Source organism: Pedobacter immunditicola, from assembly GCF_037482985.1.
Lineage (GTDB): Bacteria > Bacteroidota > Bacteroidia > Sphingobacteriales > Sphingobacteriaceae > Pedobacter > Pedobacter immunditicola.
This window is the reverse complement of sequence record NZ_JBBHKC010000005.1, coordinates 172,117-229,787: the sequence shown is the minus strand read 5'-3', so window position 1 is coordinate 229,787 and position 57,671 is coordinate 172,117. Positions and strand designations below refer to the sequence as shown.

The 57,671-nt window shown below is 41.0% G+C and carries 46 protein-coding genes (2 of these 46 only partly in view); 19 read left to right on the top strand and 27 right to left on the bottom strand.

What is annotated here, in order from left to right:
- Positions 1-15, bottom strand: partial view of a 30S ribosomal protein S20 gene (gene rpsT / locus WG905_RS10465; protein ID WP_339591665.1) — the 5' portion only. It extends 240 nt beyond the left edge of the window; only the first 15 of its 255 coding nucleotides appear in the window; the start codon lies at positions 13-15; its stop codon lies beyond the left edge, outside the window.
- 401 nt (positions 16-416) lie between these two features.
- Between rpsT and purN the strand changes: the two genes are divergently transcribed.
- The 7 genes from purN to rodA all read left to right on the top strand — a co-directional run bounded on the left by purN (position 417) and on the right by rodA (position 8,421).
- A complete protein-coding gene (gene purN, locus WG905_RS10460; RefSeq protein WP_339591664.1) occupies positions 417-995 on the top strand; it encodes a phosphoribosylglycinamide formyltransferase in 579 nt (192 codons plus the stop codon).
- A gap of 70 nt (positions 996-1,065) precedes the next feature.
- Complete coding sequence (gene purH / locus WG905_RS10455; protein WP_339591663.1) at positions 1,066-2,592, top strand: bifunctional phosphoribosylaminoimidazolecarboxamide formyltransferase/IMP cyclohydrolase; 1,527 nt, start codon at positions 1,066-1,068, stop codon at positions 2,590-2,592.
- 87 nt (positions 2,593-2,679) lie between these two features.
- Positions 2,680-3,702 carry a rod shape-determining protein gene (locus tag WG905_RS10450; protein WP_196859886.1) on the top strand — a complete coding sequence of 341 codons (1,023 nt, stop codon included), beginning with the start codon at positions 2,680-2,682 and terminating at the stop codon, positions 3,700-3,702.
- A gap of 73 nt (positions 3,703-3,775) precedes the next feature.
- Positions 3,776-4,612 carry a rod shape-determining protein MreC gene (gene mreC / locus WG905_RS10445; RefSeq protein ID WP_339591662.1) on the top strand — a complete coding sequence of 279 codons (837 nt, stop codon included), beginning with the start codon at positions 3,776-3,778 and terminating at the stop codon, positions 4,610-4,612.
- The gene (locus WG905_RS10440; RefSeq protein WP_339591661.1) at positions 4,605-5,120 is read left to right on the top strand and encodes a rod shape-determining protein MreD; all 516 of its coding nucleotides are present in this window, start codon (positions 4,605-4,607) and stop codon (positions 5,118-5,120) included. The genes mreC and WG905_RS10440 overlap by 8 nt, the downstream gene beginning before the upstream one ends.
- Positions 5,120-7,159 carry a penicillin-binding protein 2 gene (gene mrdA, locus WG905_RS10435; RefSeq protein WP_339591660.1) on the top strand — a complete coding sequence of 680 codons (2,040 nt, stop codon included), beginning with the start codon at positions 5,120-5,122 and terminating at the stop codon, positions 7,157-7,159. Before WG905_RS10440 ends, mrdA begins: the two co-directional genes overlap by 1 nt.
- On the top strand, positions 7,156-8,421 hold the full coding sequence (gene rodA, locus WG905_RS10430; protein WP_339591659.1) for a rod shape-determining protein RodA: 1,266 nt from the start codon (positions 7,156-7,158) through the stop codon (positions 8,419-8,421). The genes mrdA and rodA overlap by 4 nt, the downstream gene beginning before the upstream one ends.
- Here rodA and WG905_RS10425 read toward each other — a convergent pair.
- Positions 8,414-9,499: a DUF8457 domain-containing protein gene (locus WG905_RS10425; RefSeq protein ID WP_339591658.1), complete on the bottom strand. Its 1,086-nt coding sequence runs from the start codon at positions 9,497-9,499 to the stop codon at positions 8,414-8,416. The genes rodA and WG905_RS10425 overlap by 8 nt on opposite strands.
- Positions 9,500-9,600: 101 nt before the next feature.
- Between WG905_RS10425 and WG905_RS10420 the strand changes: the two genes are divergently transcribed.
- Entirely contained in the window at positions 9,601-10,176 is a 576-nt protein-coding gene (locus WG905_RS10420) for a thymidine kinase (RefSeq protein WP_339591657.1), read from the top strand.
- 43 nt (positions 10,177-10,219) lie between these two features.
- Here WG905_RS10420 and WG905_RS10415 read toward each other — a convergent pair whose 3' ends face one another.
- Positions 10,220-11,581, bottom strand: coding sequence for a PepSY-associated TM helix domain-containing protein (locus WG905_RS10415; protein WP_339591656.1), 1,362 nt, complete (start codon positions 11,579-11,581; stop codon positions 10,220-10,222).
- A 146-nt stretch (positions 11,582-11,727) separates the two neighbouring features.
- Here WG905_RS10415 and WG905_RS10410 point away from each other — a divergent pair, with 146 nt between their 5' ends.
- A complete protein-coding gene (locus WG905_RS10410; RefSeq protein WP_339591655.1) occupies positions 11,728-11,970 on the top strand; it encodes a KTSC domain-containing protein in 243 nt (80 codons plus the stop codon).
- 158 nt (positions 11,971-12,128) lie between these two features.
- Positions 12,129-12,932 carry a cupin domain-containing protein gene (locus WG905_RS10405; RefSeq protein ID WP_339591654.1) on the top strand — a complete coding sequence of 268 codons (804 nt, stop codon included), beginning with the start codon at positions 12,129-12,131 and terminating at the stop codon, positions 12,930-12,932.
- A gap of 69 nt (positions 12,933-13,001) precedes the next feature.
- On the opposite strand, the gene WG905_RS10400 is transcribed toward WG905_RS10405, so the two are convergent.
- From WG905_RS10400 to WG905_RS10390, 3 genes are all read right to left on the bottom strand, one after another.
- Positions 13,002-13,751: a ThuA domain-containing protein gene (locus WG905_RS10400; protein WP_339591653.1), complete on the bottom strand. Its 750-nt coding sequence runs from the start codon at positions 13,749-13,751 to the stop codon at positions 13,002-13,004.
- A gap of 266 nt (positions 13,752-14,017) precedes the next feature.
- Positions 14,018-14,806, bottom strand: coding sequence for a 3-keto-disaccharide hydrolase (locus WG905_RS10395; protein ID WP_339591652.1), 789 nt, complete (start codon positions 14,804-14,806; stop codon positions 14,018-14,020).
- A 2-nt stretch (positions 14,807-14,808) separates the two neighbouring features.
- The gene (locus WG905_RS10390; protein WP_339591651.1) at positions 14,809-16,122 is read right to left on the bottom strand and encodes a Gfo/Idh/MocA family protein; all 1,314 of its coding nucleotides are present in this window, start codon (positions 16,120-16,122) and stop codon (positions 14,809-14,811) included.
- Between the two features lie 252 nt (positions 16,123-16,374).
- Here WG905_RS10390 and WG905_RS10385 point away from each other — a divergent pair, with 252 nt between their 5' ends.
- Complete coding sequence (locus WG905_RS10385) at positions 16,375-17,187, top strand: META domain-containing protein (protein ID WP_339591650.1); 813 nt, start codon at positions 16,375-16,377, stop codon at positions 17,185-17,187.
- A gap of 3 nt (positions 17,188-17,190) precedes the next feature.
- Here the strand turns inward: WG905_RS10385 and WG905_RS10380 are convergent, their stop codons facing one another.
- The 8 genes from WG905_RS10380 to WG905_RS10345 all read right to left on the bottom strand — a co-directional run bounded on the left by WG905_RS10380 (position 17,191) and on the right by WG905_RS10345 (position 27,226).
- Complete coding sequence (locus WG905_RS10380; RefSeq protein WP_339591649.1) at positions 17,191-18,909, bottom strand: GMC oxidoreductase; 1,719 nt, start codon at positions 18,907-18,909, stop codon at positions 17,191-17,193.
- Positions 18,910-18,920: 11 nt separating this feature from the next.
- Positions 18,921-19,451 carry a gluconate 2-dehydrogenase subunit 3 family protein gene (locus WG905_RS10375; RefSeq protein WP_339591648.1) on the bottom strand — a complete coding sequence of 177 codons (531 nt, stop codon included), beginning with the start codon at positions 19,449-19,451 and terminating at the stop codon, positions 18,921-18,923.
- Positions 19,452-19,473: 22 nt separating this feature from the next.
- Complete coding sequence (locus WG905_RS10370; protein ID WP_339591647.1) at positions 19,474-20,052, bottom strand: GNAT family N-acetyltransferase; 579 nt, start codon at positions 20,050-20,052, stop codon at positions 19,474-19,476.
- Between the two features lie 196 nt (positions 20,053-20,248).
- Entirely contained in the window at positions 20,249-22,168 is a 1,920-nt protein-coding gene (gene nagB, locus WG905_RS10365; RefSeq protein ID WP_339591646.1) for a glucosamine-6-phosphate deaminase, read from the bottom strand.
- 42 nt (positions 22,169-22,210) lie between these two features.
- The gene (locus tag WG905_RS10360) at positions 22,211-23,506 is read right to left on the bottom strand and encodes a sugar MFS transporter (RefSeq protein ID WP_339591645.1); all 1,296 of its coding nucleotides are present in this window, start codon (positions 23,504-23,506) and stop codon (positions 22,211-22,213) included.
- 7 nt (positions 23,507-23,513) lie between these two features.
- Entirely contained in the window at positions 23,514-24,206 is a 693-nt protein-coding gene (locus tag WG905_RS10355; protein WP_339591644.1) for a carbohydrate-binding family 9-like protein, read from the bottom strand.
- 314 nt (positions 24,207-24,520) lie between these two features.
- Positions 24,521-25,603 carry a substrate-binding domain-containing protein gene (locus tag WG905_RS10350; protein WP_339591643.1) on the bottom strand — a complete coding sequence of 361 codons (1,083 nt, stop codon included), beginning with the start codon at positions 25,601-25,603 and terminating at the stop codon, positions 24,521-24,523.
- 438 nt (positions 25,604-26,041) lie between these two features.
- On the bottom strand, positions 26,042-27,226 hold the full coding sequence (locus WG905_RS10345) for a glycoside hydrolase family 88 protein (RefSeq protein ID WP_339591642.1): 1,185 nt from the start codon (positions 27,224-27,226) through the stop codon (positions 26,042-26,044).
- A 361-nt stretch (positions 27,227-27,587) separates the two neighbouring features.
- On the opposite strand from WG905_RS10345, the gene WG905_RS10340 reads away from it, so the two are divergent.
- Complete coding sequence (locus tag WG905_RS10340) at positions 27,588-30,242, top strand: glycoside hydrolase family 2 TIM barrel-domain containing protein (RefSeq protein WP_339591641.1); 2,655 nt, start codon at positions 27,588-27,590, stop codon at positions 30,240-30,242.
- Positions 30,243-30,309: 67 nt separating this feature from the next.
- On the opposite strand, the gene WG905_RS10335 is transcribed toward WG905_RS10340, so the two are convergent.
- From WG905_RS10335 to WG905_RS10315, 5 genes are all read right to left on the bottom strand, one after another.
- Entirely contained in the window at positions 30,310-30,810 is a 501-nt protein-coding gene (locus WG905_RS10335; RefSeq protein ID WP_339591640.1) for a hypothetical protein, read from the bottom strand.
- A gap of 94 nt (positions 30,811-30,904) precedes the next feature.
- The gene (locus WG905_RS10330) at positions 30,905-35,065 is read right to left on the bottom strand and encodes a two-component regulator propeller domain-containing protein (protein WP_339591639.1); all 4,161 of its coding nucleotides are present in this window, start codon (positions 35,063-35,065) and stop codon (positions 30,905-30,907) included.
- 68 nt (positions 35,066-35,133) lie between these two features.
- Positions 35,134-35,754, bottom strand: coding sequence for a cupin domain-containing protein (locus WG905_RS10325; protein ID WP_339591638.1), 621 nt, complete (start codon positions 35,752-35,754; stop codon positions 35,134-35,136).
- A 200-nt stretch (positions 35,755-35,954) separates the two neighbouring features.
- On the bottom strand, positions 35,955-36,581 hold the full coding sequence (locus WG905_RS10320; protein ID WP_339591637.1) for a cupin domain-containing protein: 627 nt from the start codon (positions 36,579-36,581) through the stop codon (positions 35,955-35,957).
- Between the two features lie 332 nt (positions 36,582-36,913).
- Positions 36,914-37,327: a hypothetical protein gene (locus WG905_RS10315; RefSeq protein WP_339591636.1), complete on the bottom strand. Its 414-nt coding sequence runs from the start codon at positions 37,325-37,327 to the stop codon at positions 36,914-36,916.
- Between the two features lie 127 nt (positions 37,328-37,454).
- Between WG905_RS10315 and WG905_RS10310 the strand changes: the two genes are divergently transcribed.
- On the top strand, positions 37,455-38,084 hold the full coding sequence (locus tag WG905_RS10310; RefSeq protein WP_339591635.1) for a sigma-70 family RNA polymerase sigma factor: 630 nt from the start codon (positions 37,455-37,457) through the stop codon (positions 38,082-38,084).
- A gap of 20 nt (positions 38,085-38,104) precedes the next feature.
- Here the strand turns inward: WG905_RS10310 and WG905_RS10305 are convergent, their stop codons facing one another.
- From WG905_RS10305 to WG905_RS10295, 3 genes are all read right to left on the bottom strand, one after another.
- On the bottom strand, positions 38,105-39,283 hold the full coding sequence (locus tag WG905_RS10305) for a GAF domain-containing sensor histidine kinase (RefSeq protein WP_339591634.1): 1,179 nt from the start codon (positions 39,281-39,283) through the stop codon (positions 38,105-38,107).
- A 92-nt stretch (positions 39,284-39,375) separates the two neighbouring features.
- Positions 39,376-40,239 carry an alpha/beta hydrolase gene (locus tag WG905_RS10300; RefSeq protein ID WP_339591633.1) on the bottom strand — a complete coding sequence of 288 codons (864 nt, stop codon included), beginning with the start codon at positions 40,237-40,239 and terminating at the stop codon, positions 39,376-39,378.
- A gap of 65 nt (positions 40,240-40,304) precedes the next feature.
- The gene (locus WG905_RS10295) at positions 40,305-43,082 is read right to left on the bottom strand and encodes a family 78 glycoside hydrolase catalytic domain (protein ID WP_339591632.1); all 2,778 of its coding nucleotides are present in this window, start codon (positions 43,080-43,082) and stop codon (positions 40,305-40,307) included.
- Between the two features lie 219 nt (positions 43,083-43,301).
- Between WG905_RS10295 and WG905_RS10290 the strand changes: the two genes are divergently transcribed.
- Positions 43,302-43,787: a PAS domain-containing protein gene (locus tag WG905_RS10290; protein WP_339591631.1), complete on the top strand. Its 486-nt coding sequence runs from the start codon at positions 43,302-43,304 to the stop codon at positions 43,785-43,787.
- 39 nt (positions 43,788-43,826) lie between these two features.
- Here the strand turns inward: WG905_RS10290 and WG905_RS10285 are convergent, their stop codons facing one another.
- Complete coding sequence (locus WG905_RS10285) at positions 43,827-45,368, bottom strand: sulfatase (protein WP_339591630.1); 1,542 nt, start codon at positions 45,366-45,368, stop codon at positions 43,827-43,829.
- A gap of 140 nt (positions 45,369-45,508) precedes the next feature.
- Complete coding sequence (locus tag WG905_RS10280) at positions 45,509-46,354, bottom strand: arsenite methyltransferase (protein WP_339591629.1); 846 nt, start codon at positions 46,352-46,354, stop codon at positions 45,509-45,511.
- 676 nt (positions 46,355-47,030) lie between these two features.
- On the opposite strand from WG905_RS10280, the gene WG905_RS10275 reads away from it, so the two are divergent.
- The 4 genes from WG905_RS10275 (at position 47,031) to WG905_RS10260 (ending at position 53,505) form a co-directional block, all read left to right on the top strand.
- The gene (locus WG905_RS10275; protein WP_339591628.1) at positions 47,031-47,630 is read left to right on the top strand and encodes a TetR/AcrR family transcriptional regulator; all 600 of its coding nucleotides are present in this window, start codon (positions 47,031-47,033) and stop codon (positions 47,628-47,630) included.
- A 152-nt stretch (positions 47,631-47,782) separates the two neighbouring features.
- The gene (locus WG905_RS10270; protein ID WP_339591627.1) at positions 47,783-48,925 is read left to right on the top strand and encodes an efflux RND transporter periplasmic adaptor subunit; all 1,143 of its coding nucleotides are present in this window, start codon (positions 47,783-47,785) and stop codon (positions 48,923-48,925) included.
- A gap of 4 nt (positions 48,926-48,929) precedes the next feature.
- Positions 48,930-52,109 (top strand): efflux RND transporter permease subunit, encoded by a 3,180-nt coding sequence (locus WG905_RS10265; protein ID WP_339591626.1) that lies wholly within the window; start codon positions 48,930-48,932, stop codon positions 52,107-52,109.
- Complete coding sequence (locus WG905_RS10260) at positions 52,096-53,505, top strand: efflux transporter outer membrane subunit (RefSeq protein ID WP_339591625.1); 1,410 nt, start codon at positions 52,096-52,098, stop codon at positions 53,503-53,505. Before WG905_RS10265 ends, WG905_RS10260 begins: the two co-directional genes overlap by 14 nt.
- A 9-nt stretch (positions 53,506-53,514) precedes the next feature.
- Here the strand turns inward: WG905_RS10260 and WG905_RS10255 are convergent, their stop codons facing one another.
- On the bottom strand, positions 53,515-54,783 hold the full coding sequence (locus WG905_RS10255; RefSeq protein ID WP_339591624.1) for an alkaline phosphatase family protein: 1,269 nt from the start codon (positions 54,781-54,783) through the stop codon (positions 53,515-53,517).
- Between the two features lie 263 nt (positions 54,784-55,046).
- On the opposite strand from WG905_RS10255, the gene WG905_RS10250 reads away from it, so the two are divergent.
- On the top strand, positions 55,047-55,871 hold the full coding sequence (locus WG905_RS10250; protein ID WP_339591623.1) for an energy transducer TonB: 825 nt from the start codon (positions 55,047-55,049) through the stop codon (positions 55,869-55,871).
- A gap of 83 nt (positions 55,872-55,954) precedes the next feature.
- Here the strand turns inward: WG905_RS10250 and WG905_RS10245 are convergent, their stop codons facing one another.
- Entirely contained in the window at positions 55,955-57,190 is a 1,236-nt protein-coding gene (locus WG905_RS10245) for an exo-beta-N-acetylmuramidase NamZ family protein (protein WP_339591622.1), read from the bottom strand.
- Between the two features lie 282 nt (positions 57,191-57,472).
- Positions 57,473-57,671, bottom strand: partial view of an ATP synthase subunit B family protein gene (locus tag WG905_RS10240; protein WP_339591621.1) — the final stretch only. 248 nt of this gene lie beyond the right edge of the window; 199 of the gene's 447 nt are visible here — the last part of the coding sequence; its start codon lies off the right edge, out of view; the stop codon is at positions 57,473-57,475.

Here is a 57,671-nt window from a genome sequence, read left to right as displayed (position 1 = left end):
TTTATGATTTGCCATTGTTCTTTAGCCTTTATTTTTTCTATTTTTTTAGGACTGCAAATATAGAGTTTAAGTTTTTAATATGCAAAATGATATGTAATTATTTTTCATTCAGCATAAAGTAACTGATCCTTACCCTATTAGATTTGTTGCCTTTCTACCGCAAATATAGCAGAGTTCATGACACATAAGCAAATGATTCATGAAAAACTTTTAAGAAAATCAGATAAACGAGTTTTTAAACCGATAACAGGCAATTTAAACGCTTAAAATGTTAATTTTGAAACATTGTGAATAAGCATAAGTTCATGACCTTTCAAAATATATACACTAATGAACCATCATAAGCAACACTCACAAATAGAAATGAATATTGCTCATGATAGCTTCATCACCTTTAAAAAACCAATTGTATACCAATGAAAAAACGTATTGCCATTTTTGCCTCAGGCTCCGGAACCAATGCACAGAAATTAATGGAACATTTTTCTGAAAGCAACGAAGCGGAGGTTGCATTGGTGCTCTCTAATAATCCCGATGCTTTTGTACTCCAGCGGGCAGACAATTACGAAATCCCTTCGCACGTTTTTACAAGGAAAGAATTCTACCATAGTGATGAGGTGCTTAACCTGTTGAAAAAGCTGGATATCGACTTTATTGTTCTTGCAGGTTTCTTATGGCTGATTCCTAAAAATCTTTTAACAGAATTCCCCAACAAGATCATCAATATCCATCCGGCCTTATTACCAAAATATGGCGGCAAGGGGATGTATGGCGACCATGTACATCATGCAGTGCTCGCTGCAGGCGACACAGAAGGTGGGATCACCATCCATTTTGTGAACGAAAATTACGATGAAGGCGAATATATATACCAGGGCAAATACAAAATTGATAAAGATGATAATCTAGAAATGATCAAATTTAAAGGACAGCAACTTGAACACCAGCATTTTCCGCGTGTAGTGGAGAATATTATAAAGAAGATGAAGAAGTAAGTATTATTATTTATTCGCTTAAAATTTATCGGTTAAAAACCTTATTTTTGCGGCTCAAAAATTAACACTAATGAGCCATTCAATAAAGATCAAAAACGCTTTAATTTCAGTTTATTACAAAGACGGTCTAGAACCATTAGTTCGCCTTCTTGCTGCACAGGGCGTTCAATTATTCTCTACCGGAGGTACTGAACAATTCATAAAAGATTTAAACTTACCAGTTACTGCTGTAGAAGACTTAACAGGCTACCCTTCCATTTTAGGCGGCCGGGTTAAAACCTTACACCCAAAAGTTTTCGGTGGAATTTTAAACCGCAGAAATTTAAGTGAAGATAAAGCACAAATCGCTGAATATGAAATTCCAGAAATTGATTTGGTCATTGTTGATTTGTACCCTTTTGAAGAAACTGTAAAAGCTGGAGGCTCTGAAGCCGAAATTATCGAGAAAATCGATATTGGTGGTATCTCCCTGATCCGTGCAGCAGCCAAGAATTTCAATGATGTGGTTATCCTGGCGTCGAAAGATGATTATAGTACTTTGCAACAACAGTTGGAAGCACAAAATGGCGAAACTACATTAGCGCAACGCAAAGCCTATGCGAAAACGGCTTTCCATACTTCTTCTCATTATGACACGGCCATTTTCAACTACTTCAATAACGAAGACCCTATAGCCGTTTTTAAACAAAGCATTAAACAGGCGCAAACATTGCGTTATGGCGAAAACCCACATCAACAAGGTGTATTTTATGGCGACCTTGATGAAATGTTCACCAAATTAAACGGAAAGGAACTTTCTTATAACAACCTGGTTGATGTAGATGCCGCTGTTGCTTTAATTGAGGAATTTGACGAGCCTACCTTCGCTATCCTTAAACACACCAACGCTTGTGGCGTTGCCTCCAGGACGAACGTTTTAGAAGCGTGGAAAGATGCACTCGCATGTGACCCTGTATCTGCTTTCGGTGGCGTTTTAATCACCAACCGTGAAGTCGACCTTGCAACAGCCACTGAAATCAACAAATTGTTTTTCGAAGTATTGATTGCACCATCTTATGAGGCCGAAGCTGTGGAGCTCTTTAAAGCCAAGAAAAACCGTGTGATTTTAAAAAGAAACGAAGTAGAATTGTCTAAGAAACAATTCAAAACTTTATTGAACGGTGTGATTGAGCAGGATAAAGATTTAATTATCGAGGGTCCGGAGCAAATGAGCAGCGTTACAGAAAAAAAACCTACTGAACAAGAGTTGAAGGACCTGTACTTTGCAAATAAAATTGTGAAGCATACAAAATCAAATACGATTGTTTTTGCTAAAAATAATACCCTGATCGCCAGCGGTGTCGGACAAACTTCCAGGGTCGATGCACTTAAACAGGCTATTGTAAAGGCCGATGCTTTTAACTTCAGTTTAACGGGTGCTGTAATGGCCTCAGACGCCTTCTTTCCCTTTCCAGACTGCGTAGAGCTTGCTGCAGAAGCGGGCATTACAGCGGTGTTACAGCCAGGCGGATCAATCAAGGACGCTGATTCTGTGAACATGGCAAATGTTAAAAATATTGCTATGGTAACAACCGGTGTCAGACATTTTAAACACTAATAAATTTATAAGAATATACAATAAAAAGCCGTAGTTTTACATTACTATAATACATAGATATTTTTAATACATAATTTTCACCTATAAATGGGTTTATTTAACTGGTTTACGCAAGAGGTCGCTATTGATTTAGGCACCGCTAATACCCTGATTATACATAACGATAAAGTGGTAGTTGATGAACCTTCTATCGTGGCTTTTGACAGACAAACAAATAAAATTATAGCGATAGGCCGGCAAGCCATGCAAATGGAAGGTAAAACCCACGATAACATCCGTACGGTAAGACCTTTAAAGGACGGTGTTATAGCTGATTTTAACGCTGCCGAAGCTATGATTAAAGGAATGATCAGGATGCTTAACGGTGGTAAGGGATGGATGTTCCCTTCCCTAAGAATGGTCATCTGTATCCCTTCAGGCATTACTGAAGTAGAAAAGCGTGCTGTACGCGATTCAGCAGAAATTGCCGGAGCTAAAGAGGTCTACCTTATTCACGAGCCTATGGCTGCTGCTGTTGGTATCGGTATCGACGTGGAAGAGCCCATGGGTAACATGATTATTGATATCGGTGGTGGTACGACTGAAATTGCAGTAATTGCGCTTTCGGGTATCGTTTGCGACCAGTCGATCCGCGTTGCCGGGGATAACTTCGATTCTGATATCGTCAATTACATCCGTCGCCAGCATAACATCATGATTGGTGACCGTACCGCAGAGAAAATCAAAATTGAAGTGGGTGCAGCCCTACCCGAATTACAAGACCCTCCAGGGGATTTTGCCGTGCAGGGAAGAGATCTAATGACCGGCGTGCCGAAACAGATTACTGTTTCCTATACGGAAATTGCTCACTGTCTTGATAAATCGATTTCTAAGATTGAAGAAGCCATCCTTAAAGCACTGGAGATCACACCTCCTGAACTTTCAGCAGATATTTACCAGACTGGTATCTATTTAACTGGTGGAGGTGCGTTGCTACGCGGATTAGATAAACGTGTAGCTGCAAAAACCAAGCTTCCGGTACACGTTGCCGAAGATCCTTTGAGAGCAGTAGTTCGCGGAACAGGTATCGCCCTTAAAAATATTGGTGGCTATAAATTTTTAATGCAATAAAAGGTTCTTTCGCTGTAAGTTATAGGTTTCGTAATGATTTATAACTTACAGCGCAACCTACAACTCTGAAATTATGCGTAACCTTTGGATCTTTATTAATAGATATAACGCATTTTTCTTTCTCATCATCTTCCTTACTGCAGGTATAGTGTTAACTGTAAAGAATAACAGTTACCAGCGTAGCGTGACCCTCAATTCATCCAATGAACTGGTGGGCAATGCTTACGAAAAGTTTAATGTGATAAAAAAATATGCAAACCTGGGCCAGGTAAATGATAGTCTGGCTTTTGAAAATGCGAAGCTCTATACGCAGCTCCTGAAAATGAGAAACATAGACAGTGCTAAAGAAGTCACTGTTGTCGATACCCTGACCGAGCAGCAATACACTTACCTCGCTGCTAGAGTCATCAAAAATTCCATTACTTTAAGGAACAACATCATTGCAATCAATAAAGGCAGTTTAGACGGCATAAAAAGCGGCATGGCAGTCATCTCCCCTCAAAAAGGTGTAGTAGGTTTCATCAGGGACGTCTCTCCACACCTGGCCACCATTCAGTCCTTACTGCACAAAGACACCAAAATCAGTGTCAACATCAAGAAAAACAATGCCCTGGGCTCGTTGGTATGGGGTGAAAAAAACTTCGATTACCGCAAAGCTTTCATCAGAGAAATTCCCAACCATTTCAAAGTGAACTTAAAAGACACGGTGGTTACGTCTGGTTTCGGTTCTTTCCCGCCGGGAATCCCCGTAGGCAGTGTCAGTAATGCCGGCATTGCAATGGGAGACAACTTTTTAACCATTGAAATTAATCTTTTTAATGATTTCAGCACCCTACAGTATGTTTATGTAATTAAAGATAAATTTGCAGAAGAGCAAAAATCCTTAGAATCTAAATTGCCCAATGAATAGCAAATTAATCCTGATCAACCTGTTACGGTGGTTTTTACTACTATTTATACAAATCATCTTATTAAGGAATTTAAGTTTCTATGACCTGGCTACCCCTTTCATCTATGTTTTGTTTCTCCTGCTGCTTCCCTTTGGAATGCCAAATATTTTGTTGTATATTATATCATTTGGTACAGGTTTAACACTGGATGCTTTTTACGATACCCTGGGTGTACATGCTTCAGCTTCTGTTGTGCTTGCTTTTGTCAGAATCCAGTTTATTTCTATCAGTGTGAACCGCGATGGATTTGACGAACCTGAACCTACTTTAGGAAATATGGGTTTTAAATGGTTTTCTATTTATTCTCTTTTGTGTATCTTTTCTCACCATCTTGTGTTATTTCTTTTAGAGGCATTTAAAATATCTGAACTTTCCTACACGTTAATGAGGTGTTTGACCAGCGGTATTTTTACATGGTTTATCATTATTTTAATAGAATTTTTATTCTATAACAGGAGATTACGTTAATGGACAATTTGTTTGCCAGAAAATATACAATACAGGGAATTATTCTTGTGGTGTGCCTGATTCTTGTAGGACAGCTTTTCTATATGCAAGTACTCAGCGACAAATACTTCCTTCTTTCCAACAGTAACGTATTGCGCAAAATATATACCTTCCCGGCCAGGGGCGTCATATATGACCGTGATGGAAAAGTACTGGTCCAGAATGAGCCGGTATATGATTTAATGGTCATCCCTAACCAGGTAAAGCCATTTGATACATTAGCATTCTGCGATATCATTGGTATAGACATGCCGGGCTTTAAAAAACGCTTTAACAAAGCTTTATCACAATCAAGGTATCAACCTTCACCCTTTGAGAAACAACTATCCGTACGAACTTATGCCGCATTACAGGAAAAGCTCAGCAGCTTTCCGGGATTCCACGTACAGGGAAGAACCGTACGCCATTATCCCGACAGTGTAGCAGGACAGTTCTTCGGCTATGTTAAAGAAGTGAGTCAGAAGGATATTGATGAAAGTAATGGCTATTACCGTCCTGGTGACTATATAGGAAAAACAGGTGTAGAAAGAGAATACAACGAAGTTTTACGCGGCGAGCGCGGTGTAATCAATATGATGTATGATGCACGCAACGTACCCCAGGGAAGTTATCTCGAAGGTAAATTCGATACTTTGGCCCGCTCCGGTGAAAAGGTGATATCGTCCCTTGATATTGAAGTTCAAAAGCTTGCTGAAGAACTGATGGAAAATAAGGTTGGTAGTATTGTGGCGATAGAGCCATCCACCGGTGAAGTTCTTGCTTTTGTGAGCAGTCCGGGTTATGATCCAAATAAGATGGTCGGCCGCCAGCAGGGAAATAATTATATGGAAATATTTGGCCGGCCCAACAGGCCATTCCTCGTGAGGCCGATTTCCGGCTATTATTCACCGGGATCGGCATTTAAACCACTGGACGCTTTAATAGGATTACAGGAAGGAGTGATTACGCCCGAGATGACTTTTAACTGTCCGGGGGCTTACTGGGCAGGTAACCATCGGATAAAGTGCGAACACGTGGATGGGAATATCAGTTTACGATGGGGACTTGCAAGATCCTGCAACGTCTACGCCAGTTATGTCTTCGAAAAATTACTCACGCAGAGAAAATACAAGAGCCAGAAAGTTGCTTATGATGTCTGGCAGGAAAAAGTCCGCAAATTTGGTGTCGGGGTAAAATTAGGCATCGATATGCCTTATGAACGTAAGGGAACGTTATTCACCGCAGCAGAGTATACCAAATGGTATGGTAAATACTGGGGCTTTACCACCGTAATTTCCCTGGGTATCGGGCAAGGAGAAATAAACACTACCCCACTGCAAATGGCAAACATCATGGCGATTATCGCCAATAAAGGATACTATATAAAGCCACACTTAGTTAAAGCGATTGGAGAAAAAAAGCTCATTAGTAAAGACTATGTGGAGAAAAACTATGTAGGGATAGATGAACGTCATTTTGATCCGGTAATTGACGGAATGGAAATGGCCGTTAATAGCCCGGGGGGGACGGCATTGGCATCCCGCATTCCAAACATTTCCATGGCGGGAAAAACAGGGACCGTACAAAACCCACACGGCAAAAACCACAGTGTTTTCATCGGTTTTGCGCCACGTCATAATCCCAAGATCGCAATTGCAGTGATTGTAGAAAATGCGGGTTATGGATCCACCTATGCAGCGCCAATTGCCAGTTACCTTACTGAGAAATACCTTACAGACTCTGTTTCAGGAAAAAGGGTGGCACAGATGGAATGGATGAAAAAACAAAATCTTATTCCAGAGCCACTGAAGCCGAAAGTTGATCCCAACACAAAACCAGGCGACAGTGTCAAGAGCAAAACCCCAGATACGAATAAAGTATTGCCGGCTGCAAAAAAAACCTTACGACCGTTACAGAGCACCTATCCCTTTTTTAACAGCACATCACCCTTTATAAACAGCACTGTGCCGACTACGATAAACATTTTAAAGAATAACGAACATACAGAGGCTCCACGATGATCAATCAACACACCAACAGGTTTTTTTTTAATGTAGACTGGATCACTGTACTTATTTATGTAGCATTATGTGCAATTGGATATGTAAACATTTATGCATCCGTTTACAATCCAGATTTGTCAGACACCTACGATTTCAGCAGTAATTACGGAAAACAACTGATCTTCATTATTTCTGCCTTAATATTAGGGTTTTCTATTCTCCTGCTGGATGCTAAGTTCTTCAGTATCTTTGCCCCTGTCATTTACGGGGTAACCATTATCCTGTTGATCGCTGTATTGGTGATCGGGCGTAAAGTGGCGGGAAACCAGGCCTGGATCCCCATAGGGAGTTTCAGGTTACAACCATCAGAATTTGCTAAATTCGGCACAGCATTACTACTTGCACGTTATATAAGCACATTTACGCCGAAGTTTAAAGATTTTAAATCCATCATGTTTGCGGGGTTAATTGTATCCCTGCCCTTGTTTTTCATCATGATGCAGCCAGATACCGGCTCCGCATTGGTGTTTCTTGCCTTTATGTTCCCATTATACAGAGAAGGACTGTCAGGTTATTTCCTCCTTATCTTTTTAGGCATGGTCGTGCTCTTCATTGCCGTTTTCCTTGTCCCCCTTTATGTCATTATACCCTTGATTGTAATCGTTGGTGGCTACAGTATTTACTTGAACAAGAGAAAGCAGAAGATGATGATCTCCATTGCCATGGCCACCATCATTGCTATTGCTTATTTATTTTTGGTAAAACTTACCTATACCAAGGTATTAGAGCCTCACCAGCGAGCCAGGATCGAAGTGATGCTGGGCTTAAAGATCGACCCGAAAGGTGCAGGTTATAATGTGATACAATCTAAAATAGCGATCGGTTCAGGACAGGTGATGGGCCGGGGGTTCTTGCTGGGTACACAAACAAAGTTTGGCTATGTACCGGAGCAAAGTACGGATTTTATCTTTTCCACCGTGGGTGAAGAATGGGGTTTTGTGGGCTGCACCGTATTAATCGGGCTCTACTTATTTTTGCTGCTGAGGATCATCAATCTGGCCGAAAGGCAGCGATCCCCTTTTTCAAGGGTATATGGTTACTGCGTGGCCAGTATTCTCTTTTTCCACGTGTTTATTAACATCGGTATGACCATCGGTATAGCGCCCGTAATTGGTATTCCCCTTCCATTCATCAGTTATGGAGGTTCTTCCCTATGGAGCTTTACAGTACTCTTGTTTATCTTTTTGAAATTGGACTCTAACCGGATGGGATTTATTTAACCGGGAAACGTCTTTTCAATAGATCATAAAAGCGGTCTACAGTCGGCTGTTTTGATTTCCAATCATTCTTTAGTGCATAATTTTTCTGCAGAAAGGCATCTGCAGTTTTAAAGTCAGGCATCCTATTGACCAGGTCTATTACTTCGGCATAAGCCAGGCTATAACCGTGGAACAAATCCTTAACAAACAAAAGCTTATCGTTCAGACTAATGGCCTGTTTAAGGTCTTTGATCTCTGCGACAGGGGCCTCTGTTGTATGACTGCCATTCTGGTTACCCGCAAGCATCTCATTTAAAGTTAATTTAACAGGGGTCTCCTGACTTGCTGAAGTAGTTTTTACGCTTGCTGCAGGTGCTTCGGGCACAACAACAGGTATTTCAGCGATAACAGATTTTTCAGGAACAACAGGTGTTTCAGGCACAACGGGTACTTCGGGAATAACAGGTGCTTCGGGTATCACTACAGGTATTTCTGTAACAGTAACTGGCACTGTAGGGGCTTCAAAGGGGGTTTCTGGAATAACTACCGGTGCTTCCGTTATCTTTACAGGTACCTCAGGAACAAACAAATCAGTCGGTACTTTTTCCGGAACAGTCAGCACTTCTATTTTGATGGGTTCATCAATTTGAAACTCCGGTTGTGACTTCACTAAAAATGGTTCCGGCCCTTGTTCTTCTTCCCCATGCCGTTTTTCGTTGGTTTCTTCCTGTGACTTCAATAATTGCTTCTGCGCAATGATTCTTTGCTCTTCGGGTGTCAGCGGACGGTTAAACAGTTCTTCAACTTCCTTCTCTTCAAACTCAAAAGCTGCCGGCTCTTTATCCGCACTTAAAGTTTCCTCCTGGTGATTAGCTTTTGGCGTTTCAATTGCTGGGGCTTCAATGGCTTTAAGCTCCTGGTGGTTATGAGCCTTGATCACGATGTTGATGTGATCTGTTAAAAAATTGGCATTAGACAAAAACAACTCCAATTCCAACTCATTGAGTTCATGTGGATTTGCAGCCAGGTATTGGTGCTGATCCTGAAGTTCTGTAAGTATATTTCCGATTTTCCTAAATAGATCTTCTTGCTTCATCATGGCTTTATAACGGTATTTTGGATGTTTTATGTTGGTAACTTAACTATCAAAAGTACTACAAAATTCTGATATTTGCCGACTCTAAAGTTTCAACAATCAGGATGTTATTCAGCGAACAAAATTACAAAAGAGGCGTTTACCGTGGTAGTATCGAAGTTATTTGTGGTTCCATGTTCTCTGGAAAGACAGAAGAACTGATCAGAAGGCTCAAGAGAGCTGATATAGCGAAATTAAAAGTTGAAATCTTTAAACCTGCAACAGACGTAAGGTATGATGACAATGCGGTTGTTTCTCACGATCAGCATGCTGTGCAGTCTACCGCTGTGGAAAACTCTTCCTCTATATTGTTTCTCAATGCGGATACACAGGTTGTAGGTATCGACGAAGCACAGTTTTTTGATGAAGGTTTGCCCGATATTTGCAATCAACTTGCAGCCAAAGGTATACGGGTAATCGTAGCCGGGCTGGACATGGATTTCACCGGAAAGCCCTTTGGCCCAATGCCGGCGTTGATGTCCATTGCTGAAATGGTGACCAAGGTACATGCAGTGTGCGTGTGCTGTGGCAGTCCAGCCATGTATTCTTTTCGAAAAGTAGCCAGTGAAGACACCATCCTCCTTGGCGAAAAAGAAAGTTATGAACCCCGCTGCAGGTATTGCTTCAATTTGGTAGAATAGTTTCGCTGCCGGCTTAGCCTCAGCATGCATAACTTACTAAGCTTTAGGTAGCAGCGGTCTGTACGGTACTATCCAGTGAAAGTGCCAAATTACGCTTTGGCTTTTTCTTTTTCATTTTGTTAAGCCAGATTAAGGTACCCGTAACAGGCAAACTTGTGGCAATTAAACAGGCCAGGAAATAAATGATTTTGGTAAACATGCCATAAACATCACCAATATGGAGTGCTTTTATGGAGCCAGAAATCCTTTCGTTAAAAGGCATATCTGCAAAACGTTCAACTTTCACCACATTGGCAGAAGCTTGGTCTAGCGTTAACTTATCTGCAGCAGCAGGGGCAAAAAAGCCCGCTTTAAATTTACTTATATTCACTTTTGCTTCCGCATCAGCAGGAATTGCAATCATGACATCACCTTTAAAATTGAATACCTTTGCAGCAGCAGCATGGTAATCTTCAATAGAAAGCTGTTGTCTTCCATCTGTCCCTTCAGCTTCTTTTGGTCCTATACCTTCCTTCTTTCCCCGACCTTCCGGCTTTCCCTGACCTTCCGGTTTTCCCGGGCCCTCGGCCTGATAAGTGCCCAAAGCTTTCCTCAATCCGGTTCTATACCACTCAAAAGACCATTGCGGACCGGTGATGCCCATCAGGAACAAAAATATACAGGAGTACATCCCCAATGAATTGTGCAGGTCGTGGTTAATCCGCTTCCAATTGCCGCTCCATTTTATTTTGAGACCTTGTTTCCAGGCCCTGATTTTTCTTGGAAACCAAATCACCATCCCCGTAATTACACCTAAAGTAAACAAGATGGTTGCTGTACCAGAGATATAACTTCCTAATTTCCGATTATCCAGATCACCAAAAATCGGTTTTTCGATCTTATCTAAAATCAACCACCTGTGCAGGCTGAACATATAGGTCATGAAGGTAACCGTACCTGATTTTATTTCTGCCGAATTCCCTAATACAGCCGCATTATAAGGGTTTACATAATACATTATCGGTCTGGATGGTTTTTTAGCGCCCTCATTTCCCTTAGGGCCTTTTGCCACTTTTGCTGTGTTTGAAGATGAATTAAGGGGTTTTTCGGGAGATTTTTCCTTTTTAACACCCATTTGCCAGGAGCGTCCGGCATCAGCAGGGATTTTTACACTGACTACCTTACCACCACTATTCTGTTCTACAGCAGCAATTAATTGGGCAGCAGGTATTTTTGCCTTGTCTGAAGTTGGCTGCACATTAAACAACTCTGGCGTAGCAGCCTCCCTGATTTCCTCGTTAAAAACATAGATAGTCCCGCTTAAACAAACTAAAAAGACGATGAGGCCACTTGCCAAACCAATCCATAAATGGATGTCATTTAAAAACTTTCTTGTTTTAACCCAGGCCGTAGTGTTTTTAGTCATCAGTTCAGATCGATTTAATTTATTACTCGTTATGCTTAATTTTTTACTTCTACATTAATTGGCGTAAACCGCTTCTTGCCAAAAGTACTATTTAGAATTATAATAAATAAACATTAACACGAAATATCTGAAAATAATTGAGTGGCATGGTTTTTACGCCTGGTAAACATAAAAGATCCAACGGTATGCCATCCAGCGTTGTAGCTTTCATGAAGTATATTCCCGAGCGTTCGGTGCTCAGGGTAACTTATGTGTCAGGGATGGTATACGACTATTTGAATGTGCCGTCGACGGTATATGATGAAATGCGCGCTGCTACATCTAAAGGGAAATTTCTAAATGAAAGAATTAAAGGGAATTATCCTTTCAAGAAAGTATCAAAGGACTGACCAAGCTTGGCTACAAATCCAAAAAAATAACACAAGGCATCCTCATCATGAAACAATAGCCTGCATTTGGAACGACTATTGAAGCATGTCTGATTTGAAAAGAAGATCAGGCGGGTTACCTAAAAATTGCTTAAATTTAATTACTAAATTATTCAACTATGAACACAATGAAAACCCTTTCGGAAGTATTGAACCATCTTAAAGAAATTGGCTACACAACAGATTTCAACCTGGAAGGAGAAGCACTAGTTTCTTCTCCGCATGCATTAAGAATTAATCCAGATGATTTTGAAGTTGATAAGCATTATCGTTTTGAAGGGATGTCAGATCCTGCTGATGCAGCCGTAGTATACGCTATCTCTTCTGAAAAATATAATTTAAAAGGTGTTGTGGTAAATGGTTATGGAATATATAGTGATCCTGCCACCGATAAAATAATGAGAGCGCTGGATGAGAAATGTTTACTTGCCGGTTCTGGCTCAAGGGGCGCTAAAACAGCTGCACACGTTGGTACATTGAGCACACAAAATGTGCAACTGACAAAAAAAGACCAGGTTCCTGATCAGGTTAAATTTAATGAGGCCACGCCGTTGAGACCGGAAGGCGACCGTCCTTTGGACGCCCCGATGATGGTAATGGACCTGAATGCTTTTAAAGTGCAGATTAAGCAGGAAAAACCCTGGCTGGAAGGCGACCGCAACGCAATAACCGTTTTTAAAACCGATGCCTTGCGTATTGTGCTGGTAGCCCTGCACAAAGGTACAGAGATGAAACAGCACAGTGCCAAGGGAATCATTAGCGTACAAGTATTGGAAGGACATATTAGTTTTCGCACTGGCATGCAGACTGCCGAATTAAAAGCAGGACAAATGATTGCTTTACATGCGCAAATTCCTCATAGTGTGTATGCTAATGAAGAAACGCTGTTTTTACTGACCTTAGCTGTAACAGTGCAGGATTAATCGATAGATGAGTAATCAGTTTATCATGAAAGGAAGGTTACACTCCCTTTCATGATAAACTATATGTACTTACATCTTTTTCAGTCCCATTGCATATTGTATACCGCCCAAAACATGTTTTAGAAAAAGGGGATCTGCATAAGCTTCTTCGGTATGCCCAAGTTCCGTATAAAAAGACCTGCCACCATCGAAATCATGGTACCAGGCAATAGGGTGATAGTCGCCCATTTTATTCGCTCCCGGATCATAACTCTTTTCATCAATGGTGATGAGCACGTTCAGCTTCTCCTTGGTCATCCAATTAAAGTTATACCACTCTTCTTTCAATTTCCATTCCTTCGGCAGGTGACGGGTAGCAATGGTTTTCCTGTTGACGATATTTAAAGTGGCTACCTGCTGTTTTGGGTGACTCACAAAATAAGCGCCCACTAAATTGCCATACCATGGCCAGTCGAATTCGGTGTCAGAAGCCGCATGAATACCTACAAAACCTTTTCCCGATTTAATATATTGCTCAAATGCTTGTTCCTGCGCTGGGTTCAACACATCGCCCGTGGTATTCAGGAATACAACCGCAGCATATTGACTTAAATTTTCTTTGGTGAAATTTCCGGCATTGGTCGTTGTATCGACCTCAAAACTATTTTCTTTACCCATTTGCAGCAAGGCTGCATTACCTTCCACAATTGATTTGTGGTGGAAGCCACTGGTTTTACTAAAAACTAATATTTTCTTGCTTTGCTGTGCGATGCCTGCGGAACTGAGCATCATCAAGATAATTAAAAAATAACCGCTGAGGTTAATAGCCTTTGCATTCATAAATAGGGGTTCAGGATATTGGTTGGCTTAAGATAAGTGTTTTCGACGAAATGGAATAAAAATATCGACATTTATTAAGGCGGTGTGAAGGTTGTAAGAAGGCTAAGCTTTCTATTGGTGTAAAGTGAATCATAGTACCGACCTCGTACCGCAAAACCCCTGTCAGGTGCGCCCCAAACCGGGCGTAGGTAAGTGCTGGTTTTTAGGGAGAGATTAGCTTCCATTTCTAAAGTATAACGTGTCTGTTGGCAATTGGCTTCCTTTAACTAATGCCTGGCTAGTTTAATCTCAGCAGCGGTTTGTTCAGCAGAAGTTATACCGGAAGGCAGTTCTATAATTTTGAGGTTACGAAAATGAATTGGCGCTCCTTCAGATTCAAGGCAGATATAGCCTTTCTTCTGCGATGACTGACTAATCCCGTTAACCACTACCCCATTCACCGAAAGTTTAATCACCCCATCGATACAAGTCACCACATAGGTATTCCATTCACCCTTGCCTTTGCAGAGATTTACAATTGATTTACTCCTTTCACCCCTTGGGTTGTCGGGTATTGTTTTTACACCGTTAACGCCAAACAACTCGCCATGAACATAAGCAATGGGCGGCTTTTTACCCTCATGCTGATTAAGGTTAACCCAATCAAGCTCCAGCATTTGAACCTCTACCCCATTTGGCAGGCGCGAATCTTTATCAGGCTTTGCATCGCTCCAAACAAATACACCAGAATTTCCGCCAGCCTCCATATGTTTCCATTCAATATGCAGCAGGAAGTTTTCATATTGTTTTTCACTCCTCATCACCCCGATCGGATTTCCCGAGCACACCAGCTCCTCCTTTTTGATTTTCCATGTATCAGGAGATGTATTTACATCGATCCATTTAATAGCGGTTTCTTTTTTCTTGGTATTGGATGTAATATCCATCAAGTTGACTTCCTTACCAAAACTTAACACCGTACCCTGCGCAGCAGCAAAATCAGGAATGCCAACAGCCATAACCAGGAATAGCTGCACAAGCGTTATCTTCAGCGAAACATTTGTAATGACCTTCATATCTATATCAATTTGGTGATCCCTGGCATAGCCACTTCAGGACTGGTGTATTTATAATCCCATGCAAATTCGTCTATACTTGGGCCCAATACCTGGTTAGAATTAAATGCTTGTTCCCAGGTTAACGTTTGTCCGCTATAGGCTACCATTCGGCTCATAATGGCAAGCATCGTGCTATTCGCCATTATATCGCCATCATTCATCGGTTTACCATTCCGGATGGAGGCAAAGAGTTCATCATGCTGAGTTTGGTAAGGATTATTCTTCTTCCCCTTGTATTGCCAAATACCTTGACCGGTAACTTCATGCAATCCGCTGCCCAGATTAACAATCGCATTTCCTTCTGTGCCCGCTATCTCCACAGAATTTCTGCTGGAGCAACCTGCTTGCTGCCTGCTGAAACTAAATCCTCTTGCGCCATTTGCATACTCATATTCAATGGCAAAATGATCATAGATATTGCCATATTTTTCATCGACACGCACTTGACGCCCGCCGGTGCCTGTGGCCCGCAGCGGCATTTGCTCACCCATTGCCCAGGTCATCATATCCAAACTATGGACTGTCATTTCAACGATATAATCACCCGACAACCAGTTGTAATAATACCAGTTGCGCATTTGATATTCCATATCTGTCCAGCCGGCTTCTCTGGGCTTATACCACAGTTCGCCACCATTCCGTGTAGAGGAAACAGACATTACCTTTCCGATATCGCCATGTAAGATCTTATTGAACAGCGCTCTTTTCGGTAAATCGTATCGAAAGGTAAAACCGGATACCAATGATAACTTTTTCTCTTTAGCTAATTTTGCCGACTGAATTACTTTCCGCACCCCCGGTGCATCCACTGCTACAGGTTTTTCACAAAAAATATGCTTCCCGGCCGCCACTGCCGCCATAAGATGATCTGGCCTGAAAGAAGGCGGCGTGGTTAAAATAACGACATCAACATCAGATTCAATGACTTTTTTATAAGCATCAAAGCCTACATATTTCCTGTCTTTGTTCACCTTTAACTTTTTCGGGAAAACTTCATTGATCGCTTTATAAGCTTCCTCCAACCGATCAGCAAAGACATCGCCCATAGCGGTGATCACCACATCGGGATCAGCAGAAAGGGCCTGGAAAGCAGCACCTGTACCTCGCCCGCCGCAACCTATTAAACCGACTTTCAGGGTGTTTTTGTTAGCTGCAAATGCAGATCCCGGAAAGCCAAGGTTAAATGCTAAAGTACTTCCAATTACTGCGGCACCTGTGGTTCTGATAAATGCCCTGCGGTTGGTCGTGGTGTTATCAAATGGATTTCGTTTCATCAGTTTATAGTTTAAGATTACGGCCTTTAAAACAAGGCACAACATCCCCTTAGACTCTCCTTAAGGGGTTATAACACAACATAAAATTACTGTAAAGTAAATATAATTTTGGACTTCTAATTAATCAAAAAAAATTATAAACCATTGGTTATGTTAATGGTAAGCAAAATACCACAGTAATTGTAGCGTTTTACCTGTGGCATCCGTTTTACCATTATACACATACTGCTCCTAATAAAAACAAACAACCCCATGAAAGCATTCAGCCCGATACTTGTATTAACATTATTCCTTTTTGCCTGTGGCACCGCCAAAAAAGCGGAAGTTAGCCCAGTAACAACACCAGATACCATTGAAGATAATCCAGCTGTAAAGCAAGGACGGATTAAAGATGGGGCTGATTTCTATGCGACCGGCAATGAGCCTTTCTGGTCTTTATCTATAGATTTTGAAGGTTCCATGCATTACATCACCGCGGAAGGATTTGAATTAACTGTTCCTGCAGTAAAAGGAGAAAAAGCCATGGACGCCCATGTAACCCGTTACCATTCGGAGACAGACAAGGGCACGTTAACTGTACAGGTGTTTACCCAGTTTTGTGAAGACACGATGTCTGGCAAGAAGAACAATTTCAAAGTACAGGTTGAGGTTAAAAAACGGGGCGACAGCGTCGCTGAAACCGTAACAGGTTGTGGAAATTACCTCGGTGTTTACGAAATAAATGATGTCTGGACCTTACAGCGCATTGGCAGCAAGGACATTGACACTGCTGATAAGACCCTTAAATCACCTACCATGGAACTGCGCTTAAACGATAACCGTGTGCTGGGACTTGGTGGTTGCAACCGCTATTCAGGTAGTTTCAGCCTTGAAGGGGATAAAATGATCTTCGGTTATATGCTATCGACCATGATGGCCTGCCCGGGCATGAGTTTGGAAAGCCAGTTTTTAAAGTTACTTAACGAAAAAACACTCCCTTACAAATTAGAAAAAGGAGTGCTTTATGTAGGTACAGGTGAAAATATGATGACCTTTAAAAGGGCAGAAAAGCAAGATTTAAAATAGCTTTTAAGTTAGTTCGCCCTTCTTCATCGCATTAACCGCATAGTCTACTGCCCTGGCGGTTAATGCCATGTAAGTGAGTGATGGGTTTTGAGTTGCGGTGGACGTCATACAAGCGCCATCAGTAACAAAAACATTTTTACAGGCATGTAGCTGGTTCCATTGATTAAGGATAGACGTTTTAGGATCATGCCCCATTCTGGCTCCGCCCATTTCGTGGATATCCAGGCCGGGTGCTTGCGAAGCATCATTTTGCTTAATGTTGGTGAAACCGGCCTCCGTAAACATCTCTGTCAGCTGCTCCAGGTAGTCTTTCTTCATCAACACGTCATTCTCATCATAGTCGACGGAAATATTTAGCTGTGGGACACCCCAGGCGTCCTTTTTGGAAGGATCAAGGTTAACGAAGTTACTTTCCTTCGGGATGGTTTCGCCCATCATGTGCGAGCCTACGCTCCATGGGCCTAAGGTTGTCTTCAATAAGTTAGCCTTTAGGCCTTCCCCAACGCCAGACGTATCTTTATTGCTGATTCTACGGGCACTGAAACCGGCCGCATAACCTCTTTTAAAATTAGTTTCCTGTTTAAAAACATTCCTGAAACGCGGCAGATAACCACCTCCGGCCGGGTTCCTGCCATCTGTTGTATAGTTCAGCATCCCATCGTATTCAGCACTGATCCGGGCACTGTAATTATGGAAAGCGACGAACTTACCCAATTGTCCGTTATCATTCCCTAATCCCTGTGGAAAACGCTGGGATTTGGAGTTCAACAAGATCAGGTTGGTATTTAACGCCGCAGCGTTAACAAAGATCACCTTCGCATAGTATTCCGTAACCTCCTTGGTGTTGGTGTCAATCACCCTTACCCCGGTAACTTTGCCTTTTTTATCATCATATATGACAGATTCCACCACAGAAAAGGGCCTTAATGTCAGGTTTCCAGTTTTTGCCGCCCAAGGTAAGGTAGAAGCATTGCTGCTGAAGTAGCCACCGAAGGGACATCCACGCTGACAAAGGGTTCTGTTCTGACACTGGCCACGGCCCTGGTCTAAATGTATCTGGTTGGGCTTCGAGATATGGGCACACCTTGCGCTGATTACATGCCTATCGCTGTATTTATTGGTGAGTACTTTTTTAAAATAATCTTCTACCGCATTCAAGGGATAACCCGGCAAGAATTCGCCATCAGGCAATTGCGGCAAGCCATCTTTATTGCCAGAGATACCGGCAAACTTCTCTACATAACTGTACCATGGTGCGATATCTTTATAACGGATGGGCCAATCCACAGCAAAGTCATCACGTGCAGGGCCTTCAAAATCAAGATCGCTCCAGCGTTGTACCTGTCTTGCCCAAAGCAAAGACTTCCCACCCACCTGGTAGCCCCTTATCCAATCGAATGGCTTCTCCTGAACGTAAGGATGTTCCTGATCTTTGACCACAAAATGCATGGCATCTTCCCTGAAGATATAACACCTGCTGGCAATCGGGTTTTCTTTACGGATGGCTAATGCAGGTTCACCGTAGTGCTCAAATTCGTAAGTATATTTATTGGTAGTGGGATAATCGGTAATGTGCTGCACATCCCTTCCTCTTTCCAATACGAGTGTTTTCAGTCCTTTCTCTGTAAATTCCTTAGCAGCCCAGCCACCACTGATACCAGAACCAATGACTATCGCATCGAAGGTATGTGCCTTTTCGGCATCGATATTTAGATTTGACATGTATCTTAAAGTTAGGCGGTTTTAACAGGATAATAACCATTATACCTGCCGGGAACTAATTCCCATTTAATTAAATTGGTCATCACATATTGAGAGTTCAGGTAACCCTGTATTGTCTTGCCTTTCATGATTTTGTAGAAGCCTGCAAGTTCTGCAGCTGCTTCTTTATCATTTTCAATGCCGACTAATAGTTTCTGGCGTTCGGGAACAGCTATATCCATAAAAGATTTATGATACAGATCCTGCGTTTTGACTTTTAACGCTTCCAGCCCTTTCAAGAAGAGCTGCTGCTCCTCTGGCTCATAACAGTCATCCAGCATTTTGAGCACAAAAAGATGAATGTTTAATTCTTTAGCCCCCGGCGTGCTGGTCTTTGGGATAATCGTTTCCACAATTTCAGCCAGGAGGTTTTCCTGGTCAAGACTTACATCCAGGTTTTTCAATAGCACTGAAGATTTTCCAGCATCCCTTAAACAGGAAGGAAGCAGGGCCAGTCCGCCGGCCATGATTAAAATTTGTTTAATAACTAAACGTCTCTCCATAACGGAATAAGTATTTAATGTGTTATGCTACGGGCACCTTTTTTAAGAAATGCAGTTTATAGCTCAGATCCAACTGGTGATAAAGCTGGAAGCCATGTTTTTTATACCATGGCAGGTTTTGTATCGTGGAAGTTTCCAGGTAAACCGGCAACTGCTGCAGCTGTGCATAATCTAGTAACTCTTTCAGCAGCTTAGTGCCCAGTCCGGTATGTTGGAACTTTGGCTCTACACCAATAAACCATAGATAGAGCATATTCGTTTTTGGTTGTATATGCTTGATTTTACTTTCTCTTTTAAGCGTCTTGGATATGTTTTTTAAACTGATGGTATGGAAAAGACGTTTAAACTCCAGCTTTATGGTTTTAAGGGTCGTTATTTTCTGATGCGGATAAAGTATAAGGGCACAAGCATTACGGTCGTCAGACAAATAGATCTCCCCGAACAGGTAGCACTGCTCAAATGAATAATCCATTAATTCGTAAATGCGCATGAACTTTTTATGGTTCTGCCGGATGACATAATTAACACTTTTATTCTTTTCGAAAGACTTTGTCAATATATCTAATACCAGGCTTTTGTCTGCATAGGTAGCTTTAATCATAGTTTGTGAGATCGTTGATCATTCATGGCATCAACCATAGCGTTAAATTGTTCGTTCATTTTTCGATGTACAAGAATCATTTAGACCTTAAATTAAAGATATAAATATATTGTGAATTAAAAAGCCTGCCTACAAATAATATGCGGCAGGCTTTTATTAATTAGATCCCGGAACAGGTCCGAGATGATAAAATATGTTAAAATTTCAATCTTACAAAAGCTTCCATCGCTTCGTATTCAGCTAAACCAAGTTGGTTGTATTGTCTTGCGGTTTCACTTGTCCGGTCTTCAGCTCTGATCCAGAACTCACGAGCATCATCACCAGGGAATACAGGTCTGTCTTTTTGACTTTGGTGCTTAAATATAGCAAGTCTCTTTTTCTCTACTTCTTTTGGAGATAAAGGAACAGCCATTTCAATTTCATGGATCTCAAACTCATGCCATGCACCACGGTATAACCATAACCAGCAATCTTTAACCCATTCTTCAGTTTCTTTTAAACGCTTTAATGCTTGCAGAATAATATCGAAACAAACTTTGTGTGTACCATGTGGATCGGCAAAATCACCTGCAGCAAAAACCTGTTGTGGTTTTATCTTATTTAAAAGCTCCATGGTTTGCACGATATCATCCTCATAGGAAACGTTTTTCTGCGTTTTACCGCGATCATAAAAAGGCAGGTCCATGAAATGGATATTTTCATCCTTCAATCCGGCAAAACGGGCTCCGGCTGTTGCCTCCCCTTTTCTGATTGTACCTTTAATGGTTCTCATAGCCAATGTATCAGCCTGGTTGGGCTGTTTGGTTTGCAAGAAGGTACGTGTTTCGTTATACAGGTCTTCCAAATGAGTCGTGTCAGTATTCAGACGCTTATTCAGATCAATAGAGAACTCTAAGAAACGAAGGGCATCGTCATCCCAAACTGCCGTATTACCGGATGTCTGGTAAGCAACATGAACATCATGTCCATGATCTGCTAACCTGATAAAGGTACCGCCCATGGAGATCACATCATCATCCGGGTGCGGCGAGAATATGATAGAAGATTTTTTGGCAGGCAAAGCTCTTTCTGGACGCTGACTATCGTCGGCATTAGGTTTTCCTCCCGGCCATCCTGTAATGGTATGTTGTATTTTATTAAATACGTTAATATTGATATCGTAGACAGGCCCTTTTTGTGTGGCAAGCTGAGCCATACCATTGTTATTATAGTCTTCATCTGTTAATTTCAGAATCGGCTTATTTAAGGTCTTTGATAACCAGATCACGGCCTTTTTTATGAGCATATCAGTCCACTCACAATCCTTTACCAGCCATGGTGTATCAAACCTGGTCAATGAAGTAGCAGCATCCTGGTCTAAAATAAATTCTACGTTATCCGACAGCTGCAAATAGGTTGCTGGAACATCTCCGGAGATATTTCCTTCTACTGCTTTTTTAACGATCTCTGATTTCTTTTCATTCCATGCCATTAAAATGATTTCTCTGGCTTTGAAGATGGTACCGATACCCATGGTAATCGCTTTCTCGGGAACGTTTGCTTTACCACCAAAATCACGGGAAGCATCAATGCGTGTTAAATCATCAAGCGTTACTAAACGGGTACCTGAATTTGGCGCAGAACCTGGCTCATTGAAACCAATGTGACCCGTACGACCAATACCTAATAATTGCAGGTCCAGACCACCCAAATCAGTGATTTTCTTTTCGTAAGCAATACAATAAGCAGCAATATCCTCTTTATTTATTGTTCCATCGGGGATATTAATATTTTCAGGCTTAATATCCACATGGCCGAACAAATGCTGATTCATGAACTTCACATAGCTTTGTTGTGCATCTGGTTTCATTGGATAATACTCATCCAGGTTGAAAGTAATGACATTGCTAAAGCTTAAGCCCTCTTCCTTATGCAAACGAACTAGTTCAGCATAAACATTGATCGGTGTTGCGCCAGTTGCAAGACCTAATATGGCATGTTCGCCAGCTTCTTGTTTTCTTCTGATAAGATCAGCTATTTTTTTTGCTACTGCTTTTGATGCGATAAACTGATCAGCATAAATACGAACCGGTACTTTTTCGAATCTTGTTTCTTCAAGAAGATTTAATCTTTTCATCTAAATATTGTTAAAACTATATTATTATTCTATTGTACAAACTTATTTTGTGACTTTATGTCCCCAGACAGCGTAATATAATATGAACATATAACTTGGAATCATGATCCAGTAGGCTTGCTGCATGCTGGACAAGTCAGCTAAATATCCAAATATTAAAGGTAGAACGGCACCACCGGAGATGGCCATCACCAGAAATGAAGATCCCATTTTTGTAAAGCGGCCCAGTCCTGAAATTGCCAATGGAAAAATTGCAGGAAACATAAGCGAGTTTGCCAATCCCAAAAGGGCGATGAACAACACTGAAGTATAGCCATCTGTTGACATCGCAAGAACGGTAAAAATAGCACCTAATACGGCACAGAATTTCAAGGCACTCTCCTGGCTAAAATATTTTGGGATGCAGATGATACCGATGATATAACCCACAATCATACTGATTAAAGTATAGGTAGTGAAAAATTTCGCAGTAGCTAAGGGGATGCCTTGTTCTGAACCATAGCTAATGATGGTATCCCCTGCCATTACTTCAACACCGACGTATAAAAACATGGCTAATACCCCAAGTAGTAAGTGAGGGAACTGGAAAGCACTGGTTTTATTTGTATTTGCTTTAGCCACGGCCTCATCTTCATGGTCTGTATCTATTTCAGGAAGTGCGGAATAGTAAACCCAAACAGCTAAGGCGACTAAAACAGCGAAGATAACTACATAGGGAAGAATTACCTTGGAGGCTAACTCATTTAACTCAGCAGCTTTCTGTACGACTGTCATTTGCTGAATTTTTTCAATTACTTTGTCTGCATCTTTCAAGGTAATTGCACCCAAAACAATCGGGGCAAGGGCTCCGGCAACTTTGTTACAGATACCCATGATACTAATGCGTTGTGCGGCACTTTCTTTAGGTCCTAAGATGGCAATGTATGGGTTTGATGCTGTCTGCAAGACCGCTAAACCCGTACCTTGTATAAAAAGGCCCAATAAAAACAGCCCATATTCCCGCATCATGGCTGCCGGAATAAAAACAAGCGCTCCTACGGCAATCACGACTAAGCCGACTGCCATGCCGTTCTTGAAGCCTGTTTTCTTTAATATCCAGCCTGATGGGACGGACATAACGAGGTAAGAGATGTAAAAAGAAAAAGCGACCAGGTAAGACTCAAAGTTATTGAGCTCACAAGCGATTTTTAAATAGGGAATCAGCACTGAGTTTAGCCAGGTAATGAAACCAAAAACAAAAAATAATGCACCTATAATGACAATAGGGTTTACTTTCTGCTTTACCGGAAGCTCCACAGCAACGGGCTCTTGAAGGTTAGTTTTGTAGTTTTCAGACATAGTTAAGTTATAATGATGGTTTATTTAAGTTGATTTCTGTTGGGTGGTTGCTTTCTTCACTATCGATAAATGCGATATCTCCGAAAAATGCTGGTTGATGGAAATCAGGTTCTTCTGTTTGGATAGGGTTCCAGGATAAAAAATGGGGAACTGGCAAGTCATCTCCACATTTATAAAAATTAGCCCTTCCAGTTAATCCTTTAAAAGTCTTTAAAGAATGGTGACAAAACACTTCAAGTGGAATGGCAAGGGTAAGCTCCCAATGAACGAGCCCGTCTTTTAATTTAAAAAACGACCTGTGCTGAATTTTCTCAATTAAATGTTTAGGTACAAATTCCCGCTCTTCCCTGCCTGCACCATAGGCTGCCCTGCAGGTGCCAATACAGTTAAATTCTAAATTATAATATTTATCATCCTCACCGATGGCCATAAAAAATTCTACACAGGAATCTTTATAAACGGGGTCGTTGCTGACCAGATAAGTGGTTCTGATGTCTTTTTCAGCCACATCATATTTTAAAAACAGCTGATCCCCCTGGTAAGCTATGGTAAACGCTGCTTCCGGCTCATAAGGAAATTCGGGCCAGTTCAATGCTGCGATGGGATGTTTTTTTAAACCGGCTAGTTGCTCAGCGATTTCATCACCATCTTTGAATGACTTTATCCCCGGCAAGTAATTTACTTCAATTCGCTTTTTCACAATTTAACCGATTAAGATTGAACAAGTATCAATTGCACACCGTGCTTTGCTAATGAAGGCTGCAACACGACTACTTTAACTTTACGTTCGAAGCAGAATTGACTAACAACAGCTGGAATGTCATAGGTAGCATTATTTTTCATCAGAGAATAATTTGTTTTTAATGGTGATGCAGCTATCATAAGCTTTTTCATTGCTCTTTATAAGCTGCATGCTTATGATGGTTTTATAGGTTTAAATATAAAATTTCTGAAATGTATTAATAGCAAATATAATTAATTAAAGATGTGTGCGCACACATTTTACATTTAATTTCAAAATATCCTAACTTCCAAACTATCATCTGTGAAATAACTTGCATTCTCTTTTGTAACCACATCCAGCGGCAGGTATTTAAGTACAGGCACCTCCTTTTTAAAGATTAAATGATCGGCCAGAATATTTAACCCCCAATAACCTTGTCCCTTTGGATTTTGATTGATTAAAAAACTAATGAGGTCATTTTCCAGAAAACCAAGGTTTTTAGGTACAAGATCATAACCCACAATTTTAATATGGTGAATATGGCGTTTCTTTAAATAATCAGCTATTTCATATGCTTTAGAGGTAGAAACAAAAATACTTTTCAGATCAGTGGTTGTTTCAAACAGGCTGTCCAGTTGTTTAACAAAGGTGGCGTAATCGGGCCTGATGAGGTTAGCTTTAACGATATTATATTTTTGGCTTAAATTATTCTCACTAAAATAATTTCTAAAACCTTGTTCTTTTTTTTCAAGGTGCGCTGCATTGGTGATTTCCTCATCTAAATGTGCAATGAGTATGGAACATGGTTCTGGCTGTCCGTAGTGGACCAGCTTTCCTGCAAGAAAACCGCTTTTGTAAGAATCCTGACCTATATAACTTAGCGGTTCACATTCTGCGATTTCGGTATTAAAAAGAACAAATGGGATGCCCAGCGCTTTCCACTGGTCGAAGAATGGCAAAGCCTCCCTGTAAAACAACGGGGACAACAAGATCCCTTCCGGAGAACTTGCTGTGGCTTCCTTTGCTTTCTGTACAAAAGAATCCACCTTTAACGGGTCAAATAAATATTTCTCTACCACCAGTCCATACTGCTTCAAATCTTTTTCGGCCCTATTGATCCCTGCATTTGGCGCAATCCAATAAGGGTCAAAAGCTTCATCAGGAAGGAGTGCAGCAATCTTATAAGTTTTTTTTGAACCGAGGGCCCTGGCAATCAGGTTGGGTTCATAATCCATCTCTTTGATTATTTTCAACACTTTTTCCTGCACCTTGGCAGAAACACGCCCCCTATTATGCAAAACCCTGTCTACGGTCCCCGTAGATACTTTTGCTTTCAATGCGATGTCTATAATCCGAATGGTTTTGTCTTTCATTAAGATATCATTGTTTATTAATGGTAATGAAGCTACATCAGCTGATCATCACTGCTGTTTGTAAGCCCAAGCCGATGATAATCTCATTCAATTATCTTCATTTTAGGGCACAAGCAACCCGGCATCCAATATAGATAATTAAAACAAAATTTGAAGGAATTAAACTAATCTGTCATCGTCCATGTTCCTTTCCTTGATTTGCGATTTGAAATTGAGAAAAGGAAATGAAGGGAGTGGTAGCTAAAGTTAAAACAGAAGCTATAAAATGATTTCTTTTCATGACGCTATATTTAATAGAATGAATGATGCAGACAGTCAATTAATTAGATAAGCATGATCTAATATTGATATATTACTGAAAATCAGGACACAACAGCATACACAAAAGGCTGATCATTGTGTCATGATACAGCCTCTTACTGAATTATTAAGCAAGCGTTATAATTTTTTCAAAGCTTCGTACCTTAACAAAGCTTCCAGGTAATAGTAGTCAGCGTAATTAAGTGGTACATCCACTTCGCTGTTCACAGGCTTATGTCCGGTACTGTGTTCCAGAATAAAACCATAATTATCACCTGCGTTACTGGTGTAATTTTTTGTCAGTGACTTCAACATCTTATTTGCTGCAGCAGTATAAGTCTGCTGATTTTTACTGTAGGACCTTAGTTCATATAGTGCAGAAGCCGTGATTGCCGCAGCAGAAGCATCTCTTGGGACACCCGGTATGGCAGGGTCGTTAAAATCCCAATAAGGAACAAGGTCTGCAGGAAGATTTTTATGGCTCAAAATAAAATCAGCAATGCCTTCTGCCTGTTTTAGATAAGCTTCATCTTTAGTCTCCCGGTAACAAAGTGTATAACCATATAAGGCCCAGGCCTGTCCTCTTGCCCATGCAGATCCATCACTATACCCCTGGTGAGTTGCCTGACCTCGCACCGCTCCGTTTTCCGTGTCATAATCCACCACATGAAATGAGCTATAATCTGGTCTGAAATGGTTTTTTAAAGTGGTGTTTGCATGTGTCACTGCTATTTTATAAAAAGACGAATCCCCGGTCAGTTTGGTCGCTTCAAATAATAACTCCAGGTTCATCATGTTATCTATGATCACAGGATATTGCCATTTATTGCGGTTATGATCCCATGAACGAATTACCCCTGCCGTTGGATTAAAACGTGTCGAAAGACTTTTTGCGGCTTCTATAATGACTTTGCGGTAAGCTTCGTTTTCACCCAGCCTGTAGCCGTTGCCGAAACTGCAATTGATGATGAAACCCAGGTCATGGGTACCCGTATTAAACTGCTCCTTTTCAAGGTTGGCTGTATATTTCTGTGCTTCCTCCTTAAATTTGGGATCCTTGGTTTGTTCATACATCAGCCAAAGTACCCCCGGAAAAAAACCACTTGTCCAATCTCTTGACCTTACTAGTTTTAGTTTCTCTTTTTCTATGGTTCGGGGAGATACCAGGTCATTTTTCACCCCCTTATCCGTTTTCCCGGTCTCCAGCAGCAATAACTGAGTTTGTGTACTTGCATGCTTAAACGCTTTTTTAGTATTGACTTTCTGTGCATTTGTCAGGCTTACAAATACCAGGAGCAGCAGCACCGTTAGTTGATATTTCATAATTAATTTATTCTGGTTTATAAAGGCATTGATGAAATCAAACTTAACGGTAAGAAAATAAATAGCGACGGACTTTTCATTCAATCAGACAGCATTTTTGGTGCAACATGTCTATAAGCTTGATTCATGAAGATGCTGCAACATTTATAGTGCAGTAATGCATGAAATTTATAGTTCACAATCACAACCTAAGCCTACTTTAGTTAATCAAAGTTTGTAGAGCCAATGCGGTTAAGACATAGAAACCATCATGAGCCTACACTCAGCAATAGGGATAAATAAGCCAATGATAGCATGATAACCAGATAAAAAACAAAACATACCAATGAGATTAAAACTACTAAATTCCTTAATATTCTGCTTGATATTCCTATCAGCAGCTCAAGCACAGGAAAGACTATCTAAAACCATTAACAGTAATTGGCACTTTATTAAGGGTGATACCACAAAAACTAACTTAACCAATAAGTGGCAACCGGTGTCAATTCCCCATAGCTGGAATGCAGTGGATGTGATGGATGATCAACCGGGTTATTACAGAGGCGCAGGATGGTATAAGAAAACACTTTATATCCCATCGAGCTGGAAAGAAAAAGAGGTCTTCATTTTCTTTGAAGGCGCTGCACAAGTTGCAGAAGTATTTTTAAACGGGACAAAAATTGGTGAACACACCGGCAGCTATAATTTCTTCTCCTTCCCGATCAGTAAATACTTGAAATTTACTAAAGAAGGGAATACAACAAATGAACTTGTTGTAAGAGTAGACAACAGCAACAATGAAAATATCCCTCCCCTTTCGGGTGACTTCACTTTTTTTGGAGGTATTTACCGGGATGTTTATTTAAAAGCTGTTAACAAGATTCATTTTGATGCCGACAACCATGCATCAAGCGGAATTTTCATTACCACACCTGTGGTAAACAGCAGTACAGCTGATGTCCATATTAAAGGTGCTTTTCTGAATGCCGGCAGCGACAAAAAGAAGCTTAACATCAACCATAAAATTGTAGATGGAAATGGAAAGCTATTGGTTGAAATTAAGAACACCTACCATGCGAATCCAGGACAAAAAGTACCCTTCAGTCAGGATATGAAAAACATCAAAGGGTTCCAACTGTGGTCAATAGAAAATCCTCATTTGTACAGGTTAGTCTCTACTATTTCTGACGCGGGAACAAACCAGACCTTAGATGAAGTAAGCAACCCTTTAGGGTTCAGGTGGTTTAAATTTGATGCAGAAAAAGGTTTTTTTCTCAATGGCAAGTCCGTCAAACTTGTTGGCGCCAGCAGGCACCAGGATTATAAAGGCATGGCCAATGCGCTGCCTGATGCCCTGCACACCCGGGATGTGGAATTACTAAAAGCAATGGGTGGTAATTTCTTACGTGTTTCCCATTATCCGCAGGACCCAGCTGTTTTAGAAGCCTGTGATCGCCTAGGCATCCTGGCGTCGGTAGAAACACCGATTGTAAACCGCATTACTGAAACGGCTGCTTTTGCAAAAAACTCAAAAGATATGCACTTGGAAATGATCAGGCAGCATTTCAATCACCCGAGTCTGATCATGTGGACCTACATGAACGAAGTATTGTTGAGGCCTCGTTATGAGAAAGGCTCAGAAAAACAGGAACTTTACTTCAACAACATCACAAAATTAGCCCAGGAATTAGAAGATATCACGCGCAAAGAAGATCCTTACCGCTATACCATGATTCCTAACCATGGTGCTTTTGAGCTTTATAATAAAGTACAGCTTACGAAAATCCCCATGTTGGTGGGCTGGAATTTATACCTTGGCTGGTATTCACGCACACTGGATGGATTTGGTGCGTTTCTTGACCAGCACCGCAAACAGTTACCTGATAAACCTTTATTGGTGACAGAATATGGTGCTGATGCAGATAACCGGCTGCACAGCTTTGACCCTATTCGCTTTGATAAAACAGTTGAATATACAAATAAGTATCACCAGGTATATTTGAAAGCCATGATGGACCGCCCCTTTGTTGCCGCAGCGATGATCTGGAACCTTGCAGAGTTTAATTCAGAAGCAAGAGGTGAAAGTACGCCGCACATCAACAGCAAAGGAATCCTCACCCATGACCGTAAGCCGAAGGATGGCTACAGGTTTTACCAGGCCAATTTACTGGGTTCACCATATGTACAGATCGGTTCCAAAGAATGGATTGTACGTACGGGTTTTGCAGCAACAGAAAAAAATGCCATTTGCACACAGCCTGTAATTGTATTCAGCAATCAAAAAACCGTAAGCCTGAAACAAAACGGGAAATTAATAGGCAGCGCAGCAACAGCACAAGGCATTGCCAGTTTCGAGGTGCCTTTTGTTAATGGTTTAAACCGGTTAACGGTAGCAGCCATGGCAGATGGAATAGAAATTAATGACCAGGTAGATATTAACTTCCATATGCTCTCGCAAAATTTAAAAAGCAAGGAACTACCATTTAATGAGCTGAATATCAGCTTAGGCGACAAGCGTTTCTTTTATGATGAAAATGCTGCACAGGTTTGGATTTCGGAACAAGAATACCTGCCTGGAAGCTGGGGATATAAGGGCGGAAGCGTTTATACCATGGAAAACACCTCCAGACTAAGTTATGGTTCTGACAAAAACATCCTGGGCACTGATTTAGATCCCATATACGCGACACAAAGGACGGGCATTGAGCAGTTTAAATTTGATGTTCCGGATGGAGATTATCTGGTGACATTACATTTCGCAGAATTAAATTCAGCCATTAAAAGAGAAGGTTTAATTTATAACCTTAGTGAAGGAAAGGAAGGAACTGAAGAATTTAAAGAACGCTTATTTGATGTGACGATCAATGGCAAGGAAGCTCTCAGCGGCCTCAGCAATGCTGAAACGCTGATTCCTGAACATGCTGTTGCAGCTAAGTTTAATATCAGTGTGAATAATAATAACGGAATAACCATTGATTTCAAAGCGATCAAAGGCGCTTCCATCTTAAATGGGATCCAGTTGAAAAAAGTAAGATAGGATTTACCTTTCTAAGCTGCAAAGATGCAATTAACCATCTTTGCAGCTTTTTTTTGTCAATGAGTTCTTAAACAATCTTCAAAGAATGTATAGATAGAAACGGTTTAAGTTCCAATAAATGCGTGTAGACCTCAGCCGAGTTTGCACGGCTGTCAGATACCAGCAGGTAATTATCTATGGTTTCATGCCATATAAAGGGTTCCGAAAAAAAAGTAATAGCAACTTTATGCGTAGAGATATCATGAAGGCTTGAACTGATAATTTCAAAACTGTAATTTTTAAAGGTCATAAAATGTTCACCAAGGGTATTCAAAACATCCGGTATGGTTTCATTTAAATCATTGATATAATTGAGTACGGCTGCCAAAACCAATAAGTGAAGATTTTGTGCTGTTGGAACATGTCTGATTAACTCATCAAAGGTATTGCATGCTTTCTCCTTGTTAAAATTCTGAGCCTGAATCTTAAATTCCTTATACGAATCTTCAAATATCAGCCTGTCAAAAGTATGAATTGAGGATTTATCTATGATTTTTCGATAACAGAAGGTGATTTTTTTGGTATCCATTGCTTGCCCTCTCCCTATTTAAATAAATATAACTTCTCAATTAAAGATAACAAGCAAAAAGCAAAAAATAGATTAAACACGATGAACAACCTAATTATCCCGGTGAACCGATTTTATTGATATACGCTGTCGGGGTTTGATTAAACTGTTCTTTAAAACATTTCCTAAAATAGTTGATTTCGGTAAAGCCTGTCATATAAGCAACCTCACTGATGCTGTATCCTTGTGTTTCCAGCAATTGGGCCGCTCTTTTAAGCCTTACCGCCCTGATCAGTTCAACAGTAGTTTGATTAGTTAAGGCCTTGATTTTCCGATACAAGGTAGTCCTGCTCATAAAAACTTCAGCAGCCAGATCTTCCACATTTAAAGCCGGGTTATCGATATGCATTTCCACGTAGGCCATTACTTTGTGGAGAAAAACCTCATCAGGAGAAGTAATTGCCAGATTCTGTGGTTGTAAGGTGATTTCCTTCCGATAGCGTTCCCTTAAATGCTGGCGCTGTTCGAGGAGGTTCCAAACCCGGGCTTCAACGATATTGATATTGAAAGGTTTGGTGATATAATCATCTGCTCCTGTTTCAAGCCCTTCTATTTTATAAATCATCGGTGCCCGGGCCGTTAATAATATAATAGGGATGTGGCTCGTTCTGTTGTCGGTTTTAAGCATTCTGCATAAATCAGTACCGCTCATCAGTGGCATCATCACATCGCTGATGATGATATCGGGAACAACAGAAAGCGCTTTCTCCATCCCTTCTTTGCCATTATAAGCGGTATGAATATGGAACTTATCTTCGAAATGCTCACGAAGGAAATTGATGACATCCTTGTTGTCTTCCACAATTAACATCTCCGGACTTCCCTCCATCGTTGCTAAGACTTTCACTTTTCGCTCTTCTAAAAACTCGCTGTTTTTCCCCTTTTGTTCCTTATTGAAATAATTGTCGATGTTTTCACTGTCTTTATAATCTGCGATCAGCTCATTATCTTTCAGGTGATCTTTACCTAAGGGGATTTTAACGATAAAACAAGTTCTTCCTGGCACGGTGTCTGTTTCCGGCCGGCTTTCTACAGAGATTTCTCCTTTGTGCATTTCAACAAGTCCCTTAGTGAAAGCCAAGCCAATACCCGTACCCTGCAGGTTTGCACCATCCTCATCAAAGTGTTTAAACTGTTCAAAGATTCTGGAGACTATATCTGCCGAGATACCGGCACCATTATCTTCCACTTCAATCAACACAAATTTATTTTGACCGGAGTCGGGCAATTCCTCTTTAATCCTTACGATGATCGTTCCCTCTGGCCTGGTAAATTTTAAAGCATTTGACAGCAGGTTATATAATATTTTTTCAAATTTATCCCGGTCAAAATACACCCTTATCGACTTGCTATCCGCTTCCACGTGCAGGTTCACGTTTAAATGCTGGGCGTATGAATCAAAAGCAAGAACAACTTCTCTTACAAACCTTATGATATTACCTTCAGCAGCCTGTAACTGCATATTTCCGCTTTCAAACTTCCTGAAGTCCAGTAACTGATTGATTAATCGCACCAAACGTTCCCCATTCCTTTTCATGAGCATGAGCTGATGTTGTACGCGGTTATTCCCTTCATTCAAGGATAACAGTTTTTCAAGCGGAGCAAGAATTAACGTCAGTGGCGTTTTAATTTCATGGGAAATATTGGTGAAAAAGTTAAGTTTCCTTTGGTAAAGATCATGATCCTTTTCATGGATGAGATGCTGGAAACTTAAATCACTTTTCAGTTTAGCCGTTTTTATGGCATAAGAGTTATAAAGATAAAACAGCCCGCCCAGGATCAGCAGATAAAAAGAAAAAGCCCACCATGTAGCCCACCAGGGAGGCAACACTATTATTTTTATGGTCTTTGGTGTATCGTTCCAGACATCATTGTTGTTGGCGGCCTTGACTTTAAAAATATATGTCCCAGCGTCAAGGTTCGTATAGGTTGCATAGCGCTGGTTTCCGACAAAATGCCATTCATCATCGTGGTTAAGGCCGTCCAGCATATAAGCATATTTGTTTTTTGCCGGATTAACAAAGTTGAGCGCCGCAAACCTGAAAGAAATAAAAGCCTCATCGTAATTTAAAACAATCTCCTCGGTTTCATTTACAGCTTGTTTCAGCGGTGAGTCATCGCCATAATGAACAACAGGTTTATTTCGGATGGAGAACTCCGTTAAAATCACTTTAGGTTGATATTGGTTCTTTTTAATTTGATCCGGATGGAAATAAGTTAAGCCGTTAATGCCCCCGAAATAAAGTTCACCCTTATCACTGATGAAGCTCGAATTACGCATGAACTGGTTGCTTTGCAGGCCATCAGCTACAAAAAAGTTGGTAATACCAACAGATTTCGCGGTAAAAGGCAATGCGCCGTGGATAACAATTCGAGAAATACCGCTATTGGTGCTTACCCACAAATGCCCTTTATGATCTTCCTCAATGGCTTGAATGACATTATTAGCTAAACCCAAGGTTTCATCAATCACATAAAACCGACCTGTTGCTTTATCAAAAAGGTTCAGCCCGCCACCCTTGGTACCTACCCAAATTCGATTCTTACGATCGACAAGTAGGGATGCAATGCTGTTATTACTTAAGCTATAAGGATTATTTTTATTGAAATGGAATTGCCTGAATTTATTTCTATCATAATAATTAAGTCCCCAACTCGTACCAATCCATAAATTGTTCTGTTTATCCGCAACGATTTTCAAGATGTTATTGCGGCTCAAACTATTGCTGTCGGCCACGAGATGACGAAAGACTTTTGTACCCCCATTTTTATCTCTTAATATCAAGCCTCCGCCGTTGGTACCAATCCAAAGTTCATCATTGATTTTAAGCAGAGAAGCTACATCCTTTATATTCCCTGGAATGGAGATATTCGTTGAAGCTTTTGTGGTGCCATTGATAAAGCTCAGGCCATCAAAAGTACCCACCCAGAGGTTGTCGCCATCAGGCACTAAACTTTTAATGGTATTTTTGGCAATGTTTGCGCCTATAATTGGCAATGATAAGCTTTGAAAAGAAGTGAAATCCCGGTTTACGAAATTAATACCCCCGCCTTCAGTACCCACCCAAAGACCGCCATTTTTAGTAGCCGTAACAGCACTTACCATTTGATAATTCAGGCCCGGTTTGTAAGCGGTTTTGGCACCAAGGTAATTAAACATGTTATTGCCTATGGCAATCAGGTTGAGTCCCCCGGAAAAAGTACCCAGCCAAACATTTCCAGCCTTATCCTTTATAATGGTCCGGATAGAATTCTGACTCAATGAAGCAGGGTTATACCTGTCATGCTGGTGATTTGTAAATTGTTTGGTATCCTTATTAAAAATACTCAGCCCGTCACGGGTGCCAATCCAAACTTCTTTATCATTATAAAAATGAATATCGCGGATAATATCGATCGGTAAACTTTTATTATCGGATTTGTCATTCCTGAAATGCTGCAAGCTATTCTCTTTGGTATCGTAAATAAAAAGACCGGCACGCTCGGTGCCGATCCATATTTTATTTTCGGCATCCTTCTTAATTACGCGCGGATAAGAGTTCCGCAGGGAGACATTATTTTCCAGTGATGCAGGCAACGGTATATATTGCTTTTTCTTGGGGTCAAATCTTCTTAAATCCTTATCAATACTCACCCAAAACATCCCCTGATCATCTTCCATGACCTTATCCGTCCTTTTATCTTTGGGATAGTCAAAATGCAAGAAATTATTCCCTTCAGGATGATAGCGGATGAGCCCCTTTTGTGTTGTTACCCATATATCCCCCTTTTTGTCTTCATAAATAGAGGTAATATTTTCATTGAAACCCAAACCAGGGTTTTTAATTGTATTCAGCCTGGTGAATGCTTCCGTTTTTTTATCGAAGACATTTAATCCATCTGACGTGCCGATCCAAATTTTTCCAGCCTTATCCTCGTACAAGGCATTAACCTGGTTATGACTAATGCTATGTGGATTACGGTTTTCATGCTTATAATAAGTGAAATCATAACCATCAAATTTATTTAGTCCATCTTCCGTTCCAATCCATATGATACCTTCCCTATCCTCCAGGAGCGCATACACCGTATTTTGAGATAGCCCCTCATTAATTGTATAGCGTTTAAAGTTGATTCTCTTGTTTTGTGCGTTTGAGGGAAAAACTGAGATGAGTATACTCAGGACGACCGTAAAAAAGAGGCTTACAGGATATTTAATTAAAAGATAATCAAACATTATTTGGTTATAGGTTAGCTGAAAGTGATGCTAAATATAACATAATCAAGCAATACAAAAGCAAATTATCATTTCAACCCGTACTTATCCATAATTCCCTTCCTTTGATCATGATAAATCACAATACCCCATTCGGCATTATTTACATCTAGCCGTCTTTGACCTTCTTTGGAGTCCAGCGCTATTCCTTCTACCCTCAATTGATTAAAATTTTTAACAAGTTCGACTAGGAAAAGGTCGAAATTCTGATTTGGATATATATCAATAAAACTCAAAGGCTCATCACTCGCATTCCAAAAAGTGTGTACAATATCATGTGGGCGCATCAGCCATCCCCCTTCTTCCACTTGAAAAACTTCATTACCAATCAAGACAGAGGCAGTCCCTTTAGTCACTCTCATCACTTCGTCCAGGTCTTTATGTACATGTGGTGAGGGCCCCATTGTTTTTGGCGGCACATAAATTTCTGTGGCTGCAAATTGATTATTTGTTTGTTCGAACCTAATTTTTAGGTCAGGGTCTTTAGGTTCATTAGGTTCTAAATAAAAAGGCTTAATTGGCTTTTTATTGATCTTGTTGGTAATAGCCTTCGGCTTATCATCAGTTGATTGAGCGAAAGCTTCAAAATCCCAACTACTAGAGATTACACCAGCAAGCAATGATGATGCAATAAAATCCCTTCTTTTCATGGTTTAAATTTTAATGGACATTAAAATCACACCCTAACCTAAAGGTTTCATCTGTAAATTAAATCCAAGCGCAATGTTTTACAATTAAACTAATTGTATTTTCAAGCCTACTAGTCAATTAACCGGAGATGATTCTTTGGTTAGATGTTAGCTGAACGTGACGCTAAATATAACATCATCAAGCAATACAAACTGAATTATCATTTCAAACCGTACTTATCCATAATTCCCTGCCTTTGATCATGATACATCACAACGCCCCATTCGGTAGTAATTACATCCAGCCGTCTTTGACCTGCTGTTGAAACTGGATCTATTCCTTCCCCAATCAATTGATTAAGAGTTTTAACAGCTTCCACCAGAAAAAGGTCGAAATTTTGATTTGGAAAGAGATCAATAAAACTCAAAGGCTCATCAGTTGCATTCCAAAAGGTATGTACAATATCATGTGGGCGCATCAGCCATCCCCCCTCTTCCACCTGATAAACTTCATTACCGATCAGCACAGAGGCAGTTCCCTTAGTGACCCTCATCACCTCGTCCAGGTCTTTATGGACATGTGGCGCTGGCCCCATTGTTTTTGGCGGAAAATGAAATTCTGCGGCTGCAAATTGATTATTTGTTTGTTCAAACCTAATTTTTAGATCGGGAATCTTTGGTGCTCCCTTGTCAGGTTCTAAATAAAAAGGTTTAATTGGCTTTTTATCGATCTTGTTGGTGATCGCCTTCGGCTTATCATCAGTTGATTGAGCAAAAGCTTCAAAATCAAAGCTATTTGCAATTACACCAGCAAGCAATGATGATGCAATAAAATCCCTTCTTTTCATGGTTTAAATTTTAATGGACATTAAAATTACACCCTAACCTAAAGGTTTCACCTGATGATTAAATTTAAGTAATTATTTTATAATTTTTTAAACTAATTGTGTTTTTTACAGACTAACTCATTGACACCTAGACAATAAATTTACACGACCACCATGCTCAATTCAACTGTATCAGTTTTTAATTGGTTTTCACAGGCGATAAGGCTAGCCTGCTAATCGATTAAGCTATCCAATGAAGTGATTAGGCTTGCAAATTAAAGCGATGAAGTCATCATAAGCATAAAAAGTAAGCCTGCTGAGGATTACCTCAACAGGCTTTTTAAGGGTCATTCTTATGCGCCGATAGGATGGTTAACCCCATATGTTTTTTCTGGTAGTGTTACGGAGATTTTCGCCAATGTAAAGGCACCGATAGCCATCGCCAGATCACGTACCGCTACATCAAGATACTGACCACTAGCCACTAAACTTAAAGCGATCAGCACCAGCCACGCACTCACCAGGTATGCACCTTTTTGGGGATTTAGGAACACAAGAATTCCCGCGATGATCTCAATTACACCCACCACCATCATAAAAGTTTGGTCACTAAAAGGAAGCATGGCTTTTAGCGTGGGGTTGAGGTAGTGTGACCAGTCAGTTAAAAGGTTGCTGAACTTATCGGCCCCTGCAACTATTGGAATAAGGCCATAAGTAAATTTAAGCAGCGTTTGAATGTCTTTAATTTTTTTACTTTGATCTTCCATGATGAAATGTTTTTTATATATTAGAGATCAGCAAGTTACAAAGGGTTACAAAATTTATTTAAGGGATTTTTGTAACCCTTTTGATGTCAGGATACTCTATTAATTATACACAAAGCGTAATCTAACTATGACAAACTTAGCAAGTGTGAGCCTCAGTGATGAGGAAATTGTAGATAGGATTATTAACGGGGAAAAGCACCTGTATGAATTACTGATGCGAAAGTTTAATGAACGTTTTTACCGGATCAGCATGTCCATCGTTTGTGATGATGAAGAAGCAGAAGATATTATGCAGACGGCTTATCTTAATGCCTACCTGCAATTATCAAAGTTTAAACACCAGTCGAGTTTTGCCACCTGGTTTACCCGGATCCTGATCAATGAAAGCATTCTCCACAAAAAAAAGAAGATGAAACGGGAAAACATACACATGGAAGATGCCTATCAAGATCAGCATACGGAAACACCACTGGATAACCTCATGCAAAAAGAGCTAAAGGTACTCCTGGAAAAAGCGGTTGCAACGCTTCCTGAGAAGTACAAAATGGTCTTTGTGATGCGAGAGATTCAGGGGATGAGCACCACTGAAACCATGGATGCACTTGATATAGGCGAGTCCAATGTTAAAATCCGCTTAACGAGGGCCAAAGAAATGCTCCGCTCAGAACTCCACAATTACTGGCAACCCAAACAGCTTTTTGAATTTCACCTGAGCCGTTGTGACAGGGTGGTAAATTATGTGATGCAGCGGATTTGATAATTCCAATAAGACCTTAATCAACTCAATGTTAGCGTAAAACGGGTTTCCTCATCAGTAGAGGTCGCTCTTAAAACACCGCCATGCGCATTGGCAATTTCCTGGGCAATATATAAACCGAGTCCCAGCCCCTTACTATCAGCTTTGGGATCACCCCGATAAAACGGTTTAAACAAGCCGTTCAATTTTTCTTTCGGAATTTTGTCGCCCGAATTTATAACGGAGAGCTTAAACTTCCCATGTTCACTTAAAGCCTCCACGGTAATGGGGGCATTTTTATTTCCGTGTATTAATGCATTGGCTAAAAGATTTGAGAACAGTTGGGCAATACGTGTACCATCACAACTAATGGGATCAACGAATTTAAAATGAGTATCGATCATACGTTCAGGATGTGAAAGCTGGAGTTCGGAAATCACCTGGCTTAATTCCACATGCAAAGATTGATGAACGCTCGTTTTGATATCAATGCCATCGCCCATTCTTCCTTTTGCAAAGTCAAGGATATTGTCAATCAGGTTTTTAACACGGTAAGCTGAATCATGAATAATCTGGGCAAGTTTGTTAACACGGTCCTGATCAGGTATGCGAAGCAGCAGTTGCGCTGCATTGGAGATGGCTCCTATAGGATTTCTTAAATCATGACCCAAAATGGCTATAAACTGATCTCTGAGCTCGGCGGTTTTCTGCTCTTCCAGCAGGCTGATTTCACTTGTTTTAAGTTCTTCAACAGCATTGATATGAAAGGCAACAAGTTCGGCGAAAAGCTTGAAAAGCGAAATGGTATGCGGATTATTGATGGATGCAGGTGATGGATCAATGGCACATAAAGTTCCGAAAAAGCTGCCGTTTTTCAGCACAATGGGCATGGATATATAACTTTCAATACCATACATCCGGGGTGTATGGTGTGAATTGTACTTCTGGTCCAGTGAGGCATGGTCAATAACTACGGCTGAGTTGTACATTCTAACCTCATGACAAAGCGTGGTTTCCAATTCAAGTTCACCGCCGGGCAATATACCAAAGTTAATATGATCAGCAACCGCACAGGCAACCCATTTTTGCTCCGTAACCCGGGCTACAACAGCAAAGCCCATTCCCGTAGTCTTTAAAATCACATCAAGAATAGTAGACACAGCATCTATTTTAGATATGGTATCTATATCGTTTTGAATGTTCGATTGAATTTCTGCCATCTTAAAATGATTTGTTCCAACAAATTAAGATTTTTTAAGGTGATAATTGAACAAAAAAGCAGACAGTTCCCCAAAGTAACAACAATGGGTATTTAGTGCACAAGTTTCATCGACAAACTATTCATCCAGTTGATACACCTTCCAAACCATTCGCCGAAAGATGGTGCTGTTAGAAAACCATGATCTCCGGTAGCATAAATGTGCAGTTCAGCAGGTACTCCCTTATTTTTAAGCGCCTGGTAAAACTCCAGACTGTTTGCCACTGAAACCACCTGATCAGCTCCGGAATGTACTAAAAAAGCAGGAGGAGTATCTGCAGTGGCCTGCAGCTCATTAGAATAGAATCTTATTTTTTTTTCTGAAGCAAATTCCCCCAAAAGATGATTTCGGGAACCAATATGTCCGATTCGGTCAGTTAGGCTGATCACCGGGTTAATGAGGATCATAAAATCAGGCCGGAGGTTGCTATTTTCTTTATTTTCTATCACTGGATTTGCGAAATGAGCACCCAGGGAAGCTGCAAGATGCCCACCAGCGGAAAAACCCATCACCCCTATTCTGGTAGAATCAATTTTCCATACTTTAGCATGCTGCCGGACATATTTCATCGCTTGCTGCGCATCTTGTAAGGGCCCCATCGACTTATCTATCATGGTATGGTCACTGGGAAGCCTGTATTTTAAAACAAAAGCAGTGATACCCAGCTCATTAAAAGCTTTGGCAACATCACTCCCCTCCCGTTTAGTCAGTAAAGTGTGGTAACCACCTCCCGGACAAATGATAACAGCAGTGCCGTTAGCTTTTCCCGCAGCGGGAAGAAAAACCCTGAGCGTAGGAACCGATACTTTAGAAGTAAGGCTATCTACCTCCGCGTTGGGTGTATGAAGTTCTTCATTTTTAACAGCTTTTGAGTTTGGAACCTTTCCCTGATATAAATTAATTTCTTGCTGTGCCATGCAATACCCACAGCTAAGCAATAAGATTATAAGTATTGACTTAAACATAAATTACCTTCATTACCTTATAAACTATTCACAAATGAAAACCTTCCAGAACCTGTATAAAAAACTGCATATCCATCTTCATTTCTCAAGTATTTTACACCTTCTGCCTCTGATACCGGTCTAGCTCCTTCCATAATGCTATTTCCAGTTTTCGTGGGAATCCAAATTTCAGCGGTTGTATTAACCGGAATTTCAACATTCAAGCTAAATTGTTGATCAGTTATTTCCCAAGCTGAGTGTATCTTACCATACATTGAATTAAAACTGCCTTTTGCATGTTTGAGATCCCCTGCTGGTTGCGGCTTAATGATCACTTTTTTAAAGCCCGGTTCCGCAGCATTAATTCCTAACAAGGACCTATAAAACCATTCTCCAACGGAGCCAAACATGGGGTGATTTTTTGAAAAAGTATTATCTGAGGGAGCCCAGGTTTCCCATAATGTAGTTGCACCATTTGCTAACATAAAGCCCCAACCTGGATAATCACGCTGATTGGCTATACGATAAGCCATCTCATTTTCATCTGCTTTTCTTAAAACATCAAAAAGCATTTTGGTGCCGAAAATCCCAGTGGATAAATGCCCGTTTTTTTGTTCAAATGACGAAATCAATTTCTTAAATGCCTGATCTTCTTTGTCACCAGCATCAATCCCTGACCACAATGCAAAAACCTGGGCTGTTTGCGTTCCCAATTCATATTTTCCATTCCTTTCAGGGCTAAATTTCTGGACAATCGCCTCCTGAATAGAATTACTCAAGTTTTTATAGCGAGCCTCGTCTTCCTTTTTCCCTAGAATTGCTGCAAAATCAGCCATCATTTTCACCTGGAGATAATAGAAAACGGAGGGTGTAAAAGGTATAGCCTTGGCATCCAGCGATTCGTGGTCACCTAAATCCTCTTTATCAAATAAATGATCCTTTGCTTTGCCCTGAAGAAAATTAATCAGTCGGGTAAGCGCCTCATAATTATCAGCTACAATTCGCCGATCACCATAGAAATCATACATTTTTTTTACCAGGTAAGGATAACCAGCCTGATAACCTAAAGGACCTGATTTATCTCCCGGGCCAGCATCTGCGATTCCCACAAAAGGCATAGTCTCTGTAATCCCCCCTTGTGGCCGCTGATCATTTGTAAAATCACGCAAAACCTTACCGTAAAAGTTTGCCATATTATAATTATACATGAATGCCTCCGTGGTGCAAAGCAAATCTCCCCCATAGCCAAGCTTTTCGCGTGCAGGACAATCAGATTGCAAACTAAAAACATTGCTTAAGAAAGTCCATTGTATGGTTTCATTTAATTTGTTGAACATGAGGTTTGAAGACGAGAATTCCCCGTCTGTCTCCAGATCAGCATTCATACGTAAGCCCTCTATATCATTAAGGGTGGGTTTACCGGGCCAGCCCGTGACTTCCAGATAACGAAATCCGTGAAATGTAAATCTAGGAGACCAGGTCTCCACTCCTTTTCCTTTTAGGGTATAACTATCTTCCTGCCATGCAACCTTTGGAGCACCAGGGCCACCATTATTATTCTTGATCTGACCGGCAACAGCAGTCATCAGATTTACATGGCCATCAGGATATTTATCTTCCCCATAGCGAAGTGTTACTTTTGTTCCTGCAGGTCCTTTTAAACGTAAACGAGCAACTCCTGCAAAGTTCTGTCCCATATCAACAACAAACACACCTGGTTTAATTTCAGCAATTTCAACAGGCTTAAGTATTTTAGTAACCCTAATGGGAGGCTGCATCTGCACCTGGAGTGTTCCTCCGGGGCCGTTAACCACTGTAGCAGCTTTCCAGCTTTCATCCACAGGTTTTGAGCTACTCCAATTTTCTTTTTCAAAGCGGGCATCATAATGCTCACCCAGGTAAACACTATTGCGCATCACAGGACCTGGAGCAGTTTGCCAGGTTTCATCAGTAGGTATAACCACAGATGAATCATCAGCATAGTTTAACCGGATCATCGCTTTAACGGTTGGACGGCCAGTTGTTAACTCCGCTCTCTTGTTGATCCCTCCCCAAAATCGCAAGGGCAAAGGGTTATAAAATCCATTGCCCAACATGATCCCGGCAGTATTATTCCCCCGTTGAAGTTGTTCTGTAATATCATAAACAGCATACAGAATCTCCTTTGCATAGGCCGTCCATCCCGGATCCAGCACGTGATTACCAATCTTTTTACCGTTAAGATAGGCTTCATAATAACCTATTCCACTTATATAAAGCCTGGCAGTGGTGATCTTCTTATTTGTTTTAAAAGATTTGCGGAACAAGGGCATAGGGTCAGTCTGGTAAAAATCCTCATCGAGGACAAATTGAGTACTGCCGTCACCAATCCATTTACCTTGCCAATCTGCTTGCTGAAGCATAGCGGTTTCAAACCAGTTAAGTTCGCTCCATCCTGTGGCTATACCATCCTGATCATAAATCTTCACCCGCCAGTAATAGCGCGTAAAAGATTTTAATGCCTTACCATTATACTGAATATGGATATTTTCAGCAGATATTACTTTCCCTGTATTCCAAACATTTCCATGAAGCTGGTTTGCGTCTTTTATATTATCGCTGACTAATATTTCATAAGCTGATTGAGACTGGTTACGACCAGTTCCTGTGATCGTCCAGCTAAGTCTGGGGAAAGATGTTTCTATGCCCAGTGGATTTTCTATATACTCACAGGATAATTTATTAAATTTTAAAGCATCATTTCCAAAAGCTGTACAGATGAATACAAAGTGCAAAAACAACGTGATCATAACGGAAGATGGCTTTTTCATTTTCATAGGATGTAGCTTGTTTTCTATCAGCAGAAGCTGTCCTCGTTAAATGTAAACAGCTTTATTTATTGTTTAATTTAGTACTATTATTCATATGATTCGCATTATAAATTGCACAACTCAAGCAATTGCAGATACAATTTTATCACTTATGAAACCATGATGAGTAAAATACTTCATACCACTTCAAATAGTTAGCGTTTTGATGCTTAATTTTACCTGCATATGGAAATACTTGAAGGAGATTGGGGTTACGGGCAGACAACATCACAAGAAGAATTGACCAGCATTTTGATGGCGTATCAACAAGCTGTGGATTTCAGTGTGATTTCGTCGATAACCGACATCAAGGGAAAAATCATCTATGTAAACAAGCAGTTTTGTGAAATCTCGAAGTATAGTGCTGAAGAACTGATTGGAAAGAACCATAACATGATTAATTCAGGTCATCATTCCAAAGCCTTTTTTAAAGAGATGTGGAAGACCATCGGGGGTGGCAATGTCTGGTATGGAGAAATCAAAAATCTTGCAAAAGACCAATCTATTTACTGGGTAAATAGTGTAATTGTACCTATCAAAAACGCTGACGGCCAACCCCGTCATTACCTTTCTTTAAGGACACTTATTTCTGAGCGAAAAGCGCAGGAAGAAAAAAAGCATGAAATGCATGCGAAGAACATGGAGGACATGCTCACTCCGCTCAAACATTAGATCAATACAGCAGGGAATTGTCAGCGTTCGTTAATAAGATTACTTAAGCTCATCTGGCCATAACACAGGCTTGCCCGTTGCTTTATAAGTTGGCATTACTGTTTTACCAGCTTTCAATTGCCGTGTCAGTTCCTGGGAAAGCTTTTTTGCCAATCCTTTTTCTTTTCCAATCAAATTCACCTGTTCACCCAAATCCTTATCTAAATTATATAATTCCAGCTTGCCCTTCCTGTAATCATAAATCAATTTCCATTTTCCCTGTCGGATGGCACTGAAATAATTAATTCCCGGCCCGTCTGGACTGGTCCATTGATGAGGATTATGCCATATTAAACACCTGTCTTTGTGGAGATAACCTTCCCCTTTTAACAAAGGAAGAAAACTTTTTCCATCCACTTCCTGTATCAGGTTCATCTTTTGTGTTCCTGCTATTTCTAATATTGAAGGAAAAAAATCTTCAATGATGACCGGCTGATCACTCAGCGAACCAGCTTTAACTAAATTTGGCCACTTTACGATCATTGGCACGCGGACACCCCCTTCATAAATCGACCCTTTTCCGGCTTTTAGTGGTAAATTATGGGTGTGTGACAGTCCACCGCGTGCGTAGTCAAGGCTCAGGCCACCATTATCAGACATAAATAAAATGACCGTATTGTCGGCAATTTTCTCTTCCTCAAGGTAATTCATCACATCACCAAGACTTTTATCCATTCCCTCAATCAAGCTGGCATATTTAGCTTCGCGGGGATCTAAGCCTTTGTCTAAATATTTCTGCACAAAACGATCATCAGCCTGAATGGGATCATGTATCGCATAGTGGGACAGGTAGAGGTAAAAAGGCTGTTTGGTTTTTGCTGGCTGTGCTATACTTTTCAAAGCTTCGAGGGTAAGCGCTTCAGTTAGAAAAATATCAGACCCATAATACTCAGCCAAACCCTGCACTGCATTAAAAGTAAATTTTCCAGGTATATTACCGTAATTGTCCCTGCCATAATAACTCTGGGGATGACCGATGGCATTACCTGCCACATTAACCATAAAGCCCAGGTTAAGTGGATTAGCACCTGGGGTACCCTGAGATCCAAAATGCGCTTTGCCTACATGAACCGTAAAATATCCCGCATCTTTAAGCAGTTGTGGCATGGGTGTGGCATAAACCGTATGTGGTATACCAGGTACAGGACTATAGCCATTAAAATTCCAATCAATACGGTTAAACTGCTTATCTTCCTGGTCGGAGGGTTTGTCCTTTAATAAATGGGTCCAATTAGTCACTTTATGACGGATTGCGTTCATTCCTGTGAGCATACTCACCCGGGAAGGTGTACAAACCGAAGTTGCATAAGCATTGGTAAACTTCATCCCCTCATTTGCCATGCGTTCCATATTTGGTGTATGGTATTTTCTGTTGAGTGCCATCACACTATCGCCAAAAGACACAGAAGTATCCATCCAACCCATGTCATCAACCAGGAAGACAATAATATTAGGGCGTTTATCCTGTGCATACGATGAAATGGCAGGCGGGATCAATAACAAAAAGAAAGCAGCAAATCGGGTAAAAATATTTTTGTGCATGTGAGCTAGATGATAAAAGAATGAAGAAAGACAAAAAGTCTGACTCTTCAAAATCTGCTACAATTATCCGGATCATTTCTGCAATAGCAACAGGAACGATATGGATGCACCCAGACCTGTGGAATTCTTTATGCACATCTTTAATTACAGCAATCCGTGCCGCAACATGCTTTTGCTTCAACAGGCTTTTCGCCGTAAACTGTGATGCTATAGATCCCAAATGTTCCAGATTTAAATTCAGCCAGTTGCTGTGCATCTAAATAATGTGACAGTATATCATCCGGAATAGTAATGGTTTTTTCTTTTTGAAGCGTAACGTTTTTAAACCCGGTACTTTCAATGAGGCCTAAATAATCGTCTTTCTGGATTGCTCCTGCTACACACCCCGCATACATTTCAGCAGCATCCTGCAAACTCGCCGGTAACTCACCCACCAAAACAATGTCAGAGATACAGAAATGTCCACCCGGTTTCAAAACTCTATAGATCTCCTTAAACACATTTGGCTTATTGGGCACGAGGTTCAATACACAGTTGCTGACAATGACATCGGCTGTATTTGCCGATACTGGCATGTTTTCAATATCTCCCCGGCGAAATTCTACATGATGGAGATTAAGCTTCTCCGCATTTTCACGTGCTTTATTGATCATCGCTTCAGTAAAGTCGATGCCAATCACTTTGCCGGTTTCTCCAGTTTCAGCCTGGGCAACAAAACAATCGTTTCCAGCACCTGATCCTAAATCAATAACAACATCGCCTTTTTTAATCTGGGCGAATTGCGTTGGCAGACCGCAGCCTAAGCCCAAATCAGCATCAGGTGTATAGCCTTCCAATTTGCTATAATCTTCATTCATGATGTTGTATACCTCGGTACTGCAACAACCTGAACCACAACAGGAACTTTCATTTGTTGCTTTGTCTTGTAAGGCGATTTCACTGTATTTCTGCCTCACTAATTCTTTGATTTCATTATCTGTTTTCATGGCAATATAATTTATTATTTAAAATGATAAAACTATTTATATTGTAATATTACGATGAATCAGGTTAAAAAAATATGACTGTTTTTATATCCGCAATATCACATCGCAATATTACGATAAATAGGATTGTTTGTCAAGTAATTTTTAATTTTTTTTTGAAGATTACAGCGAACTGACCCACTGCCCAAACCGAAAACACTGAATTCCAAGCCATCTCCAATAGCAATAATCAACAAGGAAATCTCAAGTTTAGGTTCAATTGCATTACACTTAGCGATCAACTAGGAATCAATTAAGTTTGCCTTAGAACTTTGACAGTTCTAACACCGGTTTAAGACCCACCTCCTACCGATTTTCCGGTACGAGGTCGGTAGCAGGTCCCTATCAGACCCCTCCCAGGAAGGACTTATCTTCTAGCTTTCCGTAATAGGTAGACGAATGAAACCATCATAAGCTTGCAGCTTACAAATACCAATGAATAAGCTCATGATAGCTTCATCACCTTTAAAAAACAAATTATATACAAATGAAAAACAAGTAGTCGTTAAGAGATGAGTTAAACTTCGTCATTTTTTTTATATGATCGTATTTCTGACATAAAAATGATGGATATTCCAAATAGCTCCTGTACATTTGTTTAACAGTGTTAGATAATTTAAATCTGTTGTAGTAGGATATGGGAAGTAAAGAGCGGATTGCACGATTAAAGGAAGAAACAAAAAGCAACATATTGAATGCCGCGCTCGACATCGTAAAAGAAGAAGGCTGGCAATCCTTAAGTATGCGTAAGATTGCCGAGAAGATTGAATACACGGCGCCCATTATCTATGAGTATTTTGCAAATAAAGACGGCATCCTTTTGGAACTCACACGCCAGGGTTATGTAATCCTGGGTAAAGAAGTTCGTAAAGTGATGAAAGATGAAACCACAGCTGCTGAACGGCTGGAAGCGATGTGGATTGCCTACTGGGATTTCGCGTTTGAACATCAGGAACTTTATCAACTGATGTATGGTGTTGATATGAACTGTTGTGAGGTTAAAAAAAGCTTGCAGGAAGCAGAAGCCTTAACCAATCTGTTTTTTGATGCCATCAGAGATGTCATGGACGATGATAACCCCGCCGATGATTTAGTATGTAGAAAATTTTATACGTTCTGGTCGATCATTCATGGCCTCATTTCCATCAATATCGTTAATAAAGGTAGAGGTGATCAAATGAACCAGCTGATTTTACATGACGCCATTAAAGGAATTATCAAGTACATAAACGATTAATGAATACCCCGGACTTGTTCAAAAGTCCTTTTTTTACCCCAACCACTTAACACTGTTAAATAAAATACCCCTGTTATTAATCACTTAATCTCCATCAAATGAAAACCAAGTTCGGACCATCACCTAACAGCGTTAAACCATATAACCATGTTATGAAAACTTCAATACTGTTATTATTCGGACTTTTCCTGTTTGGATGTTCAAATGGCGAAAAAATGTCGCTATCCCCTCCATCCGCCCAGGTTCTTCCGGTGTTGTCTATTCATAAAAGCGCGGAGACAAGCTTTTTTGAATACCCTGCCACCATTGAAGGAGCTGTAGACCTGGAAATTCGTCCCCAGATTTCCGGCAATCTTGATAAAATCTATGTCAATGAAGGAGCGCAGGTTCAAAAAGGACAACTTTTATTTAAAATCAATGACCTACCCTATAAGGAAGCTTTGAATACCGCAAAGGCCTCCCTGCAATCAGCACGGGCAGCAGCACTGAACGCTCAGCTTGAAATAGACAAGCTAACCCCTTTGGTTCAACATAAAGTGGTTTCCGATTTCCAGCTTAAAAGCGCAAAAGCGGCGTACCAGATGGCCCTGGCTAATATAGAACAGGCCAAAGCCAGCGTCGCTACGGCGAAAATCAATCTGGGTTACACCTTAATAGCAGCTCCTGTAACTGGTTATGTTGGCCGGCTACCTAAAAAGCAAGGCAGCCTGGTTAGCGCAGCAGATCCTGAGCCACTCACGCAACTGTCAGATGCCCATGAAGTTCATGTATACTTTTCCCTTAGTGAAGATGATTTTATCAGTTTCAACGAACGATATCCGGGAAAAACAGTTGCCCAGCGGATAAAGAACATCCCCGGTGTTTCGCTGGTACTCGCCAATCATTCGCTTTACCCAGTTCAAGGCAAGCTCGACATGGTAGACGGACAGTTCGATAGACAGACAGGTGCAATTACACTTCGCGCCACTTTTCCTAATGAGGCCGGGGTGTTACGCTCAGGCAATACGGGTAAGGTGCGCTTAGCCTTTAAACATCAAAATGCGCTATCTGTGCCACAGGAATCCACGATAGAAATACAGGATAAAATCTTTGTCTTTACCGTAGACAAAAGTAATAAAGTCTCCAGACAACCCATTACCGTAGTTGGTACCAGCAGCACAAACTACCTGGTCAAAGATGGCGTTAAAGCAGGCGACAGGATTGTATATAAAGGAATGGGGAACCTGAAAGATGGAGACGTCATAGAAATAGAAGAGTCAGAAAATCTCGCTGCAGTTAACAGCACAAATAAATAAAGTCATGTTTAAAAAGTTTATTGACAAGCCCGTATTGGCCACAGTGATATCTGTGATCCTGGTTATATTAGGGATATTGGGTTTAGTGAGGCTGCCCCTTCAGCAATTTCCTGATATTGCACCACCAGCGGTGCAAGTGATGGCACTCTATCCAGGTGCCAATGCAGAAACTGTTCTTCGTGCGGTGGCCCCTTCCCTTGAAGAGTCCATTAACGGCGTTGAGAACATGAGTTACATGAGCTCCACCGCCAGTAACGATGGTTCCCTGGTTATTACCGTATATTTTAAGCTGGGAACAGATCCCGATCAGGCAGCAGTAAATGTACAGAACAGGGTGTCTCAGGCCACCAGTCAGTTGCCGGCCGAAGTGGTCCAGGCAGGGATTACCACCGCAAAACAGCAAAATAGTTTAATTATGGTGGTCGACATGTACTCGGAAGACACCAAAAACTACGATCAGACCTTCCTGGCCAACTATGCGCAGATTAATATCATCCCGGAGATCAAAAGAATTCCCGGGGTCGGCCAGTCGATAATTTTTGGCGGAAACAAAGACTATTCCATGCGTGTATGGTTGAATCCGGCACAGATGGCGGCCTATAAGTTAACGCCAAAAGAAGTGATGGCAGCCATTCAGGATAAAAGTCTGGAAGCAGCACCCGGTAAATTTGGGGAAAGCAGTCAGGCTTCCTTTGAGTATGTCATTAAATATAAAGGTAAGCTAAATAAGCCTGTCGATTACGAGAATATCGCGATAAAGTCGAATGCAGACGGCTCTATTTTACGATTAAAGGACGTCGCCCGGATAGAATTCGGATCATATACCTATGGAAATTTTACAAGGGTAAACGGTAAGCCAGGCATCAACATCGCGGTGATGCAACTGGCAGGCTCAAACGCCAATGAGATTCAGATTGCCATTGATAAACTCATGCAGAAGGCGGCTAAAGATTTCCCAAAGGGAGTAAAACACCTTATTTTATACAATACAAAAACATCGCTCGACCTATCCATCGACCAGGTAAAGTTTACCCTTATTGAGGCTTTTATATTGGTGTTTATTGTGGTATTCATCTTCCTGCAAGATTTCCGCTCCACGCTGATCCCCGCCATTGCCGTTCCCGTCGCTATTATTGGTACGTTCTTTTTTATGAACCTGTTTGGCTTTTCCATTAACTTACTCACTTTGTTTGCCCTGGTGCTTGCCATCGGCATCGTGGTGGATGATGCCATTGTTGTGGTCGAAGCGGTACATGCCAAAATGGAGCACAAAAATCTTCCCCCTAAAGAAGCCACCATTTCAGCCATGAACGAAATTACCGGGGCCATCATTTCCATTACCCTGGTCATGTCGGCCGTATTCCTCCCTGTCGGTTTTATGGAAGGCTCTACGGGCGTATTTTACAGGCAGTTCGCTTTCACCTTGGCCATCGCTATTGTTATTTCTGCGGTAAACGCCTTGACGCTGAGCCCCGCATTAACAGCATTGTTTTTAAAACAACCGCAGCATCACACACAACCGGGGGTAAAAACCACTTTCAAGCAGAAATTCTTCACCGGCTTTAATTCTGGGTTTGAGAAGCTAACTTCCAGATACCTGGGTGCCCTTCGTTTTTTAATTCGTTATAAGTGGGTAAGTATGGGTGGCCTTGTGGTGGTGATACTCGCTACCAGCGTATTGGTGAAAAGATCCCCATCGGGATTTATCCCTTCTGAAGATCAAGGTTTTATAGCCATTTCCTTGTCCATGCCTCCCGGTGCCTCGCTTGACCGAACCACCAGGGCCATTAAAGAAATGGAAAACAGATTGGGTGATATGGAATCTAAACAAACACTGATGGGTTTGTCTGGTTTCAACATCTTAACACAATCTTCAAGTCCTTCGATGGGTGTTTCTTTCATCCTGTTAAAACCAACGAAAGAACGCGGTAAAATTAAGGACATCACAGAAATTATGAATGAAGTGAGAACCAAGCTTTCAGGTATTAAAGGTGCCGAATTCTTTGTCTTTACCTTTCCAACGGTTCCTGGTTTCAGTAACGTAGATGGTTTAGATATGGTGCTCCAGGATCGTACAGGGGGTAGCCTGGATAAATTTAGCGGAATAGGAAATGGTTTTATTGGCGAGCTGATGAAACGTCCGGAAATTGCCGTTGCTTTTACCTCCTTCAGAACAGATTATCCTCAACTGGAACTTGAAGTTGACGATGAAAAAGCACAACAACTGGGGGTAAGCGTGAAAGACATCCTACAGACCATGCAAACCTATTTTGGCAGCGCCCAGGCTTCAGATTTTAACCGGTTTGGTAAATATTACCGGGTGATGGTACAGGCAGATAATACCGACAGGACATCTCCGGCAGCTATGGATGGGGTGTTTGTAAAAAATGCTTCCGGCAATATGGTACCCATTACCACCCTCGTGAACTTGAAGCGCGTTTATGGACCTGAAAATGTGTCGCGGTATAACCTGTTTAATTCTATTGGTATCAATGCCATCCCTAAACCAGGGTTCAGCTCTGGCGATGCGATCAATGCCGTGAAAGAAGTGGCCGAAAAACAACTGCCTTTTGGTTATTCTTATGAGTTCTCGGGTTTAACAAAGGAGGAAATCTCTTCGGGCGGGCAATCGGCAATCATCTTTACGCTGTGCCTGATTTTCGTTTACTTCCTGCTGGCCGCACAATACGAAAGTTACATTCTGCCGATGGCCGTTATTCTTTCCATTCCTGCAGGTATTTTAGGTGTCTTCCTAGCTATAGGCCTTGCCGGAATCGAGAACAATATTTATGTGCAGGTAGCGCTGGTCATGCTCATTGGTCTGCTCGCGAAGAATGCCATTCTGATTGTTGAGTTTGCTGTACAACGCCGGCGCTCCGGGAAGTCACTGCTCGCCGCTGCGCTGGAAGCCGCAAAACTGCGCTTGCGCCCTATTATCATGACTTCTCTTGCTTTTATTGTAGGTATGATTCCTATGATGACAGCGGTGGGCCCATCCGCTTTAGGGAACCACTCCATCAGTATTGGTGCTGCAGGAGGGATGATATCCGGCGTCTTGCTGGGCATTTTCATCATCCCGGTGCTCTTTATCATTTTCCAATACTTACAAGAAAAAATCAGCAAACCTGTAATCCATATTTCCCATGAAAACCATGTTAAAGAACTTGCTCATGAAACCATATAACTATCTCTATATGCTGGCATTCATCGTCACATTTGCTACCGGATGTGGTGTATCAAAAGATATCCCACTACCTGCAAGCGAAACACCCGATGCCTTCAGAAATACTGCTGAGCAGGATATCCCCAGCATTGCTACCTTGTCTGTAAAGGAATTTATTAACGAGCCGGAAATTCAGGAATTGATTGACACCGCCTTGCTCAGAAATTTAGACCTGCAGCTGGCTGTAAAAAATATCGAAGCTGCAGAGATCCTGTTGAAACAAGCGAGGCTGGGTAACCTGCCCGTGTTAAATTTGCAGCTGGCGGCAAGTTCTAACAGACCTTCTGACAACAGTTTAAACGGGTTAAGCTCTGGCCAGTTTCTGAGCACCAAACATATCGAAGATTATGAGGCAAGTTTGGGCTTAAGCTGGGAAGCTGACATTTGGGGCAAAATTAAACGTCAGAAACAAGCGTCCCTTGCGACCTACCTTCAAACCAACGAAGCTAAGAAAGCGCTGCAGACCCGCATTGTCGCCAATGTGGCGCAGGGATTTTACCAACTGCTGATGCTCGATGCCCAGCTTGAGGTGGCCAGAAAAAACAGGCTGTTAAGCGACAGTACCCTGAATATTATTCGAATGCAATTTGATGCCGGGCAGGTAACCTCGCTGGCTATTCAGCAGGCAGAAGCGCAACAGCTTGTCGCCGTGCAATTGATTCCCAGACTGGAGCAGGCGGTGAATATTCAGGAGAATGCGCTGAAAATCCTCACAGGTAAAATGCCCGCAGCCATTGAGCGACGGGCCAGCCTGGAAAGGATGAAACTCCCCCGCAAACTGCCTTCAGGCTTTCCGGCAGCGATGGTCAGGATCCGTCCTGATGTGAGAATTGCTGAGCTGGCACTAAGCAGGGCGAATGCCGAGGTGGGTGTTGCCAAAGCAGAAATGTATCCTTCCCTGGTTATTTCTGCAAGCGGCGGTTTAAATTCATTAAAGGCCAGTAGCTGGTTCAATATTCCGGCGTCTTTATTTGGTATCGTATCGGGAGGGATCACCCAACCTATTTTTAATCGCAGGCAGCTTAAAACGCAGTATGAGCTCGCAAAGGTTGACCGCGAGAAGGTGGTGATCGAGTTTCGGCAGTCGGTTTTAAACGCTGTGGGCGAGGTTTCAGATGAACTGGTGAAAATAGAGAAACTTGATCAGGAGTATGCATCTTCTTTGCAGCGGGTCAATATTCTGCAGCAGGCGGTCAAGAATTCAGATCTGCTGTTTAAAAACGGAATGGCGACCTACCTGGAAGTGATTACTGCCCAAAGTAATTCTTTGCAGAGTGAACTGGAGCTCGCGATGATCCGTACCGCACAGCTGATTGCATCAGTAGAACTTTACCGGGCGCTTGGCGGGGGTGGGTAGTGATTCTGTTCATTTCACCCACCTATTCAAGGTGTTATGCTCCCCTTCTATTACAATTTTATACATTTCTTTCCCCATCAAGACCTTCGGTACAGACACCTCTGCCTTACGTTTTGAAACATCAAACTCACCTAACAAAACGTAATCATCTTTTCCTGCAACCCCTTTTCCCTTAAAATTATTTGTTGCCGTAAGCAAAATCTTAATCTTGCCTTTAGTGGTAAAAGGTGTCCATTCTACGATGATATTGTTTTTAACTTTTGTAGCTTTTGGATCAGCAATGGAAACCTCCCCAATAAAAGGAACACCATCCAGTTCATATTTTTGAGCTTGGGTAATATTGATAGCTAAATGACGAGCAACAGAAGGAAGCACATCCACCATAGCAGGTTGGTGTGCATGGAAATGTTGATTTAATTTTTTCGAATTTGAAGAAATCCAGATTGTTCGCTCGCGCTCAGATTGCTTTCCATGTGACAAACCGGTGGCCACATCTCTGCCATGGTCAGTAACCACCACAAACAACCAATCTTCATTAAAATACTGCTCCCTGTATTTAACCGCGTTATAGATATCACCGACCTGTCTATCTGCCTTTTCTATGGCAGTGATCATTTCCTTACCGTCACCATAACGATGTCCTGCATCATCGGTGTACTGCAGGTAAACCCAACTTAGATCAGGTGCATCTTTTTTAATACTTTGAGCAGCCTGCTTTGTTACCTCTTCATCAATTAAATTGATATGTGTGGAAACTTTATCATGCGGAAACCTCACCGTATCCAACTCATAGCCATCAAAATTGACATCCATTTTTAGCTGGTTTGTTTCAGGCTTTCCCGCTCCCAATATTTTTGTTCGGTTATCTAACCAGGTGGAATAAATGCCCAACTTACTTTCAGGCTTACTTTCCTCTAGAAATCTAAAAATAGTCCAATAATTATAATTAGGATTTTCAATTCCATTGCCCCATACATTATGTTTATTAGCCCAGGTACCTGTAATCATACTCGTGTAACAAACCGCCGAAATAGTAGGCGTTTCAGAATACCCTCCTCTTTCTCCACCCATATATGCTCGTGTATAACCGCCTACTTTACTAATGCCATCAATATTCGGTGTATGCACCTTTTCTATCATATCAGCCGGTATACCGTCTACAATGATTAAAATTGCTTTTTTAATTTTTGGTATCTGCGCTTTCGGTGTCTGCGCTAATGTAGCGGTGTAGCTTATCAATAAGCTCAGTGCGGTTGTTATAATATACTTTAATTTCATTTTATGTATTCCCATTTTAAATCATTTCCTTTAATTTCTACCATAAGATATCCAGGTTTTGTACCAATCCTATTTTAGTGCACGTTTGTCGCTTAGAAACTAAACACTCAACTCGGAACATAATATAAAGCTAATTCTTCATAAACAATATCCCTTTGAATGCTGAGTGTTTAGCATATATTTCTTTCCGCAAGCCTTATGGAAAAGGACAGCGCTTAACATCCTTAACTTAAAATAAATAATTTACTTTAACATTTAACGCTATGTTTAGTTCAAAGATTGATTTATTCAGAGAAGAGTGGCTGGACCTTATTTTTGATCAAAAAAATAAGAGCTATGGAGCTTATGCGCTTCGTAAACAGAACAGCTCAAACACCACCAAATCCTTGCTATATGCGGGCACTGTATTTATTTTTTTGTTTCTGACGCCCAAAATCATTAGCCTAATCAACGGGCCATCCTCTGCAGATGAAATAATGGACGGGACAACAGTTACTCAAATAGCTCCGCCACCGCCGGTTAACCCAGACACCCCACCTCCGCCACCAGTTGAACCACCCCCGCCAAAGCAGGCTCAGGTTAAATTTCCTCCGCCAATTGTAAGGGCTGATCATTTGGTGTCTGCCGAAGAGCCACCCCAAATTATAGATTTGAAAGAAGCCAATCCTGGTCAAAAAACCATTGCTGGTGATCCTGAGGCAGAAATCGTGATTGCAGGTCCTAGTGGGAATGGCCCGAAACAAGCCGCAATTGTTGAGGATACCGAAGTTTATAACATGATCCATATTGAAAACCAACCGAGCTTTCCGGGTGGCATGGATAAATTTTATGCTTACTTACAAAAGTCGGTTAAATATCCTCCAATGGCAGCAGAAAGGAATACGCAGGGTAAAGTATTCTTGTCTTTCGTTGTGGAGAAAAATGGCGAATTAACGGATATAAAGGTAGATCGTGCCTTAGGTGATGGCACAGATGAAGAAGCGATCAGGGTATTGAAGGCTAGTCCACGCTGGACTCCTGGCATTCAGAATGGAAGGCCAGTGCGGGTGAAGTATAACATTCCAATCAGCTTTACCCTGGCTCAATAGCTTATAAAAAAACAGAAATCGCCTCATCGGCGATTTCTGTTTGGTTCTTATTTTTATGAATGCTTAATTCAGAATTTCTGATCTTATTCGAAATCCGGGTACATTAAATACTTCTTGCGCATTTCTTTATAAGCAGAAAGCTCTTTTTTCCAGGATTCCTTAATCTCAGCTTCGGTCTTTCCTGCCAAGATTTGTTTTCTTAATTGGTCTGTACCGGCTAACTTATCAAAAAACTCAGGTCTCGCGAAAAACTTCTCTTTCAAGCCAGATTTATGATAAAAATCGATAAGATATTTTAAGGTGAACTTCTCAGCTTCCGCATCAACATTTCTTAAATCTAACCCGTAACACAATTTACCTTGTTGCTCCACGTGGGCAGCCATTCCAGGACGAGTACCAGGTGTAAACGTAAATGTACCAAGATTAGGATTAGGATAACCAATCACCTGAAAAGGCCAATCAGTACCTCTTCCAACACTGATATCCGTACCTTCAAAAAGACACAAAGACATATATAAACGTATGGAAGCATAATTAGGTAAACTTGGTGATGGGATAACCGGCAAATCATATTTCATGCTATGGTCGTAATTTTTAACCGGTATCACGGTTAAGTCAACCTGTTTACCTTTATCCAGCCAACCTTCACCATTGATCATTTTAGCCAATTCGCCAACTGTCAAACCATGGATCATCGCGATTTTATGGTAACTGATGTTTGCTTTAAACTTATCGTCCTTTCTTACCGGACCATCAACTTGATCACCATTTGGATTAGGACGATCCAGCACAATTACTTTTTTATTATTATTGGCAGCAAGTTGCATGACGCGATGCATGGAAGCAATATAAGTGTAAAAACGCGCACCCACATCCTGTAAATCAAAGATCATTACATCAACAGAATTAACGATAGAATCTGCTTTATCGTTCTTTCCATAAAGCGTGTATAAAGGAAGTCCGGTTTTAGCATCAAAATCATTACTTACTTTTTCTCCTCTTTCAATATCTCCGCGAAATCCATGCTCCGGAGCAAAGGCAAACTTAATGTCAACTTTATTTTTCAATAGTACGTCCACCAGGTGTTCCTTTCCAACAACTGAAGTTTGATTTCCCATCAACCCTACTTTCTTGCCTTTTAACAAAGGAAGGTAGGCTTCTAATTGATCGGCTGCAGGGATGATTTGATTGTTAATGGTAGTCTTTGCCGGAATGTTCGTAGACGGTGAATTATTAGTTGTGACAGGCTGTTTGATTCCACAACTTGATGTTGCGGATAGCATTAAAGCCGGAAGAATTAAGGAAATTAGTAATTTCATGTTTCGAATTGAATAGCTAGTAATTGTTTGTTTAATGTTAACGCCGCTAAATATCTACATTTCTTATTTAAATATACAATTAAGGGGAAAATTGGGGTTATGGCATCAGATAAGCGATTCTGCCGTAGCTTCATTAAACGTATTATAACTCGCCAAAACTACAGCTCAGTATCCAACTAACAACATACTCTCAATCAGTTGACGGATAAATGCTTTGCATTCATTATTATCGTTTAACTATTTTTTATTTTAAACTTGAGAACAATGTTTGCAAAGAATAAATTAGCGAGCTATAATTTTTAGCCTGATTAATTGTGGCTTAACATAGTTGTAAACTTTATCACTATTTAAAAACTCGGAAATTGGCTTTCTGTCAAGCCGCTTATAAAGAAGATTACTTAGAAAATACCACAAATACAGAGAGCATACCGCAATTAAGGCTATAAATATTAAGAATCCGATAATAGTTAGGATAATTCCA

What these genes read in the sequence shown, in the direction of transcription:
- purN (WP_339591664.1), top strand. Translation starts at nt 417, where the DNA reads ATGAAAAAACGTATTGCCATTTTTGCCTCAGGCTCCGGAACCAATGCA.
- purH (WP_339591663.1), top strand. Translation starts at nt 1,066, where the DNA reads ATGAGCCATTCAATAAAGATCAAAAACGCTTTAATTTCAGTTTATTAC.
- WG905_RS10450 (WP_196859886.1), top strand. Translation starts at nt 2,680, where the DNA reads ATGGGTTTATTTAACTGGTTTACGCAAGAGGTCGCTATTGATTTAGGC.
- mreC (WP_339591662.1), top strand. Translation starts at nt 3,776, where the DNA reads ATGCGTAACCTTTGGATCTTTATTAATAGATATAACGCATTTTTCTTT.
- WG905_RS10440 (WP_339591661.1), top strand. Translation starts at nt 4,605, where the DNA reads ATGAATAGCAAATTAATCCTGATCAACCTGTTACGGTGGTTTTTACTA.
- mrdA (WP_339591660.1), top strand. Translation starts at nt 5,120, where the DNA reads ATGGACAATTTGTTTGCCAGAAAATATACAATACAGGGAATTATTCTT.
- rodA (WP_339591659.1), top strand. Translation starts at nt 7,156, where the DNA reads ATGATCAATCAACACACCAACAGGTTTTTTTTTAATGTAGACTGGATC.
- WG905_RS10425 (WP_339591658.1), bottom strand. Translation starts at nt 9,499, where the DNA reads ATGATGAAGCAAGAAGATCTATTTAGGAAAATCGGAAATATACTTACA.
- WG905_RS10420 (WP_339591657.1), top strand. Translation starts at nt 9,601, where the DNA reads ATGTTATTCAGCGAACAAAATTACAAAAGAGGCGTTTACCGTGGTAGT.
- WG905_RS10415 (WP_339591656.1), bottom strand. Translation starts at nt 11,581, where the DNA reads ATGACTAAAAACACTACGGCCTGGGTTAAAACAAGAAAGTTTTTAAAT.
- WG905_RS10410 (WP_339591655.1), top strand. Translation starts at nt 11,728, where the DNA reads ATGGTTTTTACGCCTGGTAAACATAAAAGATCCAACGGTATGCCATCC.
- WG905_RS10405 (WP_339591654.1), top strand. Translation starts at nt 12,129, where the DNA reads ATGAACACAATGAAAACCCTTTCGGAAGTATTGAACCATCTTAAAGAA.
- WG905_RS10400 (WP_339591653.1), bottom strand. Translation starts at nt 13,751, where the DNA reads ATGAATGCAAAGGCTATTAACCTCAGCGGTTATTTTTTAATTATCTTG.
- WG905_RS10395 (WP_339591652.1), bottom strand. Translation starts at nt 14,806, where the DNA reads ATGAAGGTCATTACAAATGTTTCGCTGAAGATAACGCTTGTGCAGCTA.
- WG905_RS10390 (WP_339591651.1), bottom strand. Translation starts at nt 16,122, where the DNA reads ATGAAACGAAATCCATTTGATAACACCACGACCAACCGCAGGGCATTT.
- WG905_RS10385 (WP_339591650.1), top strand. Translation starts at nt 16,375, where the DNA reads ATGAAAGCATTCAGCCCGATACTTGTATTAACATTATTCCTTTTTGCC.
- WG905_RS10380 (WP_339591649.1), bottom strand. Translation starts at nt 18,909, where the DNA reads ATGTCAAATCTAAATATCGATGCCGAAAAGGCACATACCTTCGATGCG.
- WG905_RS10375 (WP_339591648.1), bottom strand. Translation starts at nt 19,451, where the DNA reads ATGGAGAGACGTTTAGTTATTAAACAAATTTTAATCATGGCCGGCGGA.
- WG905_RS10370 (WP_339591647.1), bottom strand. Translation starts at nt 20,052, where the DNA reads ATGATTAAAGCTACCTATGCAGACAAAAGCCTGGTATTAGATATATTG.
- nagB (WP_339591646.1), bottom strand. Translation starts at nt 22,168, where the DNA reads ATGAAAAGATTAAATCTTCTTGAAGAAACAAGATTCGAAAAAGTACCG.
- WG905_RS10360 (WP_339591645.1), bottom strand. Translation starts at nt 23,506, where the DNA reads ATGTCTGAAAACTACAAAACTAACCTTCAAGAGCCCGTTGCTGTGGAG.
- WG905_RS10350 (WP_339591643.1), bottom strand. Translation starts at nt 25,603, where the DNA reads ATGAAAGACAAAACCATTCGGATTATAGACATCGCATTGAAAGCAAAA.
- WG905_RS10345 (WP_339591642.1), bottom strand. Translation starts at nt 27,226, where the DNA reads ATGAAATATCAACTAACGGTGCTGCTGCTCCTGGTATTTGTAAGCCTG.
- WG905_RS10335 (WP_339591640.1), bottom strand. Translation starts at nt 30,810, where the DNA reads ATGGATACCAAAAAAATCACCTTCTGTTATCGAAAAATCATAGATAAA.
- WG905_RS10330 (WP_339591639.1), bottom strand. Translation starts at nt 35,065, where the DNA reads ATGTTTGATTATCTTTTAATTAAATATCCTGTAAGCCTCTTTTTTACG.
- WG905_RS10325 (WP_339591638.1), bottom strand. Translation starts at nt 35,754, where the DNA reads ATGAAAAGAAGGGATTTTATTGCATCATCATTGCTTGCTGGTGTAATC.
- WG905_RS10320 (WP_339591637.1), bottom strand. Translation starts at nt 36,581, where the DNA reads ATGAAAAGAAGGGATTTTATTGCATCATCATTGCTTGCTGGTGTAATT.
- WG905_RS10315 (WP_339591636.1), bottom strand. Translation starts at nt 37,327, where the DNA reads ATGGAAGATCAAAGTAAAAAAATTAAAGACATTCAAACGCTGCTTAAA.
- WG905_RS10310 (WP_339591635.1), top strand. Translation starts at nt 37,455, where the DNA reads ATGACAAACTTAGCAAGTGTGAGCCTCAGTGATGAGGAAATTGTAGAT.
- WG905_RS10305 (WP_339591634.1), bottom strand. Translation starts at nt 39,283, where the DNA reads ATGGCAGAAATTCAATCGAACATTCAAAACGATATAGATACCATATCT.
- WG905_RS10300 (WP_339591633.1), bottom strand. Translation starts at nt 40,239, where the DNA reads ATGGCACAGCAAGAAATTAATTTATATCAGGGAAAGGTTCCAAACTCA.
- WG905_RS10295 (WP_339591632.1), bottom strand. Translation starts at nt 43,082, where the DNA reads ATGAAAATGAAAAAGCCATCTTCCGTTATGATCACGTTGTTTTTGCAC.
- WG905_RS10290 (WP_339591631.1), top strand. Translation starts at nt 43,302, where the DNA reads ATGGAAATACTTGAAGGAGATTGGGGTTACGGGCAGACAACATCACAA.
- WG905_RS10285 (WP_339591630.1), bottom strand. Translation starts at nt 45,368, where the DNA reads ATGCACAAAAATATTTTTACCCGATTTGCTGCTTTCTTTTTGTTATTG.
- WG905_RS10280 (WP_339591629.1), bottom strand. Translation starts at nt 46,354, where the DNA reads ATGAAAACAGATAATGAAATCAAAGAATTAGTGAGGCAGAAATACAGT.
- WG905_RS10275 (WP_339591628.1), top strand. Translation starts at nt 47,031, where the DNA reads ATGGGAAGTAAAGAGCGGATTGCACGATTAAAGGAAGAAACAAAAAGC.
- WG905_RS10270 (WP_339591627.1), top strand. Translation starts at nt 47,783, where the DNA reads ATGAAAACTTCAATACTGTTATTATTCGGACTTTTCCTGTTTGGATGT.
- WG905_RS10265 (WP_339591626.1), top strand. Translation starts at nt 48,930, where the DNA reads ATGTTTAAAAAGTTTATTGACAAGCCCGTATTGGCCACAGTGATATCT.
- WG905_RS10260 (WP_339591625.1), top strand. Translation starts at nt 52,096, where the DNA reads ATGAAACCATATAACTATCTCTATATGCTGGCATTCATCGTCACATTT.
- WG905_RS10255 (WP_339591624.1), bottom strand. Translation starts at nt 54,783, where the DNA reads ATGAAATTAAAGTATATTATAACAACCGCACTGAGCTTATTGATAAGC.
- WG905_RS10250 (WP_339591623.1), top strand. Translation starts at nt 55,047, where the DNA reads ATGTTTAGTTCAAAGATTGATTTATTCAGAGAAGAGTGGCTGGACCTT.
- WG905_RS10245 (WP_339591622.1), bottom strand. Translation starts at nt 57,190, where the DNA reads ATGAAATTACTAATTTCCTTAATTCTTCCGGCTTTAATGCTATCCGCA.